Source organism: Citrobacter sp. Cu231, from assembly GCF_030332265.1.
Classification (GTDB): Bacteria; Pseudomonadota; Gammaproteobacteria; order Enterobacterales; family Enterobacteriaceae; genus Citrobacter; species Citrobacter meridianamericanus.
In genome coordinates this window covers 1-57,671 of record NZ_JAOWIE010000032.1, presented here as the reverse complement: position 1 = coordinate 57,671, position 57,671 = coordinate 1, and the positions used below count along the sequence as shown (strand labels likewise).

Genomic DNA, 57,671 nt, shown 5'->3' with positions numbered 1-57,671 from the left:
GGTTTGCGAATTTGCCCGACTTTTATCGCCCAGCATTTCACGCCCGCATTAAAAATGGAGCTGAAACAACGAGGTATTGCGCGGACGCTGTATGACGACACCAACCTGCATGCGCTTATTAACCTCTGTTCCCGGCGCTTGCAAAAACCCTTTGAGTGCCGTGATATTCAGTTCCTGCGCTTGTATTTACAGTATTGCCTGCTGCAACATCACGCAGGGATCACCCCGGAGTTTAATCCGCTCCAGCAACGGTGGGCGCAATCCTGCGCTGAGTATCCGCTCGCCGAGGAAATTGGCCGCCACTGGCAGCGCCACGTCATGCAAAGTGCGCCGCTGGGCGAATCGTTGTTTATGGCGTTGTTATTCTCAATGATCCGCATCCCCGACCCTATCCGCGATAATCACCAGCAGGATCGCCGCCTGCGTCTTGCTATTGCTCGGCTGGTGCTGCGTTTTCGCGAGTATGGCAACGTCCGCTTCAGCGATGAGCAAGGACTGAATGACCAGCTTTATATTCATCTTGCCCAAGCGCTTAACCGTAGCGTGTTTGCCATTGGCATTGATAACACACTGCCGGAGGAGTTCAGCCGACTTTATCCCCGACTGGTACGTTCCACCCGCGAGGCGATACACGGCTTCGAAGCGGAATACGACGTGCAGTTTTCAGAAGAAGAGATCGGGCTGGTGGCGGTTATTTTCGGTGCCTGGCTGATGCAGGAAAAGGATTTGCACGAGAAGCAGATTATCCTGCTGACCGGTAGTAACGAACAACTCGAAATGCATATAGAACAACAGCTGCGCGAACTAACGCTGCTGCCGCTCAACGTAAAACATATGCCAATGCAGGACTTTCAAAAAGAGGGCGCGCCGCGCGGTGTAACGCTGATCGTCACACCATACACTACGCCGCTGCCGCTGTTTTCACCGCCGTTGATTCATGCGGATCTGGCGCTGACGTCTCACCAGCAGCAGCAGATCCGCAAAATCCTCGAATCATAATGTTGCAGGCTGCGCCACCACTTTCGGGCGCAGCACGATAGCCGGTAGCGCCACCAGCGCCATCACCCAGAATACGCCGCTGCCCAGGTTCTGGTACAGGTAACCGGCGAAGACGGTCATGATGGCGATACTGCCGCCCATCGCCACCGCGGAATAGACCGCCTGTAAACGAATCACTTCGCTGCCCTGTCGCGCCGCGATATAGCGCATTGCCGCCAGGTGACAGACTGTAAAGGTGCCACAGTGCAGGATCTGCACCACAATCAGCCACGGGAGCTCTGTGCTCCAGCCCATCAGCCCCCAACGAATCACGCCGCAAACGGCGGAAAGCAGCAGCAGATCGCGGGCGCTAAAGCGGCGGAACAACTTATGGCTGAGCGCAAAAATAATCACTTCCGCCACCACACCTAATGACCATAAATAGCCCACCGCCGAAGCGGAATACCCGGCAGACTGCCAGTAAATGGCGCTGAAACCGTAATAAGCCGCATGCGCGCCTTGCAGCAGACTCACGCAGGCCAGAAAACGCCAGCTTTGGGTTATCAGCGCGCGCCAGGCGGGCCATCCCGCACTCTCCTGCTGACGGGTTTCACCTGCGGGCTGCACGGTCGGGCGAATCATCATGCCCAGCAGCATCGAGGCGATGCCAAGCGACAGCAGGACCAGGATAATCCGATAGTCAAACAGGCTCACCAGCTTACCGGTCAACGCAGAGCCGATCACAAAGGCCACGGATCCCCACAACCGTACCCGACCGTAATCCATGGTTATCTGTTTTTGCCAGGTGTTGGCCAGTGCGTCGGTCAGCGGCACCAGCGGCGAGAAAAACAGGTTAAAGCCGACCATCACCACCATCAGCCACGCCACGTTGGTTCCCGCCCAGAAGGCCAGCGCAAACACCAGCGTCAACAGGGCCAAAATACGTAAAGCTGAGATCAGACGAGAGGGATCGCTTACGCGCGGCGCAATCAGTAAACTGCCGAGAAAACGGGCAATCAACCCAGTCCCCAACAGTAAACCAATCGTTTCCGGCGTCAGTCCCAGCCCTTCGAGCCAGACGCTCCAGAAAGGCAGAAAAATACCGTAGCTAAAGAAGTAAGTAAAATAACCGAGCGCCAGCCAGCGCGTGGAATGCAAAGCCATGAATCCCTCCCGTTTGGTGGCGATAGTCTGGCGACAAACGCTGGCTGGCGCAAGAGTGCATTAACACGCAGATAACATGATATTGGCCCTATTCGACGCAAATTTGCATCGTAAAATGGCAGCGTTCTCCCTGCGCTAAAACCTGCAACCCCGGCTGCCCCTGCATGTGGTGGGCATTCACCGGATGCGTCTGCGGCTCCAGGCACAGAAACGGCTCACCCGACATTCTGAACAGCATCAACCACGGAGTTTGCGCTAAAATCGTGATTTTCATCACGTTCCGCTGAATAACAGCCCGTCCGCTCCAGCCAGAATAACCGACGTTCAGCCAGCGATCCTCACCGTATTGCGCGCGCATGAAATCCGCTGCTGGCGGAAGGACACTTTGCCATTCCAGCGGCAGATGCTGTTCCCCCTCCGGCCAGTAGCCGCTGGCGGTGAACTGCGCCGTACTGTGCTTATCAAAGGCGAAAAATGGATGAAACCCGCAGCCATAGATCATGGGCTGCTCACCGCAATGGGTAAGCGTCAACGAGGCATGCAGGCTTGAGGTTTCCAGTTGATAGCAAAGCTGCGCCGTATAGTCGTAGCCACAGGGATGCCAACTGCGCAACTGCAGCAAACAGCCGCTTTGGGTAGCGGTAATAATCTGCCAGCGTTGCAACCAGCCGTCACCGTGCAGGAAGAAAGTATCATCTGCGTCATGCTGAGGTAAAACCACCTCTTCACCACGTAGCTTAAAACGATTGCCCGCTACCCGATTTGCGACAGGCAGCATCGGAAACAAGCCGCAATCACCCGGTTGCTGGCCCTGGCCTTCGCGTAAAACGGCCTGTTGATGTTGTAACGACACCAGACTCAATAGCGAACCGCCTTGCGGATCGACGCACATCCGTAGATGTGCGTTTTGTAGCGTCAGCAGACCATCCATCAGCGGGCGTTTCGCGGTTGAGCTGATGCGCCAACTTTTGTATGCTGCGCCGCCAGTTGCTCCTCCAGCGCTTCCAGCGTCACGCCTTTGGTTTCCGGTACATTACGCAGAACATAGATGAAGCCCATCGCGCAAATCACACCGTACAGCAGGAAGCTTCCCGACGCGCCAAGACTCGCATTGAGCAGCGGGAAGGTATAGGTTAGCAGGAAGCAGGCAATCCACAGCGCCAGTGTACCGAGCGACATTGCCAGCCCGCGTACGCGATTGGGAAAAATCTCCGACAGCAGCCCCCAGGTCACCGGGGCCAGCGTCAGGGCATAAATCGCGATCGCCGCCAGAACCAGAACCAGAACCGGCCAGCCCATAATGCCCAACCCGTACGCCCCGGCAATCAGGACATAAATAACCGTCAATCCTGACGCGCCGAACAACATCAGTTTACGACGGCCAATTTTGTCCACTAACGGCAGGGCGGCAAGAGTAAAGACCAGATTGATGATCCCCGTCGCCACGATCGATTTTAACGTACCGTTGATGTCGAATCCGGCGGAGGCGAAGATCTCCTGCGCATAGTTGAAAATAACGTTGATCCCACACCACTGCTGGAACACCGCCAACACCATACCGATAATCACGATCGGTTTAATTTGTGGTTGTAACAGCGTTGACCACGCGACTTTGTGGTTATCTTTTTGCAATGTATGTTCAATCTCTTTCAGCGTTTGCCCGGCATATTCCGCCGAACCAATGCGCTGCAGCATGGCACGAGCACGATCGACTTTGCCTGCTTTCACCAACCAACGCGGTGATTCAGGCACAAAGAACATTAGTACCAGGAAAATTACTGCGGGCACCAATTCCGCACCAAACATCCAGCGCCAGCCCGTCTGACCGTTCCAGCTTTCCACAATCGCCTGCTGCGTGGCGCCTGTGGCGACAGGTTCGGCTATCATCAGGTTGATAAGCTGCGCCGCCAGTACGCCAATCACAATGGTGAGCTGGTTAACGGCAACAAAGCGACCTCGCTTTTCCGCCGGGCTAACCTCGGCGATATACAGCGGGCTTAGCGCAGACGCCAGACCAATCCCAACACCACCCACGATACGATAGACAATAAACATGTCGAAATGACTGGCGACGGCGGTTCCCCATGCGGAAGCGCTAAACAGGATCGCCGAGAGAATCAGCGGCATCTTTCGACCAAACTTATCGGCGCACCAGCCGGAAATCAGTGCACCAAATACACAACCGACCAGCGCGGAACTCATCGCCCAACCGGATTGCGCCGGATCGGTAATCGAGAAATACGCTTCATAGAAAGGTTTTGCCCCGCCGATTACCACCCAGTCATAGCCAAACAGTAAACCACCGCAGGCCGCAACCAGGCAGATAGTCCAGACGTAACCAATCTTTAAATGTGTCTGCGCGTTATTCATTATGATTCCTCTTTCAGGGAAACGCAGGGGACAGAAGGTTTCGGGTGAGGTCGCCCCCACCCATTTCAGGTATTACTGGAAAAGCCTTACGTTAATGGCGTGACGCAGCAGTAATGCCTTGTCATGCGCCGGATTAAGTTGCAGGAGTTCATCAAGATCACGCTGACAGGCTGCGCTATTTCCCAACCCCAGATGCCCAAGCGCATTGATAAACAGGCAGTGTTGCTGGTGTTTTGCTTGTGCAGAGGTATCCAGCACCACCAGATCGGGTAGCGATACAGCAAAGAAATCGACATCCGGCACGTTGTCGCGATTCAACTCAACCCATTGCAGGAAGCTGTTGAACAGAACATCCGCCTCTGCATCTTCGCCAAGTTTTCTCTGCGCCATTCCTTGCCAGAAGAGATAGTCCACCGGCTGGTCGTTGTAGTAACGTCCTGCATCCAACGAGCTACCGCCACGCGTCGCACGGGAGAAGTAGCGCTGAGACTCGTCAAAATGGCCTTGTTGCTGCGCGCAATGCCCCAGCAAATACCAGATGTCATTATCCGTTTGTCCGGGTAAACGTCCCTCGCCGAGGTTTTGCGGATAGTGCAGCGCCTGTTGCAGCTGCATAATAGCCGTTTGCGGGTCGCCGGACTGCACGGCAGCCAGCGCGCGATGCAATTGATTAAGCAGATATTGCCCGGTGGCTTTGCCTTCACCGCCTTCCCACGGATGGAACACCCGCTCGCGTAATACTGCGGCAGCATCGTCATAGCGCCCCAATCCATTCCATAGGCTGAGCAGTTCCACCGTCAGATCATCACGCTGGAAGACAATCTCTTTGCTGGCTTCCAGTCGCTGCAGGCGCTGTTCAACCGGTTGTGCCATCAGCTTATTGAGATAGTCGAGTTCAAACAGGAAGCGGGCATTTTGCGGATCCAGCGCCACAGCCTGCGACAGATACTGTTTCGCCTGCTGCGCATCGTGCAGTTTGTTCCAGGCGTAGATACCCAGTAAACGATGCACCGGGGCAAAATCTGCTTCCTGCGCAAGCGTAAATTGCCAGCAGGAAACCGCCTCGGCATAACGTCGTTTGCTGTACCAGAAACAACCGAGTAAATAGCGAGCAAATGCGCTCTGTTCGAGGCTCTGCAGCATCTGCACTTCATCCAACGTATTAGGGAAACGGACGCGGTTTTGCAGGCACGCGCGGGCTCGCTCAATGAAAGGTTGCGGGTCGTCGCTCAGTGAGGCGCGCCACAGCATCGGCAGCGTTTCCTGGCTGTCGAGCAGTTCCAGCACACCACGGGCAGCATCCTTTTGTCCGAAAGAGGTCAGCCAGCCCGCCAGTTCACACGCATTGGTCCCGCGACACCCGGTAATCGAAATCAGTGCTTGCGTCGTCGCCTCATCCTGGCAGATAGCCCAGCGCGCATAGTGCAGGGTATAACTGAGCGGATAATCCACCAACTGTTGGCGGATATAGTCCAGCGCTTGTTCACGACGATTAAGCCTGGACAACACCAGCGCTTTTAGCCCCATCGCCAGGTTGTTACTGCCGTTAAAGCGTAAGCTCTGCTCGACCTTTTCCAGTGCACCGGCGTAGTCCTGACGCTTCATCGCCAGACGCGCTAACGACCAGAATGCCGCATCCCGACAGTTACCGCTCCAGCTTGCCTTAAAATAGTTATCCCAGGCGCTGTCATCATCGCCCTGACGTTCCTGTGCGGCGGCCAGCAACATACTGGCCTCACCATCCCGTGGATTCTTATTGAGCTTATGCGCTCGCTCCAGCGCTTTGCCCGCACAATGTTCTGCCAACCCCCAGTCCGCGCGGTTTAACGCCAGCGTTCCGAGGGCAACATTATTGCGATAATCCAGCGGGTCAACCTCCAGCGCGCGACGATAATAATCTTCGGCATAGCGACTGGCGTGGTTGTACTGCTCCAGATGCTGACCAATGAAATAGAGTTCATCGGTATTAGACAGCGCTTCTGGTCGTGCTGGCGCGACGGCCGCTGAAGGTAGTGGTAACTCTTGCGCGATGTGCTCTTTGTACTGCAAAAGCGAAGTACCATCGGCACCAGTGACAGTCATCGTTACCCGCGCATGGTTATTGTCAGACACATCAGCCAGCCAACTTTGTCCAGGCTCCAGGGTCAGCGTATGCTCATAGAACGGTTGCCCATCTTCAGAAAGCGTAACCTGCACGTCGCACAGCGGCGCAATCGCATAAACCCCCACTGATAGCTGATTACTCTCACGTACCAGGCGCAGTGCCAGTTGCGTGCTGGCGTTTTGCACCATGCCCAGTTCGCTGTAGGGCAGGAAGTTTTGTACGAAGACTTTCTCTTCATACGGCGCAAGCCAGGTGAAATCCGGCTGGTTGTCGGTAAAGACCCCGGTCATCAGTTCAATATACGGACCGTTGTCATCGGTAAGGTTACGATCCCAGGCAACGCCAAAGTCGCCATAGCCCCAGGTCCACTGTTTTTTCCCTGGCGAAACGTGGTGATCGGCCACATGCAGCAGCCCGCCTCGCTCACCGTGATGCCATGCACCAACAAAATCATAATCTGATTTTTCAGCCATGTAGGAGGTCGGTACAGGAACGTTTTTGTAGCGCGAGATATCCACGCCAGCCGAGTAGTCCACTTTGTAGTATGTGCCGGTGGCAATGGGAAATGCAGAAACATCGCGCTTACCGTGGTCAAATACTGCGGTCACATCCGGCGGAAACACGCTCTGATGATCGTCACCGCCCTTCACCGCTGGATTCGCCCACCATAAAAAATGGCGCGGCGTGGCGTTACCATTAAACACCTTCCCGGTTATCTCGATCAGAGCGCGATCCGGATACAGCGTAAATCCGGTCATCACCTGTAAACCGCGCATAGGTTCTACTTCACCCATCCATACAGTATATTCGCCATGCTCACCCTGCTGCTGCGTAAAATCGACCGGCATAAAAGTGGTTGGGCGATGATGCTGCGGCCAGTTAAATTCAATGCCACCAGAGATCCACGGTCCAAGCAAACCAACCAGAGCGGGCTTCACCACTTCGTTGTAGTAGACAAAATCGCGCTGCTGTACTTTGTCATACGCTCGATGAATACGCCCGCCTAACTCCGGCAACAGCATGACGCGAATGAAGTCATTCTCCATCCACACCGCCTTGTAGTCGCGCATTTCACGTTTGCCGGTCAGCGTATCAATCACGCCATACGGATACACCGCGCCAGAAGATCCCTGATAAACCCTTTTCTCCAGAAACATGGGGTTAGCGTCTTCTTCACCCGCCGTCCACGTTGGGAGGGTGATCGTTTCTTGCCAGACTTTAACTGAACCGTACATGCCGCTCTCCACTCAATAAACAAAAGTAAAAATTCAACTTGATGCTATTCTGCGGCAGTTAAGTGGCGGTAAAATGCGCAATGCTCACGCAATATAGTTAAGGGAGTTAAGTGAATGCAACGTTCGGGGTTCAACAACGCCAGGGTTCGTCAGGCGAATAAGCAGATCTTTTTGTCGCACCTTTGGCGGGAAAAGCAGCTCAGCAAATCACAGCTGGCGCAGCTCACCAGTCTGTCGATCCCGGCGGTCAGCAATATCCTCGAAGAGCTGATGGATGAAGGGAGAATCAGCCACTCGCGAGAAACCTTAAGCCAGCGCGGTTTGAGCAGCGGCAGTTATCATTTGCCAGAAAAAGGCACATGGACGCTATGTATCAACGTCACCCCTACCAGCATCACCAGTCAACTGGCAGACGCACGGCTGGTTGCCATCGGCGCCTGGCGTCATGAGGTCATCAAGCCGGAAACGCCCAAAGCGCTGCTGTCGGCCCTGGCTGCACACTGGCGGGAATACCGTCGACAATTTCCCGAAGTCACGATTAATCTGGCGCTCGGCGTTCACGGCCAGGTTGATCCGATCACCGGCGCATCAAAAACCATGCCCCAGGCACCGTGGAAAACACCGGTGGAAATAAAATATCTGCTGGAAGAGATGCTCGGCGTTCAGGTCCGCCTGGACAATGACTGCGTGATGCTGGCGCTGGCCGAAAAATGGCAAAACCCAGCGGCTAACGGTGATTTTTGCGTGATTAACGTTGATTACGGTATCGGCTCATCGTTTGTGATAAACGACAATATCTGGCGCGGTAGTCTGTATGGCAGCGGTCAGATTGGACACACCATCATTCATCCCGATGGAATTGCCTGTGACTGCGGTCGCTATGGTTGCCTGGAAACGGTAGCGTCATTGAGCGCGTTGAAAAAACAGGCCCGCGTATGGATGAAATCGCAGCCGACATCCCTTTACGATCCGGAAACGCTCACCACCGACCAGCTTATTACTGCCTGGCAGAACGGTGATGTTCGTATTCAGGCCTGGGCCGAGCATGCCGCCAGCGCTATTGGACTAAGTTTATATAACTTTCTGAATATACTGAATATTAACCAAATATGGTTGTACGGACGTAGCTGCGCTTTCGGCGATAGCTGGCTTAATACGCTGGTGCAGCAAACTGGGTTTAACCCATTTGATCACGGTGATAACCCGCGCGCCAGAGCGACTCAAATAAGCTTCGGCCAGCTCAATCGCGCCCAGCAACTCATGGGAATTGGCTATCTGTATGTCGAGTCGCAGCTCAGCGAGTTGTAACCATTATACCATCAGGCTCACGGCCAAACGTTCATGTACCGTGGCGATAAAATCGGTCAGTGCCGGTTTGAGCGATCCTTTTTTCCACGCCATCAGCAAAGCAATGGTTGGGGCATCGCCAACAATAGGGCGAAAAACCACCTGCCCGGTATTAAAATTATTCATATAACCGGGTATCAAAGTCACCCCCAGCCCCATCCCGACCAGGTTCATCGTCACCAGAATATTGGTCGCTACTTGCACAATATTGGGCTGGCTTTTCTGCTGCTGAAACCAGTTTTTGACAATCATCGCTAACGCGCCGGAATACGCAGGATCGGTGCTGACAAAATTCACCCCGTGCAGCTGCTCTGCGGAGATCGCTGGTTCATTGGCTAACGGATGATTCACCGGTAACACCACCACCAACGGCTCATGAATGAGCTCCAGATAGTCCAACTCCGGGCTGTAAACCGGGTGGCGCATTAAGCCCACATCCAGCTCGCCGCGCAGGATCTTCTCCTCCTGCTCAGTGGTTATCAAACTTACCAGTTCAATATGCGTATCCGGCTGCTTTAAACGAAATAAAGGCAGCACCTTCGGCAGTAAATTCACCTCTGCAGAAGGGACAAAACCAATAGCAAAATGGTTATCTTCCTGTACCGTTTTACGGGCGCGAACTTTGGCGTTTTCAGCCTGCTCGAGGATCGTCAGCGCATCCTGTAAAAAGCACTCTCCCGCCGCCGTTAGCGCAACTTTTCGCTTATCGCGCACCAGTAACGGAACGCCCACGCAGGTTTCCAGATCGCGGATCTGACTGCTTAACGACGGCTGGGAGGTATGCAATTTTTCTGCCGCTCGGGTGAAATTCAGCGCCTGCGCCACCGCCACAAAATAGCGTAAGTGCCTCAGTTCCATGCCCTTCTCCTTGTTATCGAAAAAATGTCTCAACTGGTAGAAATTTACTATTTCACAGATTGATAACTAACCAGCAACATCCTTATGGCACAAAAAATGAAGGTCAATACATCTTAGCTTTCAGGATTAAAAAATATGACCACACCCTCAAATTTAGACATCTACCAACTGATCGACACGAAAAACGGTCGCGTAACCCCACGGATTTATACCGACCCTGAAATTTACCAACTGGAGCTGGAACGCATCTTCGGTCGCTGCTGGCTGTTTCTCGCCCACGAAAGCCAAATTCCCAAACCCGGTGATTTTTTTAACACTTACATGGGCGAAGATGCAGTCGTGGTAGTCCGCCAGAAAGACGGCAGCATCAAAGCGTTTCTCAACCAGTGCCGCCACCGCGCGATGCGCGTCAGCTATGCCGACTGCGGCAATACCCGTGCCTTTACCTGTCCGTATCACGGCTGGTCGTACGGCATTAACGGCGAGCTGATCGACGTCCCACTGGAACCACGCGCTTATCCGCAAGGTTTATGCAAATCGCCTTGGGGACTGAACGAAGTCCCTGGCGTCGAGAGCTATAAAGGGCTGATTTTCGGCAACTGGGATACCACCGCACCAACGCTTCGCGATTATCTCGGCGATATCGCCTGGTATCTCGATGGCGTGCTCGACCGCCGTGAAGGCGGCACCGAAATCGTCGGTGGCGTCCAGAAGTGGACTATCGACTGCAACTGGAAATTCCCCGCCGAACAGTTCGCCAGTGACCAGTATCACGCGCTGTTCAGCCATGCCTCAGCGGTACAGGTGCTGGGGGCGAAAGACGACGGTAGCGATAAGCGCCTCGGCGATGGTCAGACTGCCCGCCCGGTGTGGGAAACCGCCAAAGATGCGCTACAGTTCGGCCAGGACGGGCACGGCAGCGGATTTTTCTTTACTGAGAATCCCGATGCCAACGTGTGGGTAGACGGCGAAGTCTCCAGTTACTACCGTGACGCCTACACGGAAGCCGAACAACGCTTGGGCAAGGTTCGCGCCCTGCGCCTGGCCGGTCACAACAACATTTTCCCCACGCTTTCCTGGCTGAACGGTACCGCCACGCTGCGCGTCTGGCACCCACGCGGACCGGATCGGGTTGAAGTGTGGGCGTTCTGTCTTACTGATAAAGCCGCCTCCGACGAGGTGAAAGCCGCATTTGAAAACAGCGCCACCCGCGCCTTTGGTCCGGCCGGATTCCTTGAACAGGACGACTCGGAAAACTGGTGCGAGATTCAAAAACTGCTGAAGGGTCACCGGGCACGCAACACTAACCTGTGCCTCGAAATGGGCTTAGGCCAGGAAAAGCGCCGCGAAGACGGTATTCCGGGGATCACCAACTACATCTTTTCGGAAACCGCCGCGCGCGGCATGTATCAGCGCTGGGCCGATCTGCTCAGCAGCGAAAGCTGGCAGGATGTGCACGACAAAACCGCCGCTTACCAGCAGGAGGTGATGAAATGAGCGCGTTAGTTTCTCTCGAACTGTATCATCGCATCAGCCAGTTCCTGTATGAAGAAGCACGTCTGCTGGACGACTGGCAGTTTCGCGACTGGCTGGCGCTGCTCGATGACGACATTCGCTACACCATGCGTACCACGGTCAATGCCCAGACCCGCGACCGCCGCAAAGGCGTGCAGCCGCCGACCACCTGGATTTTCAACGATAACAAAGACCAGCTTGAGCGCCGCATCGCGCGGCTGGAAACCGGCATGGCCTGGGCGGAGGAGCCACCTTCCCGCACCCGTCATCTGATTGACAACTTACAAATCAGCGAAACCGACCAACCGGACGTGTTCGCCGTGCGCCTCAACTATCTGCTGTATCGCGCGCAAAAAGAGCGGGACGAGACGTTTTACGTCGGTACGCGCATGGACAAAGTGCGTCGTTTGCCCGGCGATGAGTGGCGCTTACTGGCGCGTGAGATCGTGCTGGATCAAGCGGTTATCACTTCCCATAACCTGAGTGTACTGTTCTGATGAGCCGTGTATTTGCCTGCTCCGCCACGGAGCTGCCGGATGGTGAAGCCCTCCGGCTGGAAACCTCGCCCGTCATCGCCCTGTTCAATGTTGGCGGCGAGTTTTATGCCATTAACGATCGCTGTAGCCACGGTAACGCCTCGATGTCCGAAGGTTATCTGGAAGACGATGCCACGGTGGAATGCCCGCTGCATGCGGCCAGCTTCTGCCTGAAAACCGGCAAGGCGTTGTGCTTACCTGCCACCGATCCGCTGACCACTTACGCGGTTTACGTGGAAGGCAGCGATGTATTTGTTGATATTCCAGAGGACGCCCGATGAGCGATTTACGCGATAACGTGGTTTTTATTACCGGCGGTGGCTCCGGCCTCGGCCTGGCGCTGGTCGAGCGCTTTATTGAAGAAGGCGCGAAGGTCGCCACGCTCGAACTGTCGCCAGCCAAAGTTGCCAGCCTGCGCCAGCGTTTTGGTGAACACGTGTTGGCGATAGAGGGCAACGTCACCTGCTACGCCGACTATCAGCGTGCGGTCGATCAAATCCTCACCGCGTTTGGCAAGCTGGACTGTTTTATTGGCAATGCGGGCATCTGGGATCATAACGCAACGCTGGTGAACACCTCTGCTGAGGCGCTGGAGAGCGGCTTTCACGAGTTATTTAACGTCAATGTGCTCGGCTATCTGCTTGGTGCAAAAGCCTGCGCCCCAGCGCTTATCGCCAGCGAAGGCAGCATTATCTTTACCCTGTCCAACGCCGCGTGGTACCCGGGCGGCGGCGGTCCTTTGTATACCGCCAGTAAGCATGCAGCTACCGGGCTGATTCGCCAATTGGCCTACGAGCTGGCACCAAAGGTACGTGTTAACGGTGTCGGTCCGTGCGGTATGGCCACCGATCTGCGCGGCCCACAGGCGCTGGGGCAAAGCGATACCTCGATTATGCAGTCGCTGACGCCGGAGAAAATCGCCGCGATTCTGCCGCTCCAGTTCTTCCCCGACCCTGCCGACTTTACCGGACCGTACGTGATGCTGGCGTCGCGTCACAACAACCGCACCTTAAGCGGCGTGATGATCAACGCTGATGCCGGACTGGGGATTCGAGGTATTCGTCACGTTGCCGCCGGGCTGGATCTGTAGGGAGTCGTTATGAGTGAACAGATTATAGCCATCATCGGCGGCGGTCAGGCGGGGGCAATGGCCGCCGCCGCGCTACGCCAGCAGGGGTTTAACGGGCCGTTACACCTCTTTTCTGACGAAGCGCATCTACCCTATGAACGCCCGCCGCTCTCCAAAGCCATGCTGCTGGACGATGCCCCGCAGCTTCAGCCGGTATTCCCCGCCAGTTGGTGGCAGGAACACAACGTGCAACTGCATCTCGGCGTTACGTTACGCCAGATTGATCGCGCCTCGCGTACGCTAACGCTGGCCGATGGTCAAACCTACCGCTGGTCGCAGTTGCTGCTGGCCACCGGCGCCGCTGCCAGGCCTTTGCCACTGCTCAATAAGCTGGGCGAGCGTTGCTTTACGCTGCGCCATGCTGGAGACGCCGAACGCCTGCGCGACGTGCTACAGCCGGGTAAGGCAATTGTGATCGTCGGTGCGGGCACGATTGGCCTGGAACTGGCGGCGAGTGCCACACAACGCGGTTGCAGGGTGACAGTGGTCGAGATGGCGTCGTCGGTAATGGGCCGCAACGCCCCTGCTCCGGTGCGCGACTACCTGCTTGCCCGCCACCAGCAGGCGGGCGTGCGGGTGTTACTCAACAGCGCCATTGAATACGCCGAAGCGGGGGAGTTTCTCTCGCTGACGCTGCAAAACGGCGAGACGCTGCTGGCCGATGCCGTGGTATACGGCATCGGTATCGTGGCGAATGATGCGCTGGCCCGCGACGCCGGTCTGGAAACGGCTAACGGCATTATCGTTGATAGCGCCTGCACCACCTCCGATCCGGACATTTTCGCCGCCGGTGATGTGGCGATAATGCGCTTGCCCGATGGTTCGTTAGTTCGTGTGGAAAGCTGGGAAAATGCCAATAATCAGGCACAGGTTGCAGCCGCCGCAATGCTCAACCAGCCGTTGCCCCACAAGACACCAGGCTGGTTCTGGACCGACCAATATCGCGATAATTTGCAGTTTATTGGCGAAATGCAGGGGCAAACATGGCTATGTCGTGGCAACCCTGAAAGGGGGAAAGCAATCTGGCTCCAGTTGCGCGATGGAGCGATAATTGGCGCAGCCGCGCTCAACAACGGGCGCGAAGTGCGTGTACTGCGTAAGCTTATTCAGTCAGAGCGAGCCTTGAGCGAGGAAGCGTTGTGTGATGAAGGCGTGGCGCTGAAATCGTTATGACTGCTGCCTGATATCGAACATAAAAAAGGCCGCATTCGCGGCCTTTTTCACAGCTAACTATTGACGCTTACGCGTAAACCGGGAAGCGTGCGCAGATGTCCAGAACTTTACCTTTGACGCGCTCAATTACGGCTTCGTCATTGATATTGTCCAGCACGTCACACATCCAGCCAGCCAGTTCTTTCGCTTCCGCTTCTTTGAAGCCGCGGCGAGTGATTGCCGGAGAACCGATACGGATACCGGAAGTCACAAACGGGCTCTTCGGATCGTTCGGCACGCTGTTTTTGTTGACGGTGATGTTGGCACGGCCCAGCGCAGCGTCAGCTTCTTTACCGGTCAGGTTTTTATCAACCAGGTCCAGCAGGAACAGGTGGTTTTCAGTACCGCCAGAAACCACTTTGTAACCACGGTTCAGGAACACTTCCACCATCGCTTTGGCGTTTTTAGCAACCTGCTGCTGGTAAACCTTGAACTCAGGCTCCATTGCTTCTTTCAGCGCCACGGCTTTCGCCGCGATCACGTGCATCAGCGGGCCACCCTGCGCACTTGGGAACACCGCAGAGTTCAGTTTTTTGTACAGCTCTTCATCACCGCCTTTCGCCAGGATCAGGCCGCCGCGCGGACCCGCCAGAGTTTTGTGGGTGGTGGTGGTGACAACGTGTGCGTGTGGAACCGGGTTCGGGTAAACGCCTGCGGCAATCAGACCCGCAACGTGCGCCATGTCAACGAACAGGTATGCGCCGATGCTGTCAGCGATTTCACGCATTTTGGCCCAGTCAACCACGCCAGAGTAAGCAGAGAAACCACCGATGATCATCTTCGGTTTGTGTTCTTTGGCCTGCTTCGCCATATCTTCGTAGTCAATTTTGCCGGAATCATCAATACCGTAAGGAATGATGTTGTACAGTTTGCCGGAGAAGTTAACCGGGGAGCCGTGAGTCAGGTGGCCGCCTTGTGCCAGGTTCATACCCAGAACGGTATCGCCCGGTTGCAGCAGAGCGGTGTAAACAGCGAAGTTAGCCTGAGAACCGGAGTGCGGCTGCACGTTAGCGTAGTCAGCGCCAAACAGCTCTTTTGCACGATCGATAGCCAGTTGTTCAACGATATCAACGTACTCACAACCGCCGTAGTAGCGCTTGCCCGGATAACCTTCAGCGTATTTATTGGTCAGCTGAGAACCCTGCGCCTGCATAACACGCGGGCTGGTATAGTTTTCGGAGGCGATCAGTTCGATGTGCTCTTCCTGACGTACTTTTTCCTGCTCCATAGCCTGCCACAGTTCGGCATCATAATCGGCAATGTTCATTTCACGCTTTAACATCCGCATCTCCTGACTCAGCTAACAATAAAATTTTCGGCCTTAAAAGGCGGTCCGTAGGACAACGGCGAACAGTATAACCGAATCATTCTTCGATAACAGGTCTTGACAAAGGATTTTACGCAAACGATTACCTTCACGGTACGCAAGGCTTTGGAGAACAAAGGTCTGCTGAATTTCAACGGATTTCTTTTCAGGTTTGTGATGCAGATTTTTCACGATGTAACCTTTACAACGCAAAGTTACAAAGAACCATTTACAATGCAGGGGTATTTTTTATAAGATGCATTTGACATACATCATTAAAGTCTCAGATAAAGGAAGACCGTATGCTTGACGCACAAACCATCGCTACAGTTAAAGCCACCATTCCCCTGCTGGTTGAAACAGGTCCGAAGCTGACCGCCCATTTCTACGATCGCATGTTTACGCATAACCCAGAGCTGAAAGAAATTTTCAACATGAGTAACCAGCGTAATGGCGATCAGCGCGAAGCGCTGTTTAACGCGATTGCCGCGTATGCCAGCAATATCGAAAACCTGGCGGCGCTGTTGCCAGCGGTTGAGAAAATCGCGCAGAAGCATACCAGCTTCCAGATTAAACCAGAGCAGTACAACATCGTGGGTGGTCATTTGCTGGCAACGCTGGACGAAATGTTCAGCCCAGGCCAGGAAGTCCTGGATGCGTGGGGTAAAGCGTATGGTGTACTGGCGAACGTTTTCATCAACCGTGAAGCGCAAATCTATAGCGAAAATGCCAATAAAAATGGCGGCTGGGAAGGTACTCGACCTTTCCGTATCGTGGCAAAAACGCCGCGAAGCGCGCTTATCACCAGCTTTGAGTTTGAGCCTGTCGACGGTGGCGCAGTAGCTGAATATCATCCGGGGCAATACCTGGGCGTCTGGCTGAAGCCGGAAGGTTTCCCGCATCAGGAAATTCGTCAGTACTCACTGACCCGTAAACCTGATGGCAAAGGCTATCGGATTGCCGTTAAGCGTGAAGACGGTGGTCAGGTTTCCACCTGGCTGCACAATCATGCGAATGTTGGCGACGTTGTTCACTTAGCCGCACCTGCGGGCGATTTCTTTATGGATGTCGCGACTAATACCCCTGTGTCTCTGATTTCCGCAGGCGTAGGTCAGACCCCAATGCTGGCGATGCTGGATACGCTGGCGAAAGCAAACCATGCGGCGCAGGTTAACTGGTTCCATGCGGCTGAAAACGGTGATGTCCATGCCTTCGCCGATGAAGTGAATGAACTCGGCAAAACGCTGCCGCGCTTTAGCGCACACACCTGGTATCGCGAGCCAACCGAAGCTGATCGCGCGAAAGGTGCGTTTGATAGTGTAGGTCTGATGGATCTGAATAAACTGGAAGGCGCAATCAGCGACCCGGCGATGCAGTTTTATCTGTGCGGTCCGGTTGGCTTTATGCAGTTTGCCGCAAAGCAGCTGGTTGGTCTGGGCGTAAAAAACGAGAACATTCATTACGAATGTTTCGGCCCACATAAAGTTCTGTAATTACGTTATGCCTGATGGCGCTGCGCTTCTCAGGCCTACGAGATATTGTAGGCCTGAGAAGGTGTTTACACCGCCATTCGGCAAGCACGGCGCGGCTTAGATTGCCGCGTCGTCTTCTTCACCGGTACGAATACGAATAACGCGAGCCACGTCAAAGACAAAAATCTTACCGTCACCGATTTTGCCGGTCTGGGCGGTACGAATAATGGTGTCGACGCAGGTATCTACGATGTCGTCGGTAACCACAATTTCAATTTTTACTTTCGGCAGAAAATCCACCATATATTCCGCGCCGCGGTACAGCTCGGTATGGCCTTTCTGACGGCCAAAGCCTTTGACCTCTGTTACAGTCATACCGGTAATGCCAACTTCGGCCAGCGCTTCGCGGACGTCGTCCAGCTTGAAGGGTTTAATAATCGCATCAATCTTTTTCATGCTATTCCTTGAAAAGGTCGCCTGTCTTTTGATCGGATAAACGTAACATAATCCGGAAAACTATTCTTTGAAATCGTTTGCATCTAACTCATGGCGAGAAAGCAACTTGTAGAACTCAGTGCGGTTGCGCCCAGCCATTCGCGCCGCATGGGTCACATTACCCTTGGTAATTTGCAGCAGCTTACGCAGGTAATTGAGTTCAAACTGATTACGCGCCTCAACAAAGGTCGGCAGCGCGGTGTTCTCCCCTTCCAGTGCCTGCTCCACCAGCGCATCGCTGATCACCGGGGAAGAGGTCAACGCGACGCACTGTTCAATCACGTTGACCAACTGACGCACGTTGCCCGGCCAACTGGCGGTCATTAACCGCTTCATGGCATCGGTTGAAAAGGCGCGCACGAACGGTTTATGTCGTTCAGCAGACTGGCGTAGCAGATGGTTTGCCAGCAGCGGAATATCTTCCGTACGTTCGGCCAGTGCCGGGATCTTCAGACTCACCACGTTGAGGCGATAGTACAAATCCTCGCGAAATTCTCCCCGCGCCATGGCTTTGGGTAAATCGCGGTGCGTCGCGGAAACGATCCGCACATCAATGTCGATATCGCGGTTACTTCCCAGCGGTCTGACTTTTCGTTCCTGCAACACGCGCAGTAATTTAACCTGCAACGGTGCTGGCATATCGCCAATCTCATCGAGAAACAGCGTCCCACCTTCCGCAGCCTGAAACAGCCCTTCACGATTACTCACCGCGCCGGTAAAAGCGCCGCGCGCATGGCCAAACAGTTCAGACTCCAGCAATTGTTCCGGCAACGCGCCGCAATTAATGGCAATAAAGGGTTTGTGGCTACGCGGGCTGGCGTTGTGAATCGCCTGAGCAAAAACTTCTTTCCCGGTCCCACTTTGGCCGTTGATGAGTACACTAACGTCCGACTGTGCCACCATTCGCGCCTGTTCCAACAAACGCAGCATCAGCGGACTGCGGGTGACAATGGACTCACGCCAGCTATCATCAGTAGCAGGCGCAGACTGTTCCAGCGCCCCGTCAATTGCGTGGTATAACGCGTCTTTATCGACCGGTTTGGTGAGAAAACTGAAGACCCCTTGCTGCGTCGCCGCTACGGCGTCAGGAATGGAGCCGTGAGCGGTGAGGATAATAACCGGCATTCCCGGCTGTACTTTCTGGATTTCCGTAAACAGCTGCATGCCGTCCATTTCATCCATGCGCAGATCGCTAATGACCAGATCCACTTTTTCGCGATTCAGTACCCGTAGCCCTTCCTGCCCGCTTTCCGCAGTCACGACGCTGTAACCTTCGCTGGTCAGTCGCATACCGAGTAATTTCAACAGCCCCGGATCATCATCCACCAGCAGCAAATGCGCGGGCTTACGGCTTATCATGGCGTTACCTCATCGGCAGGCGGCGTGGCACCGTCCTCGTTATCAGGTGTAGTGAGTTTATCGTTCCCGTGCGGCGCATCAGGATTGTAGTTACCGGCGGGTTTGCGCGTGGAAAGCTGGCGCTCAATATCGGTCAGATTCTCCAGCTTGCGGGTCGTGAGATCGAGCTGGGACTGCAAATGCTGTTGCTGCTGACGCAGCGTATCGAGCTCGCTGTCTGACGCCTGCTGGAGCTTACTGTAACGCATGCGTTCTTCAGCAAGCTGTAATTGCAACAGTTGGTTACGAAACCAGGCCTGATAAAGCGGTCGAACCTGAGTCGGAATTTGTGGACTTAACGCATCGAGACGCGTAACTGCCTCCTGCCGTTCAGGCGGGGTAATACGGGCGTTATCAAGCAGGATCCCGCGTTTGAAAGCACCCTGCCAGGTATCCGTGAGTTGAGCACTGGCCTCACTGCGCGCCTGCACAGGCATCATGCGATCGGCGCAATCCATCGCCCGCAGCCAATACAGCGGGTTGGTATCCGTGGACTGACCCGTTAGCGACCAGATATCCGCACACTCGGTTGCAAGGTAGTCAGCAAGTTGATGAGGTGGAATTTTCTCCTGCGAGGGATCGCCGATGATATGATTCACCGCGTTCGGAACGCAGCCAACCAGCACCAGACACGGCAGGCTTGCGAGGATAACGCGACGGAAAAAATGTCGTTTAAGCATTCTGACAACAACGTAAGGCATACTCACCAGACTTAGGTTTATTTTAGTGATTTTTCGCAGCAGCTAGCGGCAGTTCTATGCGAAAACAAACGTTTTGCGCATGGTCATCAACCAGATACAGTTTGCCCCGCATACGGCGGATGCAATCTCTGGCAATGCTCAGCCCCAACCCGCTTCCTTTTACCGCCCCTTTTCGCTGATGGCTCCCCTGGAAAAAAGGCTCGAAGATCATGGTCTGTTCTGCTTCTGGGATCGGTGTGCCGGTATTCATTACATCAATATATACCGTTGAGCCATGCAAACTGCTGCGGATCCAAATGTTACCGGATTCAGCGCCGTAGTGCACCGCATTGGAATAAAGATTGTCCAGCACGCTCATTAATAGCATCGGCTCTGCCAGGCAGGCGTTCACCGCAAGCGCAACATCAGTATGGATCATTTTGGCGCGGGCGGGCAGGCTATGCGCAGAAACCACGTTTTCCACCAGCGGGGCGATTTCTACACTTTCAAGCTCAACCTCGTCATCCGCCAGCTTGCGGTTGTAATCGAGAAGCTGCTCAATCAGTTTTTGCAGATTGCGGCTGCTGTCATCGAGAATACCGACCACCTCTTTTTGCTCCGGTGTTAACGGGCCCACTACCTGATCGGCCAGCAATTCGGTACCTTCGCGCATACTCGCCAGCGGTGTTTTCAGCTCATGAGAAAGATGGCGTAAAAACTGATGCCGCTGCGACTCAAGCCAGGAAAGACGTTCGCTCAGCCAGATAATACGCTGCCCCACGGATCGCAGCTCACGGGGCCCGGTAAATAACACGCTATCACCCAGCGAGCGCCCTTCTCCCAGACGGTTGATCATCCGTTCGATGCCCTTCACCGGACCGATAATCATGCGGGTAAACAGCAGCACCATTGCCAGGCTAACGAGAAACAGCACCAGCGCCTGCCAGCCGAAGAACTGACCTCGCTCGGCTATCTCCTGCTGTAGTTGCTGTCCACGAGAAAAGACGACAGTCCGCGTCGCTTGTACCATCTCAGTATTGGCATTGGCGAACGCTTCCAGCCGCGCGGCCGCCACGCTGTCAGGACCACTGTTACGACACTGCAACTGCGCGAGATCGTTGATGTCCTGGCGTAACGCCTGATAGAGCCGGTTATCCGGCAACACGCCTGCATGCGCATCCAGCATGTCGCTGTAGCGTTTACGTTGACTCTGGTAAACCTTAGCTAACGTTGGGTCATCAAGTACACAGTATTGGCGGTAGCTACGCTCCATCTCAAGGGCAGCATTGGTCATCGCTTCACTGCGTCTGGCGTCAATCAGCGTCGTTCGGTTCGTCAGAGCCGCCTGCGCGCTCAGGGCATTCAGGCTTTGCCACGCCTGCCAGGCCAAAACTAACAACGGCAACAGGATAAGCAAAAATGCCAACGTCACCAGTTGACGTAAAGATCGGGGAAAAACTGACCAGCGCTTCAAGGCGTTACTCTCAATGGACAGGAATAGGTTGATGCTAACTGAGGGAAACGCCAGATACAACAAAGCCGGGATTAACCCGGCTTTGTTGTGGAATAAGGCGGTGCCTAACTCGACGTTTCGCCCGAAGGTTGATATAGCTACGCTAATATCAGATGTTGGACGGCAGGCACCTTGTTGTGCGTCATTCGAAGTTTATGTAGCACGTCCCGAAGGGGCTGACATAAGAAGGTGAATGAGCCACTGATTAATATTATGCAGCATCTGTGCCAATATTCAAAACATTTTATTAACACAATGATATATATAGAAAATATCATTATTTATCTGAAAAATGATATTGTCCGTTTTTTACCCATACCGTCGCCAATCAGCAACACCTGTAGCATTTAAAAACAAATTTATTGTAAATCATATAATTAAATGTCTCTTTTTGGCGACACCCCAACCCCGCCAATGTCGGGATTTCGAGACACATTAATTCTGTGCCATAAGCGCTGAGGTATTGCCGGATGACGGCGTGAACGCCTTAATTGGTCTGCGCCATAAAAAAAGCCCCTCACGAAGAGGGGCTTAATGATTACAGGCTAATTAACCCAACTGTTTACGCGCGTTACGGAAAATGCGCATCCACGGGCTGTCCTCACCCCAGTTTTCCGGGTGCCAGGAGTTACTCACGGTACGGAACACGCGTTCCGGGTGCGGCATCATAATGGTAACGCGACCATTTTCCGTGGTAACAGCGGTAATACCGTTCGGCGAACCGTTCGGGTTAGCCGGGTAGGTCTCGGTCACCTTACCGAAATTATCAACATAGCGCAGGGCCACCAGACCTTTGCTCTCGAGCTGAGCCAGATGCGCACCGTCACGCACTTCCACACGACCTTCGCCGTGAGAAACGGCAATCGGCATCATCGAACCCACCATATCGGCAAGCAGTAAAGACGGGCTTTGCGTCACTTCAACCAAACTGAAGCGGGCTTCAAAACGATCGGAGTGATTGCGTACAAAGCGCGGCCACAGGTCGCTTCCCGGGATCAGCTCACGCAGGTTAGACATCATCTGGCAACCGTTACACACCCCGAGCGCCAGCGTTTGCGGGCGATGGAAGAAGGTTTCGAACTCATCACGCACGCGGTTGTTGAACAGAATTGACTTCGCCCAACCTTCCCCTGCGCCGAGCACATCGCCGTAAGAGAAGCCGCCGCAGGCTACCAGCGCCTGGAAATTACCCAGGCCGATGCGTCCCCCCAGCAGATCGCTCATGTGTACATCAATAGCGTCAAAGCCCGCACGGTGGAAAGCTGCCGCCATTTCGACATGGGAGTTAACGCCCTGCTCGCGCAGCACGGCCACTTTCGGACGCGCGCCAGTGGCGATGTACGGAGCAGCAACGTCTTCATTGATATCAAATGACAGTTTAACGTTAAGGCCAGGGTCGGCATCGTTGGTTTTAGCGTCGTGTTCCTGATCGGCACACTCCGGGTTGTCGCGCAGACGCTGCATCTGCCAGGTGGTTTCCGCCCACCACATACGCATCGTGGTGCGGCTTTCGCTGAACACCGCATGACCGTCAGCTTCAACCACGAAGCGGTCGCCCTGCACGGCTTTCCCCAGATAGTGCACGCAATCGGCCAGGCCATGTTGAGCCAGCAACGCCTCAACCGCTTCACGATCAGCTGTGCGAACCTGAATCACCGCGCCAAGCTCTTCGTTAAACAGCGCAGCCAGACGATCGTCACCCAGAGAGTGGATATCAGCTTCAATACCGCAGTGACCGGTGAAGGCCATTTCCGCCAGCGTAACCAGCAGCCCGCCGTCTGAACGGTCGTGGTAGGCCAGCAGCTTACGCTGTGCCACCAGCGCCTGAATGGCGTCGTAGAAGCCTTTCAGTTGCTCAACGTTACGCACATCAGCAGGCTTATCGCCCAGTTGACGGTAAACCTGCGCCAACGCTGTTGCACCCAGCGCGTTGTGACCAAGACCAAGGTCAATCAGCAACAGGGCATTGTCTTCAGTAGAAAGCTGCGGGGTAATCGTGTGGCGCACGTCTTCCACGCGGGCAAAGGCGGTGATCACCAGCGACAGCGGCGAGGTCATTTCACGCTGTTCGTTGCCTTCCTGCCAGCGGGTTTTCATCGACATAGAGTCTTTGCCCACCGGAATGGTCAGGCCAAGCGCCGGACATAATTCTTCCCCAACGGCTTTTACCGCTTCGTACAGTCCGGCGTCTTCGCCAGGGTGACCCGCAGCAGCCATCCAGTTAGCCGACAGTTTAATGCGTTTGATATCGCCAATCTGCGTTGCCGCAATGTTGGTCAGCGCCTCACCTACAGCCAGACGCGCAGAGGCAGAGAAGTCGAGCAATGCGACTGGCGCGCGCTCGCCAAGAGACATCGCTTCACCGTAGTAGCTATCAAGGCTTGCGGTAGTGACCGCACAGTTGGCGACCGGGATCTGCCATGGCCCCACCATCTGGTCACGCGCGACCATGCCGGTAACGGTACGGTCGCCGATGGTCACAAGGAACGTTTTTTCAGCAACAGTCGGCAGATGCAGCACACGGTTAACCGCATCTGCAATCGAGATTTCGCCACGATTCAGGGCATCGCCTTTGGCTTTCAGCGTCTGCACATCGCGGGTCATTTTCGGCGTTTTGCCCAACAGCACATCGAGCGGCATGTCGATCGGCTGATTGTCGAAGTGGCTATCGCTCAGTGTCAGATGCTGTTCTTCGGTGGCTTCACCGATCACCGCATACGGCGCGCGCTCGCGCTTACACAGTTCGTCAAACAGCGGTAGCTGGTCAGCGGCAACCGCCAGCACATAACGCTCCTGGGATTCGTTACACCAGATTTCCAGCGGGCTCATGCCCGGTTCGTCGCTGAGGATATCGCGCAGCTGGAACTTACCGCCGCGACCACCATCGCTTACCAGCTCAGGCATGGCGTTTGACAGGCCGCCAGCGCCAACGTCATGGATAAACAGGATCGGGTTGGCATCGCCCATCTGCCAGCAGCGGTCGATAACTTCCTGGCAACGACGTTCCATTTCCGGGTTGTCACGCTGTACGGAGGCAAAGTCGAGGTCCGCATCAGACTGGCCGGAAGCCATAGAAGAGGCCGCACCACCGCCAAGACCGATGTTCATTGCCGGCCCGCCGAGGACGATCAGCTTAGCGCCAACGACGATCTCGCCTTTCTGTACATGATCGGCACGGATGTTACCGATCCCGCCTGCCAGCATGATCGGTTTATGGTAACCGCGCAGTTCTTCGCCGTTGTGACTGTTAACCTTTTCTTCATAGGTGCGGAAATACCCCGTCAGCGCCGGGCGACCAAATTCATTATTAAACGCCGCGCCGCCCAGTGGCCCTTCGGTCATGATATCGAGTGCGGTAACAATACGGTCCGGCTTACCGAAATCTTCTTCCCATGGCTGTTCAAAGCCTGGAATACGCAGGTTGGAAACGGAGAAACCCACCAGCCCTGCTTTCGGTTTTGCACCACGACCGGTTGCCCCCTCGTCGCGGATTTCGCCGCCGGAGCCGGTTGCCGCACCCGGCCACGGAGAGATAGCCGTCGGATGGTTGTGGGTTTCTACCTTCATCAGGATGTGGGCTGGCTCCTGATGGAAATCGTAGCGGCCGGTTTTGTGGTCGGCAAAGTAACGACCCACTTCAGAACCTTCCATTACCGCAGCGTTGTCTTTATAGGCAGACAGCACGTGGTCCGGCGTAGTTTCAAAGGTATTTTTGATCATCTTGAACAGCGACTTCGGCTGCTGTTTACCATCGATAATCCAGTCGGCGTTAAAAATCTTGTGGCGGCAGTGCTCGGAGTTTGCCTGCGCAAACATGTACAGTTCAATGTCGTTCGGGTTGCGTCCCAGTTTGGTGAACGCATCCTGCAGATAGTCGATTTCGTCTTCCGCCAGCGCCAGGCCCAGACGCAGGTTAGCGTCGATCAGTGCCTGGCGTCCCTCACCCAGCAGATCAACGCTTAAGACCGGTGCCGGCTGATGATGTACAAACAGCTTTTCGGCATCGTTCAGTGCTGGGAAAACTGTTTCCATCATGCGGTCGTGCAGTTCATCGGCAACCATCTGCCACTGCTCAGCGGTCAACGTAGAGGCCTCAACATACCAGGCAATGCCACGTTCCAGGCGGCTAATCTGCTGCAGGCCGCAGTTGTGGGCAATATCAGTCGCTTTAGAAGACCACGGGGAGATGGTGCCAGGGCGAGGCGTAACCAGCAGCAGTTTGCCTTCAGGGGCGTGGCTGTGAAGAGCAGGACCATATTTCAGCAGACGTGCTAGTTGTGCGTGCTCGTCCTCATTCAGCGGTGCATTCAGATCGGCAAAATGGACGTACTCGGCGTAAATATTGTGGACCTGGAGGTTGGCAGCCTGAAAACGTGCCAGCAGTTTGTTAATACGGAATGCAGACAGTGCAGGTGAACCACGCAGAATTTCCATCATAAGTCTCTCGTCTTCTAAGCTTTCGGTGTGCCCAAGTGGGGGAAACGGGCGTCATTATAAAGAATCTGGCGCGCCGACGAAACCGTTTGCGTCGAAATAAAATCACGACCATTTCTTATCATCAAATGCGGTCTGGTTTCTGAATAAGTTGCCAACTGGCGCAAGTTTAAGCAAAATGCCGCTCATTAATGACGACTTCACTTCTTAATCAGCACCACAGCAGGCAGAGAAAACGTACGGTTCAGAGAATTAACTAATTGAAAAAATTAAAGATTAATTATCTGTTCATCGGCATATTAACGCTGTTGTTGGCAGCGGCCCTTTGGCCATCTATCCCCTGGTTCGGTAAAGCCGAAAATCGTATCGCCGCCATTCAGTCGCGGGGAGAGCTGCGCGTCAGTACCCTCGACTCGCCGTTAACTTACGCAACCCTCAACGGCAAAAAATTCGGTCTGGATTATGAACTGGCCCAGGCGTTCGCCAACTACCTGGGCGTGAAGTTAAACGTCACAGTGCGCCAGAACATTAGCCAGCTTTTCGACGACCTGGATAACGGTAATGCCGATCTGTTAGCCGCAGGTCTGGTCTATAACAGCGAGCGGGTAAAAAATTACCAGCCAGGACCGACCTACTATTCAGTTTCACAACAGTTGGTGTATCGGGTTGGACAATACCGCCCGCGCACGCTCGCCACCGTGAACGAAAGCCAACTGACTATCGCCCCAGGACATGTGGTGGTTAACGATCTCCAACAGCTAAAAGAGAAAAAATTCCCCGAGCTGAGCTGGAAGGTCGATGACAAAAAAGGGACCACTGAACTGCTTGATGATGTTATCGCCGGAAAGCTGGATTACACCATTGCCGATTCCGTCGCCATCAGTTTATACCAGCGCGTTCATCCTGAGCTGGCCGTGGCGCTGGACGTTTCCGACGAACAACCGGTGACCTGGTTTAGTCGTCTGGACAATGACAACACGCTGTCTGCCGCGCTGTTGGATTTCTTTAATACCATGAATGAAGATGGTTCTCTGGCGCGGCTGGAAGAGAAGTATCTTGGGCATGGCGATGATTTTGACTATGTTGATACCCGCACCTTTTTGCGTGCCGTAGACAGCGTTTTGCCGGACCTCAAGCCGCTCTTTGAGAAGTATGCGCAGGAGATAGACTGGCGACTGCTCGCCGCAATATCCTATCAGGAGTCGCACTGGGATGCGCAGGCCACATCCCCGACTGGGGTACGCGGGCTGATGATGCTGACCAAAAATACCGCCCAGAGTCTCGGGCTAACTGACCGTACCGATGCAGAACAGAGCATCAGCGGCGGCGCGCGGTATTTGCAGGATATGATGAGTAAAGTGCCGGATACCGTTCCCGAAGGGGAACGTATCTGGTTTGCGCTCGCGGCCTACAACATGGGTTATGCGCACATGCTGGATGCCCGGGCGCTGACGGTGAAAACAAAAGGCAATCCGAACAGCTGGTCCGACGTAAAACAGCGACTGCCACTACTCAGCCAAAAGCCGTATTACAGCAAGTTGACCTATGGCTATGCGCGTGGTCACGAAGCCTACGCTTATGTGGAAAATATCCGTAAATACCAGATTAGCCTGGTGGGGTATCTGCAGGAGAAAGAAAAACAGGCGCAGGAAAAAATGCAACTGGCTCAGGATTATCCGGCGGTGTCACCGGCTGAGCTGGTGGGTAAAGATAAATTTCCGCTTTCAGCGTTTCTGACTCAGACATCGTCAAACTACCTGTCGCACTCCCCTTCGCTGCTGTTTTCAGCACAAAAGAAAGAGGATAAGTAGCCTGATTGGTATTTACTGATTGGCGGATTTTTTCAACGCTTTGATCTCCTGCCGACGCATGCGGAAGAAATCACTGAGCAGCGTGGCGCATTCATCCCGTAACACGCCTTCGGTCACGTCAACCCGATGATTCATTCCTGGGTGATGCAGCACATCCATTAATGACCCGGCAGCGCCCGTTTTCGCATCGCGTGCGCCAAAAACCACCCGGCCGATACGACTATGGACCATCGCGCCTGCGCACATCACGCACGGCTCCAGAGTGACGTACAGCGTGGCATCTAACAGACGGTAGTTTTGCAGTACCAGGCCCCCCTGACGCAGCGCCATAATTTCAGCGTGAGCAGTCGGATCATGGTGGCCGATCGGACGGTTCCAGCCTTCGCCAATCACGCGGTTGTTATGCACCAATACTGCACCCACCGGAACTTCACGCTCATCCCAGGCGCGCTTAGCCAGCGTTAAAGCATGACGCATCCAGTATTCGTGGCTAAATTCAACTTCAGACAAAGGGGTTACTCCACCAATAAAAGCGGGCGCATTATACACAGACGCTATCGTTTACTCTATTCGAGTTGTTGCAGCTCTCCGCGCGGCGTGACGCGCCAGCGATGCTGGCAAAAAGAGAGCAACGGATTGTCCTGCTTACTGTCGCTGTAGCCGCTGTAAAGAGACAGCGGTGCGCCAATCTGCCGCTCCAGTTGAGTCACTTTTTCATGGCCGAGGCAGCGCAGCGTCAGCACCCACCCGCCGTATCCCCGCGCCATTTTGCTGGCAATCAAATTGACACGCGGTAGCCACGGCGTGTCGAAGTAAACCTGCTCGACCAGCGACTGCGGAGAGCCGGTGATAAGCCAGATGTCAGCATCAGAGCTTAACAGGTAGGTTGTCAGGCGCTGCTGAACGAGCGGAAACGCCGTCACATTACTGCGAAACCAGCGTACAAAGTCGGACTGATGCGCTTTCAGACGCGCCTCGCTGCGACCAAAAGTGCATCCCCACAACAGCAGGCTCATTGGCCAGCGGGCGGCACGCCCTTGAATCAGCAATGCCAGCGCAATCACCGGTAGCAGAGGCAGCACCAGCAGCGCGTTCAGCGGCTGACGACGTAGCAGATAACGTATGAAACTACCGAACATATCCTGCTGGTGTAACGTGCCATCCAAATCAAAAAAAACAACGCGGCGCGGGTGATTGGTCAAACCTTAGTCCTCTGGATCGTTGAACCCCAATAGCCAGGTAAACAGGAACCCGGCAATAACTGCTACCAGATAGCCTAACAGATAGAACATCACTTTTCCGGCAACAATCGTCAGTGCCAGCGGTAATCCTGAGATACCAAAGGTGATAACCGTCGCCACCTTCCAGTAGCTAATCAGCGCTCCGCCTACCGCGCCGCCAAGGCAGGCACCAATAAACGGTCTACCTAACGGCAGCGTGACGCCAAAAATCAGCGGCTCGCCAACGCCCAGCAGTCCAACCGGCAGCGCGCCTTTGATCACTTTTTTAAGCCGTGCGTTACGGGTTTTCATCAGCACGGCAATGGAAGCTCCAATTTGCCCGACGCCAGCCATCGCCAGGATAGGAAAGAGCGCGTTATAACCATGCGCCTGTACCAGTTCAACGTGGATCGGCACCAATCCCTGATGAAGTCCGGTGAGCACCAACGGCAGGAAAGTCCCAGCCAGTACGGCCCCCACCAGAAAACCGCCGCGATCAATAGCCCAGGATGCGCCATGAGCAATAGATTCAGAAATCCAGCCGCCAAGTGGTTGCAGCGCAACAATCGCGATGGCCCCGGTGATAATGGTGGTCAGCAGTGGGTTTAGGATCAGCTCCAGCGATTCTGGCAACAGCTCACGGAATTTGCGTTCTATCCAGCACATCAACGCAACCACCAGCAGTACCGCGATCACCCCGCCGCGTCCCGGCTGCAACGCTTCGCCAAACAGCGTGATTTGTGCCAGTTGCGGACTGGAGAGGATCCCCGCCATCACCCCGCCCATCGCCAGGGAACCGCCGAATACTTTGGCGGTATTCACCCCGACCAGAATATTCATGATGGCAAACACGGCGCTGCCAAATATTCCCATCAGCCCAAGCATATTTGGATAGTGGGTCGCAAAATCCCCGACGATATCCGGTCGCTTAAGAATGTTAATAATGCCGGTGATCAAACCAGAAGCGATAAAAGCTGGAATAAGAGGGATAAAGACGTTCGCCAACTTACGCAGCGCATCGCTCATGGGCGCTTTGTACTTCGCTTTGGCCTCTGACTTCGTGCGCTCGATATCATTCGTATCTCTGCCTTCGCCGCCATCAGCAATCAGAGAGCGCATAGCATCCACCACCTTGGCCGCTTTACCGGGGCCGACAATGATCTGGTGCTGCGCGCCCTGCTTCACGTAGCCGCTGACGCCGGGCAGTTGCCTGAGACGAGGGATATCGAGCAGCCCGTCATCCTGAACTTCAACCCTGACGCGGGTCATACAGTTTTCCAGACGCAGAATATTTTTCTCTCCGCCAACGCCCAGCAGAATATCGCTGGCCAGCACCGCCGTCTTATCCATATACACCTCTTAGTGTTCTAACGCCGCGCGTAAAAAACCCTGGTGAGCGGCAAGCTTTTCGCGAGCGGCAGCGGCGTCCAGGCCGGTGAGCGCCATTAAAATAGCCGGCTTAACGTCAAAATCAGTCTGCTTTAGCAACGCTTGCGCCTGTTCACGCGCAATGCCCGTGGCTTCAACCACCATACGGCACGCACGATCGACCAGTTTGACGTTGGTTGCCTGCATATCCACCATCAGGTTCTGATAAACCTTACCGAACTTCACCATCGCTCCGGTGGAGATCATATTGAGCACCAGCTTTTGCGCGGTACCGGATTTCAGTCGCGTTGACCCCGTCAGCGCCTCCGGACCCACCACCGGGGAAATAGCGATATCCGCTTCATGTGCAATTGGTGAATCCGGATTGCAGGAAATAGCCGCCGTCGTACAACCTACCGTACGCGCATATTTCAGTCCGCCAATCACATACGGCGTACGACCTGAAGCCGCCAGCCCAACGACCATATCCTGTGCGGTGAGATTGATCGCGCGCAGATCGTCCTCACCTAGCTGTGGGTTATCTTCCGCACCCTCAACCGCCTTCAGCAGCGCGCCCGGCCCCCCGGCAATCAACCCAACCACCAGACCGTGCGGAACGCCGAAAGTCGGTGGGCATTCAGATGCATCCAGCACCCCAAGACGCCCGCTGGTACCCGCCCCCATGTAAATAATGCGGCCACCTGCTTTTAGCGCGTTAGCTGCCGCATCGACCGCGCACGCAACTTGAGGCAGAGTTGCTTTTACTGCTTCGGCTACCAGCGTATCCTGTTGATTAAAACGATGAACCAACTCCAGCGTGGAGAGCGCATCCAGGTCCATGGTCTGTGGATTGCGGGTTTCTGAAACTAATGCACCGAGATTCATTTTTTGGTCCTTAGGAATTTTTAATTCATAATAATCTGCCATAATGGAATATTATATTCATCAAGGCGAATGAAATTTTGTTTTGTAATCGCCATCACGTTTTTGCCAGGAGACAGCATGAACTGTTTAATTCGCATTCGTCAGCGTTACCCGGATCTCGCGCAGAGCGATAAAAAACTTGCGGATTATCTCCTTGCCCAACCGGATAGTGCGCGGCACCTCAGTTCGCAGCAGTTGGCCGCGGAGGCGGGCGTCAGCCAGTCCAGCGTGGTGAAGTTCGCGCAAAAGATGGGTTTTAAAGGATTTCCTGCACTCAAACTAGCGATTAGCGAAGCGCTGGCCAGCAACCCTAACCCCCACTCCATTCCGGTGCATAATCAGATTCGCGGTGACGACCCTATGCGTCTGGTGGGAGAAAAGTTGATTCAGGAGAACGTGGCGGCGATGCATGCGACGCTGGACGTCAACAGCGAAGAGAAACTGATGGAGAGCGTCATGATGCTGCGCTCAGCCCGGCGCATTATCGTGACCGGGATTGGCGCATCGGGTCTGGTGGCACAGAATTTTGCCTGGAAGCTGCTGAAAATTGGTTTTAACGCGGTGGTTGAACGCGATATGCACGCCCTGTTGGCGGCAGTGCAGGCGCTTTCGCCCAACGATCTGCTGCTGGCCATTTCGTATACCGGCGAACGCCGTGAGCTCAACCTGGCTGCGGACGAAACATTGCGCACCGGAGCCAAAATTCTCGCCGTCACCGGATTTACACCGAACGCCCTGCAGCAACGGGCAACTCATTGTTTATATACGATTGCTGAGGAGCAGGCTACGCGCAGCGCAGCGATTTCCTCTACGCATGCGCAAATGATGCTAACTGATTTATTGTTTATGGCACTGGTACAGCAGGATCTTGAGCACGCTCCGGAACGCATTCGCCACAGCGAAGCACTGGTAAAAAAACTGGTCTGAGCAAAGAATGCGCGTATAATGCCCGCCCGATTTGTGATGTTTTGAGAGTTTCCTGATGGCCCTGTTAATCACTAAAAAGTGTATCAATTGCGATATGTGCGAGCCCGAATGCCCGAATGAGGCAATTTCGATGGGTGACAGCATTTACGAGATTAACAGTGACAAATGTACGGAATGCGTAGGCCATTACGACACGCCAACCTGCCAGAAGGTGTGCCCGATCCCCAATACTATTTTGAAAGATCCGGCACATATCGAAACGGAAGAGCAGCTGTGGGATAAGTTTGTCCTGATGCATCACGCAGACAAACTTTAACTCTCGATAATCACCGTAGCGCAGGCGTAGTGACGCTCATCAGCGAGCGTCACATGCATATGTGCGACACCGAGTTTTTCCGCCAGTTTTAACGCCTCTCCCCATAACCGCAAACGCGGCTTACCGAGTTCATCGTTAAAGACTTCAAACTGATTAAATGCCAGACCGTTGCGGATACCCGTCCCAAAGGCTTTTGCTGCCGCCTCTTTGACCGCAAAACGCTTCGCCAAAAAACGCACCGGCTGCTGATGCGTCTCCCAGATAGCCCATTCGTTGTCACTGAGCACACGTCTTGCCAGACGGTCGCCGGAACGGGAGATCACCGCCTCAATGCGGGCAATCTCCACGATATCCGTGCCTAATCCCAGAATCGCCATTAGCCACGCGCTTCCAGCATCAGACGTTTCATTTCGACAACTGCATCTTTCAGACCGCTCATCACCGCGCGTCCGATAATGGCATGTCCAATGTTCAGCTCGTGCATTTCCGGGATTCGCGCGATGGCTTTAACGTTATGGTATGTCAGGCCGTGACCTGCATTTACCTTCAGGCCAAGGCTGGCGGCAAAGGTTGCCGCTTTGGCGATACGCGCCAGTTCGCTGGCCTGTTCAGCGTCGGTTTTCGCATCGGCGTAACAGCCTGTGTGAATTTCGATGTACGGCGCGCCGACTTCAGCAGCAGCCTTAATCTGCTCTTCATCGGCATCGATAAACAGCGAAACCAGAATGCCTGCGTCCGCCAGGCGTTTGCAGGCATCACGCATCTTATCTCGCTGGCCGGCGACGTCCAGACCACCTTCAGTAGTCACTTCCTGACGTTTTTCCGGCACCAGGCAGCAAAAATGCGGCTTAGTCTCAACGGCAATCTCCAGCATCTCTTCGGTGACCGCCATTTCCAGATTCATGCGCGTATCCAGCGTCTGGCGCAAAATACGTACGTCACGGTCGGTGATATGACGACGGTCTTCACGCAGGTGTACGGTAATACCATCCGCGCCCGCCTGTTCAACGATAAATGCCGCCTGAACCGGATCCGGATATGCGGTACCGCGTGCATTACGTAATGTGGCAATGTGGTCAATATTGACGCCTAACAGTAATTCAGCCATGACAATCCTCGTTAATCATTATTTGTTTTTACTGCTCGTTTTGGCATAAATTGCCGGAACAGTTCCCGGCTTTTTAACGGCTTACCACCAAGATACGGCTTTAACGCCATGCGGGTAAAGCGTTTCGCGGCGCGTAACGTATCGACATCGGGAAATTCACGCGACTCAAGCGCTTTGAGATGGCGTCCCGTAAAAGTGTTGTGATCAATAACAATGCTGGCAATAAACCCTTTTTCTTCCCGGTAACGATAGGTCATGGTGTCGTCTACCGGCTCGCCGCTGCCCGCACAGTGGGTAAAATCGACGCCGTATCCCAAATGTCCAAGTAAGGCCAGCTCAAAACGACGCAGCGCGGGTTCTGGCGAACCTGTGGCGCCAGCCAGCGCCTGAATACAGTTCAGATAATCGAAAAAGAGTTCAGAAAAGCGGGTCTCGTACTCAAGGACGCGGGAGATAAGTTCGTTGATATACAAGCCGCTGTACAGCGTGATACCGCTAAGAGGGAGTGCCAGAGAAACGGCTTCAGCACTACGTAGGGTTTTGACCTCTCCACGTCCACCAAAGCGAAGCAACAACGGGGTAAAAGGCTGGAGTGCGCCTTTAAGATTGGAGCGTTTGGAACGTGCGCCTTTAGCCACCAGGCGCACGCGACCCGACTCTTCCGTGAAGACGTCCAGCACGAGACTGGTTTCGCTCCAGGGGCGACTATGTAAGACAAAGGCTCGTTGCCATCCTTCCATATACTCGCCGTGTTTCAGAAGATGGGTTTAGACGTCGTCGCCGTAACCGAGGCTACGCAACGCGCGTTCGTCATCGGCCCAGCCAGATTTCACTTTCACCCACAGTTCGAGGTGAACGGGCGCTTCGAACATCTCCTGCATGTCTTTACGCGCTTCGATGCCGATGGTTTTAATTTTGGCTCCTTTGTTACCAATAACCATCTTCTTCTGTCCTTCACGTTCAACGAGGATCAGACCGTTAATATCGTAGCCACCGCGCTCGTTAGAGATAAAACGCTCAATCTCCACGGTGACAGAATACGGCAGTTCAGCCCCCAGAAAACGCATCAGCTTTTCACGGATGATTTCAGAAGCCATAAAACGCTGAGAACGGTCAGTGATGTAATCTTCCGGGAAGTGATGAATAGCTTCCGGCAGATGCTTACGTACGATGTCTGCAACGGTATCCACATTCAAACCCGTCTCGGCAGAGATCGGGACGATATCGAGGAAATTCATCTGGCTTGCCAGGAACTGCAGGTGCGGCAGCAGATCGGCTTTTTCCTGAACATTGTCTACTTTGTTCACAGCCAGAATAACCGGGGCTTTACCGTCGCGCAGCTTGTTAAGCACCATTTCGTCGTCCGGCGTCCAGCGGGTGCCTTCCACAACGAAAATAACCAGTTCAACATCACCAATCGAACTGCTCGCCGCTTTGTTCATCAGGCGGTTGATCGCCCGTTTTTCTTCCATATGCAGGCCCGGGGTATCAACATAAATCGCCTGATACGCGCCTTCAGTATGGATGCCAACAATACGGTGACGTGTTGTCTGAGCCTTACGTGAGGTAATGGAAATCTTCTGCCCAAGCAGGTTATTTAACAGGGTGGATTTGCCGACGTTCGGACGACCGACGATGGCAATAAATCCGCAGTAAGTTGTATCGATGCTCATTCCAGCTCCAGTTTTTTCAACGCCTGTTCGGCGGCAGCCTGCTCAGCCTTACGACGGCTAGAACCTGTGCCAACCACCGGTTCACTCAGGCCGCTGACCTGGCAGTGGATAGTAAATTCTTGATCGTGTGCTTCACCACGAACCTGCACCACCAGATAAGACGGCAGCGGCAGGTGGCGGCCCTGCAAATATTCCTGCAGGCGCGTTTTCGGATCTTTTTGTTTATCGCCTGGGCTAATTTCATCCAGACGAGTCTGATACCAGTTCAGGATCAGTTGCTCAACGGTTTGAATGTCGCTGTCGAGGAAGACGCCGCCAATTAAAGCTTCAACGGTATCAGCCAGGATCGATTCACGGCGGAAGCCGCCGCTTTTCAGCTCACCAGGCCCCAAACGTAAACATTCACCGAGGTCAAACTCACGGGCTAATTCAGCAAGCGTATTGCCGCGAACCAGCGTTGCACGCATGCGGCTCATATCACCTTCGTCCACTCGCGGGAAACGGTGATAAAGCGCATTAGCGATAACAAAGCTCAAAATAGAGTCGCCTAAAAATTCTAAACGCTCGTTATGTTTGCTGCTGGCGCTACGGTGAGTCAATGCCTGCTGCAACAGCTCCTGATGATTAAAAGTGTAGCCCAGCTTCCGTTGAAGCCGATTAATTACGATGGGGTTCATGCGATACCAATAAATGAATGCGTCAACAATTCAGCACACGAAACAGACCTGATATACGCACTTCGCTTAGCCATTTGGCTTTAGCTAAATGCATTTATACAAACCAACGCTGTTTCGTGTGCCGTGGCAACCTGTCGGTGCCAACCTAAAACTTCGGGGGAATATTCTATACACAACGACAAGGGATGTCGTTAGTCTGCGGGAATTTATCCGAGAAATAATTCACGCTGCCGCCATAATGACGACAACGTGAACGATTATCAGCGATTAGTGAATACCACCAATACGGCTTAAACGTACACCGGTCGGCCATTCGCCTTCTTGCTTGTCGAAACTCATCCAGATAGCGGTCGCTTTACCCACCAGGTTCGCTTCCGGCACAAATCCCCAGTAACGGCTGTCCGCGCTGTTGTCACGGTTATCACCCATCATGAAGTAGTGTCCCGGAGGGACGATCCAGGTTGCCAGTTGCTGGCCAGGCTGGCGGTAATACATTCCCACCTGATCTTGCGCGATTGGCACGGTCAGAATGCGGTGCGTTACCTCACCCAGCGTTTCTTTACGCTCGGAGAGGCGAATACCGTTTTCTTTCGTTTCATTCAGAGGAACTTCAAAGAAGCCGCTGGTCGCTTCCCCACCGTTACGACGGGCAAAGGTCTGCACGAAATCACTTGGCTGAACATCCGAATACGTTACCGGCAGCGCGTTTTCACACGCCTGACCAGAACTGCATCCTGGCTGAATCGTGACCTCTTTCGCCACCGGATCGTAGGTCACTTTGTCTCCCGGTAAACCGACAGCGCGTTTGATGTAGTCCAGACGCGGATCTTCCGGGTATTTAAACACCACGATATCACCGCGTTTCGGATGGCCAGTTTCGATCAACGTTTTCTGGTAAATAGGATCTTTAATCCCATAGGCGAATTTCTCCACCAGGATAAAGTCCCCGATAAGCAGCGTCGGCATCATCGAACCTGACGGGATCTGGAACGGCTCATAAATAAATGAACGTACCACCAGCACAATCGCCAGTACCGGGAAAACGGATGCTCCAGTTTCCAGCCAGCCCGGTTTAGGGGCTACTTTTTTTAGCGTTGCTTTATCCAGTGAATCACCTGCAGCAGCTTGCGCTGCTGCCTGACGCTCCCGGCGCTTTGGTGCGAAGATGAATTTATCTACGCACCACAAAATGCCAGTCACCAGTGTGGCAATCACCAGAATCAGGGCAAACATGTTCGCCATGCCAACTCCTTAAGGTTATTTGCTGTCTTTACCGACATGCAGAATGGCGAGGAAGGCTTCCTGCGGCAGTTCGACGTTACCGATCTGCTTCATGCGCTTTTTACCCTCTTTCTGTTTTTGCAGCAGCTTTTTCTTACGACTGATATCGCCACCGTAGCATTTCGCCAGAACGTTTTTACGCAGCTGCTTAACCGTTGAACGCGCAATGATGTGCGTACCAATGGCTGCCTGAATCGCGATATCAAACTGCTGGCGAGGGATCAGATCTTTCATCTTCTCAACCAGTTCGCGGCCACGGCTCTGGGAATTGTCGCGGTGGGTGATTAGCGCCAGCGCATCGACACGTTCGTTGTTGATGAGGACATCAACGCGCACCATGTCAGACGCCTGGAATCGTTTAAAGTTATAGTCCAGCGACGCATAGCCGCGAGAAGTCGACTTCAGACGGTCGAAAAAGTCGAGTACCACTTCCGCCATCGGGATTTCATAGGTCAGCGCCACCTGGTTACCGTGGTAAACCATGTTGGTCTGAACGCCGCGCTTCTCGATACACAGGGTGATCACGTTGCCAAGGTAAGCCTGCGGCAGCAGCATGTGACACTCGGCGATCGGCTCACGCAGTTCGTAGATGTTGTTCAGCGGCGGCAGCTTGGACGGGCTATCGACGTAGATAGTCTCTTTCGCCGTAGTTTCAACTTCGTAAACTACGGTCGGCGCGGTGGTGATCAGATCCAGATCGTATTCACGCTCCAGACGTTCCTGAATGATCTCCATGTGCAGCAGACCAAGGAAGCCACAACGGAAGCCGAAGCCCAGCGCGGTCGAGCTTTCCGGTTCATAAAACAGGGAGGCGTCGTTGAGGCTCAGCTTGCCGAGGGCGTCACGGAAGTTTTCGTAGTCGTCAGAACTCACCGGGAACAGACCAGCGTACACCTGCGGCTTCACTTTTTTAAAGCCTGGCAACGGTTTGTCTGCCGGGTTACGTGCCTGCGTCAGGGTATCGCCAACCGGTGCGCCGAGGATGTCTTTGATTGCACACACCAACCAACCTACCTCGCCGCATTTCAGCTCGGTACGATCAACCTGTTTTGGTGTGAAGATCCCCAGACGGTCGGCATTGTAGACCTGACCGGTGCTCATCACTTTAATTTTGTCGCCTTTACGCATGGTGCCGTTTTTAATACGCACCAGCGAAACCACGCCCAGGTAGTTATCGAACCAGGAGTCGATAATCAACGCCTGCAGCGGACCTTCCGGATCGCCTTCCGGCGGCGGAATGTCGCGCACCAGACGTTCCAGCACGTCGGTCACGCCCACGCCGGTTTTCGCCGAGCAGCGAACCGCATCAGTCGCGTCGATGCCGACGATGTCTTCAATCTCTTCTGCTACGCGCTCAGGATCGGCGGCTGGCAGGTCGATTTTGTTCAGAACCGGCACCACTTCCAGATCCATTTCCATGGCGGTATAACAGTTCGCCAGGGTCTGCGCTTCGACACCCTGTCCGGCGTCAACCACCAGCAGTGCGCCTTCACAGGCGGCAAGCGAACGGGAAACTTCATACGAGAAGTCAACGTGGCCCGGGGTGTCGATAAAGTTAAGCTGATAGGTTTCACCATCAGATGCTTTGAAATCGAGCGTCACGCTCTGCGCTTTGATAGTAATACCGCGCTCACGCTCAAGATCCATCGAGTCGAGAACCTGCGCTTCCATTTCACGGTCAGACAGGCCACCGCAGATCTGGATAATACGGTCAGACAGCGTCGATTTACCGTGGTCGATGTGAGCTATGATTGAAAAGTTACGTATGTTCTTCATATAGTGTAATTATTGTGCCTTACGCCCGCCTGAGCAGGCTCTGAGAAGTCGCTGTTCTGAGCTTAACGTCTGTTTAAGTGAAACGCCGCATTCTACACTACAACGCTGAGGCGAGGAAATGTTCATAGAGCAAGGATAGTGGGAACTGGAAACAACTACGCAAAGTCGGTGAAACTTTTGCCGGATGGCGTTACCTCCCCTCCGGCAAAGGTATCACTGCTGGGTTTCAATGCGAATGAGATCGGGCGGGAGAGCAACGTTCAGAATGACCGGCTGCCAGGCTTCACGCTCAGCAAGCTTACGAGAGAATCCACGGGCTATCAGGAATCCGCCCACGCCACCCAGTACCGCACCGCTTAACGCCGCAAGGTCGGAACCAAACAGCACCTGGAACAACGCCGCGAAAAGAAAAAGTCCCGCTAACGGTGACATATAGACCAGCATCGCTGATCCCAACAGGCTACCCTCGGCAATGCCCAGTTCAACTTTTTGTCCGGGTGTTAAGGGTTCGTCACTCGGCACCACAATGGTATGTGTGGTCTGTGGCCCAAGTTTGTTCAGCACGCGACTCCCACATCCAGCCCGGGAAGCGCAGCTGCTACATGATGCTTTAACGTCACAGCTAACCGTCGCCAGGCCATCTTGCCAGGAGACGACTGTCGCCCACTCTTTAATCATTGTGCTGCCCTGAACTTGATATTGTCCGCGATACGCTTCGCCGTTTGTGGTGGGAGCTCACCCACAATCGTAATTTCCGCGTTGTCACGCACGCTGGTGCTGACCGTCCTACGCCCGGTACGCAGCAGCTGCTCGGCGCTGTTTTGCGTCGCACGGTTTACGTTCACAGAAAAACTAAACAGGCCATCAGAATAAAGCCGCGATTCGATCGGCATGTTATCCATCGTCGGCAACGGGCGTCGACTGCTGGAAACTTCGCTGAAGCCTTGCGGCAACCACGACGGACTCCAGTTAAAGTTGGTTTTCTCGCCCGCAGGAACTGACAGCAACGGCGGCAGATTGGCCTTTGCCAGCGTCTGCATGCTGTCGCTGACGCCGTTGTTTACGGTAAAGGCGATGACGCGGAACTGTTCCAGCGTTTCGCCATCACGGTCAAGAAGATCAACACGCATCGGCAGCTTGGTCTCTGTGTCCATCCAGACGATATAGCTGTAACGCGTACCGTCTCGGGCTACCACGCGGATCACTTCACAGAGCCTGTCGGCAATGCGGGTGCGGCCTACTGAGATAAAATCATAGTAGGGAGCAAGACGTTTGAAGTCGGTATAAATCAGGGATGGCAGAGAGTCAACGATATAGTCGCCATTCAACGTGAACGGTTCAAGACCTGGCTCAAAATAGCTGATTTCATTGCCACGTTGCACCACTTCCCGGCGCGGCCCATCCATTTGCAACAGTTGTGCTAGCGGACGGTTATCCAGGCGAGCATGGCGATAACGTAGGGATTCAACACCCTGTTTATTGATGCTGACAAATGACAGCTCATAGGTTAGCGACTGGCTGGCCAGATTCATCTGCTGCAACAACGCCCCGGACGCAGGATTGGCCGAGGCGTTGACAGAGAAGAACAGGCTACCAGCCACAAGTGACATGGCAAACCAAAGTTGCTTCATTACTGCGATTGCGTTCCTAAAGTTTGAATTCCTGGCACCTGTACAGCGGCTTGCTGTGTTTGGGCCTGCTCAAACTGAAGCTGTTCAGAGTGCAGTCGACGTTGCAGTTCGTAATCCTGCAACATGGCATTAATACGACGACGCTGCTCCTGTACCTGCTGTTGCTGACCGCCGCTGGCCGTCGCGTCAGAAGGTACACCCAGGCTTACCGGACTGGCTTTACCCATCATCGGTAATGTATTAAATACCGGTGTTTCGGGCTGCTGGGACGTTTCAGATTGCCCATTATAGTGCTGGACGCCAACAATAACTGCAAGTGATACACACGCGGCAACACCCATTTGAGTAAGCTGCGCGGCCCACGGACGCATTTTCTTCCAGAACGGCATTTTCTGCCACTGGTGCGGTGCTGGCTGGGCCTCAGGAATCAATGGCACCGTCTGACGTACTGGCTCATCCTGGATGGCGGCCATTACGCGGGCGGAAATATCGAAATGGAGAACGTCGGCGGTATCACCTCGCATGGAATCGCGAATCAGGTGATAACTCTCCCAGGTTTTTTGCATTTCCGGGTCGTGAGCCAGCTCTTTGAGCAACTCAGTATCCAGCGTTTCGCCATCCATTAAAGCGGAAAGTTTTTCTTTCTGCATGCCTAATACCTTTTCCAGTATCCCGCTATCGTCAACGCCTGATAAGCGGTTGAACTTTATTATCAATAGCTTCCCTCGCTCGGAAGATACGTGAACGCACCGTACCCACCGGACAATCCATGATAGCGGCTATCTCTTCATAGCTCAGGCCATCCAGCTCCCGCAAGGTTATTGCCATGCGTAAATCTTCCGGGAGGGACTCAATAGTCCGGAAAACTATCTGTCTCAGTTCTTCTGACAACATTAAGTTCTCAGGGTTCGAAATTTCTTTCAGCGCACCGCCACTTTCGTAATTTTCTGCTTCAATCGCATCTATATCACTGGAAGGTGGACGACGCCCCTGAGCGACCAGGTAATTCTTCGCTGTATTGACCGCAATACGATACAGCCAGGTATAAAAAGCACTATCCCCCCGGAACGAGTCCAGCGCACGATAGGCCTTGATAAATGCTTCTTGTACGACATCGGGTACATCACCCGACGGTACATAGCGAGAAACCAGACTCGCCACCTTATGCTGATAGCGCACTACCAGTAGGTTAAAGGCTTTCTGGTCTCCCTTTTGGACCCGTTCTACCAGGACCTGGTCCGTTAACTGCTCGCTCATCCGAGGTAAAGTCTCCCCAAACCAAATTTCCACGCGCTTTCGAAACGCCACTCCATCAGCTTCACTATGAGCAAGCAAATGCTTAGAGTGCTCAAGTTTCGTAAAGTTCCGTTACGCATTGTTTTTTGTTTGTCATGTTGTAGACAGGTCTTATATCTCATTATAAGTCTACATAACCCAATCAACGCACTATCTGTAAGAAATGCCCATTTCACCGCCAGCAGAGTAACCCAACGGGCACTTTATTTCATCACATAATCTGATGCTAACGGCCTGCTTCACAAAATATTTTTGCTCATTTCACCCTCGTCACGCTTTTCTATCATGTTTAGTCATTGCAACACATATAAAAATAAAACGTGCAGTATCGCCCAATGTGGTGCTATGGTGACCACACACTGTTTAGTAAATTAAACAAAAAACATGAATACGACTCCTGAATTATCCTGTGACGTGCTGATCATTGGCAGCGGAGCTGCTGGACTTTCGCTGGCGCTGCGGCTAGCGGAAAAACATCAGGTCATTGTTCTGAGCAAAGGTCCGGTCAGCGAAGGTTCAACGTTTTACGCCCAGGGCGGTATTGCCGCGGTGTTTGATGAAACCGACAGCATCGACTCCCACGTTGAAGATACGCTGATTGCCGGAGCCGGCCTGTGCGATCGCCATGCGGTGGAATTTGTCGCCAGTAATGCCCGTAGCTGCGTTCAGTGGCTTATCGATCAGGGTGTCTTATTTGATACGCAGGTTCAGCCCAACGGTGAAGAGAGTTACCATCTGACCCGTGAAGGCGGTCATAGCCATCGACGCATTCTGCATGCGGCGGATGCCACCGGCAAAGAAGTTGAAACCACCCTCGTCAGCCAGGCGCAAAATCATCCCAACATCCGGGTTCTCGAACGCAGCAATGCCGTCGACCTGATTGTCTCTGATAAAATCGGTCTGCCGGGAACGCGTCGGGTTGTCGGAGCCTGGATCTGGAACCGTAATAAGGAAGCCGTTGAGACCTGCCATGCGAAGTCAGTAGTGTTGGCTACCGGTGGCGCATCAAAAGTGTATCAATACACCACAAATCCGGATATTTCTTCGGGCGACGGCATTGCGATGGCCTGGCGTGCAGGATGCCGTGTCGCCAATCTGGAGTTTAACCAGTTTCACCCGACGGCGCTGTATCACCCGCAGGCACGCAATTTTCTGCTGACCGAGGCGCTACGTGGCGAAGGCGCACACCTGAAGCGCCCGGACGGTTCACGCTTTATGCCCGATTTTGACGAGCGTGGCGAACTGGCTCCCAGAGATATTGTCGCCCGCGCCATTGACCACGAAATGAAGCGCTTTGGCGCTGACTGTATGTTCCTCGACATCAGCCATAAGCCCGAAGAATTTGTTCGTCAGCATTTTCCAATGATTTACGAAAAATTGCTGGGACTGGGTTTTGATCTGACCAAAGAGCCGGTTCCCATTGTTCCTGCCGCGCACTATACCTGCGGCGGGGTGATGGTGGATGACTTTGGTCGTACGGATGTCGACGGGCTATATGCAATTGGCGAAGTGAGTTACACCGGCCTGCATGGTGCTAACCGAATGGCGTCGAACTCATTACTGGAGTGCCTGGTTTACGGCTGGTCCGCTGCGGAAGATATCGACAGGCGTATGCCTTATGCGCGCGGCGTCAGCACGCTCCCTGGCTGGGATGAAAGCCGGGTAGAAAATCCGGATGAGCTGGTTGTCATTCAGCATAACTGGCATGAGCTACGGCTGTTTATGTGGGATTACGTCGGTATTGTGCGCACCACTAAACGTCTGGAACGCGCCCTGCGCCGTATCACCATGCTGCAACAGGAAATCGACGAGTATTATGCGCATTTCCGTGTGTCGAACAACTTACTGGAATTGCGCAATCTGGTGCAAGTTGCTGAGCTGATTGTCCGCTGCGCGATGATGCGCAAAGAGAGTCGGGGCCTGCACTACACGCTGGATTATCCAGAACAGCTTCCAGAGGCAGGCCCGTCAATTCTCTCGCCGCTCAGTCATCACATAAACAGATAGAACGCCTGGGTCAGTGCCGTGTAACCTTCAGAGTAACGTTGGTCTGGCCCACGGATCACCAGTCTGTCGCTAAAGCACTCCCCGGCCTGCGGGGAGAATGCCAGCAATACCCGATGCGGTAGACGGGCCTCGGTTTCTGCTACATCCGTGCGCAATCGCAGGTGCCAGCCCATGCCAAGTGCCAGCTGAGTGAATGCGTTACCAATCTCCTCCGGTAGCACCACGCAAAAAAAACCGTCTTCCGTAATGCTGTCCGCCGCCAGCGTAAGCAATGCTTGATGATCGAGCGTGGTGGTGTAGCGTGCTTGCTCGCGCTGCGGCGTAGCACATTCCACGCCCTGTTCATAATAGGGAGGATTGCTGATGATCAAATCAAAACGCACGGTCTGGCGTGGTATCCACTGTTGGGCATCTTCCGTATGCACGTTCATGCGATGCTTCCACGGAGATTGCGCGATGTTCTCCTGCGCCTGCTGCGCGGCGTCAACGTCGAGCTCCACGGCGTCAATGATGACGTTTTCATCAGTACGTTGGGCCAACATCAGCGCCAACAGACCGCTCCCGGTACCAATGTCCAGGATTCGTTTAACACCAGCAACGGGCGCCCAGGCCCCCAATAAAATGCCGTCCGTTCCGACTTTCATTGCACAACGATCGTGTGCCACAAAAAACTGCTTAAAAGTAAATCCATTACGTCTAAGTACGGATGTAGACTGGGGCATGAAGAACAACCTTCCTGGAAAAAAAACGATAACATAGGATAAAAACAATACCTGAGAAGGTATATCCATACAAACAGATGAAGATTGCAGCCGTAACGTCTATAATCAGCGCCCCACTCAGAGGTAGAACATGACTGTAACGACTTTTTCCGAACTTGAACTCGATGAAAGCCTTCTGGATGCCCTCCAGGAAAAAGGTTTCACTCGCCCGACCGCCATTCAGGCTGCCGCCATACCGCCTGCGCTCGATGGCCGTGATGTACTCGGTTCTGCGCCGACAGGCACCGGTAAAACGGCGGCATATTTGCTGCCAGCGTTGCAGCACCTGCTCGACTTCCCGCGCAAAAAATCGGGTCCGCCACGCATTTTAATTCTGACGCCAACGCGTGAACTGGCGATGCAGGTTGCTGAACATGCCCGTGAACTGGCGAAGAATACACATCTGGATATCGCGACTATTACTGGTGGCGTGGCTTACATGAACCACATGGAAGTCTTTAGCGAAAACCAGGACATCGTGGTCGCTACCACCGGCCGTCTGCTGCAATATATTAAAGAAGAGAACTTCGACTGCCATGCGGTTGAGACGCTGATCCTCGATGAAGCAGACCGTATGCTGGATATGGGCTTTGCCCAGGACATTGAGCATATCGCGGGTGAAACCCGTTGGCGCAAGCAAACGATGCTGTTTTCCGCCACGCTGGAAGGCGATGCGATCAAAGACTTTGCCGAGCGCCTGCTGGAAGATCCTGTCGAAGTTTCGGCGGATCCGTCCACCCGCGAACGCAAGAAGATCCATCAGTTTTACTACCGTGCCGATGACATCGAGCACAAAACTGCCCTGCTGATCCATCTGTTAAAACAGCCAGAAGCGACCCGCTCGATTGTCTTTGTACGTAAACGCGAGCGTGTGCACGAGCTGGCAGGCTGGCTGCGCCAGGCGGGCATCAATAACTGCTACCTCGAAGGCGAGATGGTGCAGAACAAACGCAATGAAGCGATCAAACGCCTGACTGATGGTCGTGTGAATGTGCTGGTTGCCACCGACGTTGCCGCTCGTGGGATCGATATTCCTGACGTCAGCCATGTGTTTAACTTCGACATGCCGCGCAGTGGCGATGCTTATCTGCACCGCATTGGCCGTACCGGTCGTGCAGGCCGTAAAGGTACTGCAATCTCTTTGGTTGAAGCGCATGATCACCTGCTGCTTGGCAAAGCGAGCCGCTATATTGACGAGCCACTGAAAGCACGCGTCATCGACGAATTGCGTCCAACCACGCGCGCGCCAAGTGAGAAATCTAACGGCAAGCCATCCAAGAAAGTACTGGCGAAGCGCGCCGAGCAAAAAGCCAAAGAAAAAGAGAAACCGCGCGTGAAGAAACGTCACCGCGACGCCAAAAATATCGGCAAACGTCGTAAGCCGAGCGGAGCTGTTCCCCAGCAATCCGACAAAGAGTAACCGAATGCCGGGCCATTTAGCCCGGCTTTTTTTCATGCGTCGCAAAGCTCTCTTCAATACACTCAATAAACACCCGCATCGCCGGACTAACGGCTTTCCCGGCATGATAGCCGCACAATGCCGTAATTAACTCGGGCTGTTTACTAAACGGTAATTCAATCAATTCCCCTGAATGTAGTTCCTTCTCGACGGCAAAATGCGGCAAAAAGCTGACCCCAAGATTTGCCGATACGCACTGCTTGATGCTCTCAATACTCCATAACTCAATCGTATTTTCCAGCGTAATCTGACGCTTACGCAGTAACCCCTCGAAGCGTTGTCTGAAAATACATTGCGGTTCATTAATGATAAAGCTGCAGGGAATGTGCTGGTTATGCCGGGTGAAATCAACGTGCTGCAGCAGAGGCGACGCAACCAGCGCCAGTGACTGATCACCCAGCGGCATCATCTCAAGGGCATCGTCATTACCTACACGATAAAATACGCCCAGGTCGACCTCATCACTGAGTAGCGCATCGCGAATGACATAACAGTTGAGCGACTGTAAGGACAGCCGCACATGGGGCGCGCGTTGTTTAAATCGCTGTAAAACCTGCGGCATTTTATATGCCAGCAACGTTTCACCGGTGGCGACGCGCAGATCGCCGCTCGGCTGCGCATCCTGTTGTACGGACTGACGAATTGAGGCCATCACACGCGTCAGGTCATGTATATGCGGCATCAGCCGTTTTCCTTCGCTGGTAAGACACATCCGGCGACCAATTTTTTCAAACAGCTGCACCGAGAGTTCTTGCTCAAGCTGTTGAATATGAAAGGTAACCGTTGACTGCGTACAGCAAAGCTTTTGTGAAGCCCGCAGGAATGAACCTTCTTCTACCACTGTTTTTAGCGTAATAAACCGACGTAAATCCATCCGCACCAACCCATCGAAAATATCGAACTCAGAATGCAAAAACATTCATTTTTTTAAATGTTTTATCTCGGGTACTGTCTACCAAAACAGAGGAGATAACAAGTGACCCCCACCCTTTTAAGTGCATTCTGGACCTATACATTGATTACCGCGTTAACTCCCGGGCCAAACAACATCCTTGCGCTCAGTGCCGCAACGTCACACGGTTTTCGTCAGAGTACGCGCGTTCTGGCCGGAATGAGTCTTGGTTTTTTAATCGTCATGCTGATGTGCGCCGGGATTTCGTTTTCGCTGGCGAATATAGACCCGGCCATCATCCATTGGCTCAGTTGGGCCGGAGCCGCTTATATTCTGTGGCTGGCGCTGAAGATTGCCACCAGCCCGGCGACAAACGATGGTTTACAGTCAGAACCCATTAGCTTCTGGGCGAGTTTTGGCCTGCAGTTTGTTAACGTCAAAATTATTTTGTACGGCATTACCGCGTTATCCACATTTGTATTGCCGTATACGCAGGACGCGCAGTGGTTGATTGGAGTGAGTCTTCTTCTGGCGCTTATCGGCACCTTCGGGAATGCTTGTTGGGCGCTGGCGGGCCATCTTTTTCAGCGCATCTTTCGCCGTTACGGTCGGCAGCTGAATATCATTTTGGCATTACTGTTGGTGTATTGTGCGGTGAGGATTTTTTACTAACGGATATAAAAAAGCGGAAGACGCACTGGCATCTTCCGCTTATAGATTCTCTGCTGGACGGGGTTATTCCCCGTGAACCTTACAGGCTCTCAGTAAAGGTACGGGCAATAACGTCGCGCTGCTGCTCTGGAGTCAGAGAGTTGAAACGCACTGCATAACCTGAAACACGAATGGTCAGCTGCGGATATTTTTCCGGATGCTTAACCGCATCTTCCAGCGTTTCACGACGCAGAACGTTTACGTTCAGATGCTGACCACCTTCCACACGGACTTCCGGCTGTACGTCTACCGGTACTTCACGGTATTCGATTTCACCCAGTTTGCTGACGGCAACGACTTCATCGGCATTGAAACCTGCTTTCGCAACGATGCAGCGTGCTTCGCCTTTTTCGCTGTCCAGCAGCCAGAAAGAGTTCAGCAGGTCGTCGTTTGCAGCTTTAGTAATCTGGATACCTGTAATCATTTGATGCCTCCCCGGCAAAATTATTTGATCTCGGTTGGCCGTCATCCGGCCAATTGGTAAAACCATTGTTGCTTGAGTGTATATATACCCCTCACCCACCCTTGAATCTTTGATTTAAATCAACAAAAACCACACATCAAAAGTGGTGATAGGTGGATTTTATTGTTTTACATCAACTTACGTCATATTCAGCACTAAACTTTTTACATAAATTTTCAACTATCTTTAAGGGGTAGCCCCTTGAGAAACGTACAGAATTTTGCGACGCTGAAAGAAGCAGTTAAGCTAGAGGGATTGAAAATTCGCAGGAGAGCGAGATGGCCACCGAATTAACCTGGCACGATGTGCTGGCTGAAGAAAAACAGCAGCCTTATTTTGTTAACACGCTGCATACAGTAGCGGGCGAACGTCAGTCGGGTATGACTATTTACCCTCCGCAAAAAGATGTATTTAACGCATTTCGCTTTACCGAACTTGGCGACGTTAAAGTCGTCATTCTGGGACAAGACCCCTACCACGGCCCAGGCCAGGCACACGGTCTCGCGTTCTCTGTTCGTCCGGGGATTGCCACTCCGCCTTCGTTGCTGAACATGTACAAAGAGCTGGAAGCAACAATTCCCGGCTTCACCCGCCCCACGCACGGATATCTGGAAAGCTGGGCACGCCAGGGCGTACTGTTACTCAACACCGTGCTTACCGTCCGCGCCGGCCAGGCTCATTCGCATGCCAGTCTCGGGTGGGAAACATTTACCGATAAAGTGATTAGCCTGATTAATCAACATCGGGAAGGCGTGGTTTTCCTGCTCTGGGGTTCTCACGCACAGAAGAAAGGCGCGATTATAGATGCGCAGCGTCACCATGTGTTGAAAGCGCCACACCCATCACCGCTCTCTGCGCATCGCGGGTTCTTTGGTTGCAATCACTTTGTACTGGCTAATAAATGGCTGGAACAACGAGGTGAAAAACCGATTGACTGGATGCCGGTATTACCCGCAGAAAGCGAGTAAAAAAATGCCAGCGATTCGCTGGCATTTTTATTATCAGGCTTTGTTCTGACGCCACCATTCCGCGAGCAGTACGCCGGTCGCGACAGAAACGTTGAGTGTTTCTACCTTGCCGGTACCGTCAATCGCCACGCACAGGTCGTCGGCTGAGCATGCCGCTTCTGGCAGAGCTTCACGCTCACGCCCTAATACCAGCACCATTTTTTCCGGCAGCGTGGTCGTAAACAGCGGTTTGCCTTTCACGCTTGAGGTCATCACTACCGTGTAACCTGCGTTACGGAAATCGTCCAGCACATCGACAATACTGTCACCGGTAATCGGCTGAACGTGCTCTGCCCCACCTTCAGCAGTACGGATAGCCGCACCCGATTCCAGCAGCGCCGCATCCTGCACCACCACGCCTTTCACACCAAAGTGCGCACAGCTACGCATCATGCCGCCCAGGTTATGCGGGTTGGCGATGTCTTCCAGCGCCAGTACGCAATCCTGCGCCCCCGCCTGACTCACCCACTGCTTAACGGTAGTACCGTTACGTTTTTTGATCAGGAAACAAACGCCACCATGGTGTTCAGTGCCGGAAGCTTTCGCCAGTTCGGCTTCGTCAACCACGTGGTAGGCTTTGCGGTTTGCCGCCATCCAGCGTAATGCTTCTTTAAAACGCGGGGTTACGCTCTGAACAAACCAGGCGCGGACGATAGCGTCCGGACGACTCTGGAACAGAGCCTGGCAGGCATTCTCACCGTAAACGCGCGTTTCTTCCGCGCGCTGGCGACGTAATACTTCCGGATCGATAAAGCTTTTGCCGCTGATACCGCCGTGATCGGCTTTTTCCGGTGCATCATCACTCGGTGCGCGGGACACGGTACGCCATGGTGAATCTTCACGTCTGCGGTCGCGTTCTACATCGCGGTCACGGCCACGTTCACGGCCTCGTTCGCTGTTCGGACCCTTTCTGTCATCACGGGCAGGGCGACGACCGCCTTCGGCTCGGGAAGTACCGGGGCGACCGCCGCCTTTACCAGTACGTGGATTTTGGGTGCGTTTGTCCGAGTCATCGTCACTGCGGACGTACATCACTTTGACCTTGCCGTTTTTGTTCTTCAGTTCGTCGCTCATGTTTTTCTCCACCTGCTCTGCGCGAAGCGCGCAGATTACCCGATGTGCACGTCGTTAGCCATTATTTCATTTAAAAGCTAAGGACTATTGTACTCATTGAATAAAACGCATTGTTGTTTAGAACAGACTCCCTGATAATATGTAACATAATAGAAACATACTGGCATTACTGCCGGGAAGTCCACTCCACCCATCCAGAGGTTAGTTATGAATACCGTTTGTACCAGCTGCCAGGCTATCAACCGCATCCCCGACGATCGTGTCCAGGAAGCGGCTAAATGCGGACGCTGTGGTCACGATCTGTTTGATGGGGAGGTGATCAATGCGACCGGTGAAACACTGGATAAACTGTTAAAAGACGATCTCCCGGTGGTGGTTGATTTTTGGGCCCCCTGGTGTGGTCCATGCCGCAACTTCGCCCCAATTTTTGAAGATGTCGCGGAAGAGCGTAGCGGTAAAGTACGTTTTGTGAAAGTGAATACGGAAGCCGAACGTGAGCTCAGCGCCCGCTTCGGTATCCGCAGCATTCCAACCATCATGATCTTCAGAAAAGGTGAAATCGTCGACATGCTTAATGGTGCCGTACCTAAGGCCCCGTTTGATAGCTGGCTTAACGAATCATTATAAACTCTGCGGGGCACATCTTGTGCCCCGTTTTGTCCTTTGAGACAATAGCATTTTTCAACGTGCTTCCCCATGACCAATAACGCCGTTCTCCAGTTACGTGCCGAGCGTCTTGCGCGCGCCACGCGCCCTTTTCTTGCCCGAGGTAATCGCATCCGTCGCTGTCAGCGCTGCCTGCTACCGCTGAAACTGTGCCTGTGTGAAACGCTGACACCAGCTCAGGCGAAAAGCCGTTTTTGCCTGGTGATGTTTGATACTGAACCGATGAAACCCAGCAATACCGGGCGTTTAATTGCCGATATCCTCCCCGAAACAACGGCTTTTCAGTGGTCACGTACCGAGCCACCGCAGGCGCTGCTGGAACTGGTGAAAAATCCGGATTACCAGCCGATGGTTGTATTCCCGGCCTCCTATGCGGGTGAAGAGCGTGAAGTGATTTTCACGCCACCAGCCGGTAAGCCCCCATTGTTTATCATGCTCGACGGCACCTGGCCTGAGGCACGCAAAATGTTTCGCAAAAGCCCGTACCTTGATAACCTGCCGGTGATCTCCGTCGATTTGTCACGCCTTTCCGCTTACCATCTGCGCGAAGTTCATGCCGAGGGGCAATATTGCACTGCCGAAGTGGCAATCGCTTTACTGGATCTGGCAGGCGATACGCAGGCAGCCGAAGGATTAGGTGAGCACTTCACGCGTTTTAAAACACGCTACCTGGCAGGAAAAACGCAACATCAGGGAAGCGTCACAGCAGACTCGTCAGAAAGCGTTTAGAATCATTCGGTCACTGGTGTCATTAAGGAAGCCGATATGAGTCAGCGTGGTCTGGAAGCACTCCTGCGACCGAAATCTATTGCGGTGATTGGGGCGTCAATGAAGCCTAATCGCGCGGGTTACCTGATGATGCGTAATCTGCTTGCAGGTGGTTTCAACGGACCTGTTTTACCTGTGACGCCCGCCTGGAAAGCGGTGTTGGGCGTACTGGCCTGGCCCAATATCAGCAGCCTGCCTTTTAGCCCCGATCTCGCTGTGTTGTGCACCAATGCCAGCCGCAACCTGACGTTGCTCGAAGCGCTTGGCGAGAAAGGCTGTAAAACCTGCATTATTCTCTCGGCTCCCACGACGCAACACGCGGAGCTGCTGGCCTGCGCTTCACGCTACAACATACGTCTGTTGGGTCCCAACAGTCTGGGGCTTCTCGCGCCCTGGCAGGGGCTTAACGCCAGCTTTTCCCCCGTCCCCATCAAGCGCGGTAAGCTGGCATTTATTTCCCAGTCGGCGGCGATTTCTAACACCATTCTGGACTGGGCACAGCAGCGCGACATGGGTTTTTCCTGGTTTATCGCGCTGGGTGACAGCCTGGATATCGACGTTGATGAGTTGCTTGATTACCTTGCCCGCGACAGCAAAACCAGTGCGATCTTGCTGTATCTCGAACATTTAAGCGATGCCCGCCGCTTTGTCTCCGCCGCACGTAGCGCGTCGCGCAACAAACCCATTTTGGTGATCAAAAGTGGTCGCAGTCCGGCGGCTCAGCGCCTGCTGCATACCAGCGCAGGGATGGATCCGGCGTGGGATGCAGCTATTCAGCGCGCCGGTTTATTACGCGTACAAGACACTCACGAGCTGTTCTCAGCAGTGGAAACCCTGAGCCACATGCGCCCGCTGCGTGGCGACAGGCTGATGATCATTAGCAATGGAGCCGCGCCTGCCGCACTGGCATTAGATGAACTGTGGTCAAAAAATGGCAAGCTGGCGACATTGAGTGAAGATACCTGCCAGAAATTACGCGATGCGTTACCTGAACACGTTGACATCGCCAACCCGCTGGATCTGCGGGACGACGCCAGCAGCGAGCACTATGTTAAGACAGTGGATATTTTGCTTGCCAGCCAGGATTTCGACGCGCTAATGGTGATTCACTCACCTAGCGCAGCCGCCCCAGGAACCGAAAGCGCGCAAGCGTTGATCGAAGCAGTAAAGCATCATCCGCGCGGCAAGTTCGTCTCGTTGCTGACCAACTGGTGCGGAGAGTTTTCCTCACAGGAAGCACGCAGACTGTTTAGCGAAGCCGGATTACCAACCTACCGCACGCCAGAAGGCACCATCACGGCGTTTATGCATATGGTGGAGTACCGGCGCAACCAGAAGCAACTGCGTGAAACGCCTGCGCTGCCCGACAATCTGACCACCAACACCGCCGAAGCGCATAATCTGTTACAACAGGCGATTGCAGAAGGCGCAACGTCGCTGGATACCCATGAAGTGCAGCCGATTTTACAGGCCTATGGCTTACACACACTGCCGACATGGATCGCCAGCGACAGTGCAGAGGCCGTACACATCGCGGAGCAAATCGGCTACCCGGTGGCGCTCAAGCTGCGTTCTCCTGATATCCCGCATAAATCGGAAGTTCAGGGGGTAATGCTCTACCTGCGTACAGCAACAGAGGTGCAGCAAGCAGCCAACGCGATTTTTGATCGGGTGAAAATGGCCTGGCCGCAGGCACGCATTCACGGTTTATTAGTACAAAGTATGGCAAATCGCGCTGGCGCTCAGGAACTACGCGTTGTCGTTGAACACGACCCGGTATTTGGCCCGTTGATTATGCTGGGCGAAGGCGGAGTTGAGTGGCGACCAGAAGAGCAAGCCGTGGTGGCCTTGCCGCCATTGAACATGAATCTGGCACGTTATCTGGTTATCCAGGGAATCAAAAATAAAAAGATCCGCGCTCGCAGCGCACTACGCCCGCTGGATATCGCCGGGTTAAGCCAGCTTCTGGTGCAGGTCTCCAACCTGATCGTCGATTGTCCGGAAATTCAGCGGCTGGATATTCATCCGCTGCTGGCCTCCGCCGGTGAATTTACCGCCCTGGATGTCACACTGGACATTGCCCCTTTTACGGGGGACAACGAAAGCCGACTGGCTGTCCGTCCCTACCCCCATCAGCTTGAAGAATGGGTGGAGTTGAAAAACGGGGAACGCTGCCTGTTCCGTCCCATTTTACCGGAGGACGAACCTCATCTGCAGCAGTTCATATCTCAGGTAACGAAAGAAGATCTTTATTATCGCTATTTCAGTGAGATCAACGAATTTACCCATGAAGATTTAGCCAATATGACGCAGATCGACTACGATCGGGAAATGGCCTTCGTTGCAGTACGCTGTAAAGATAATCAGCAAGAGATCCTCGGCGTAACGAGGGCAATCTCGGATCCTGATAACGTTGACGCCGAGTTTGCCGTGCTGGTACGTTCAGATCTCAAAGGGCTCGGGCTGGGTCGTCGGTTGATGGAAAAGTTAATTTCATATACCCGAGATCACGGACTTATACGTTTGAATGGTATTACGATGCCAAACAATCGTGGGATGGTCGCCCTAGCCCGAAAACTCGGGTTTGTCGTTGACGTCCAACTCGAAGAGGGAATTGTTGGGCTAACGCTTGATCTGGCCCAATTCGAGGAATCGTGAGTAAGGTACTGGAAATGTTGACCACATTAATGGGTACTGGTGGTATCATTGCCCGCTTATGTCGTCTGCATAGCACAGAGGACCCTCCAATGAACAGAGAAGAAATGCACTGTGATGTTGTCAAAATTTAAGCGTAATAAACATCAACAACACCTTGCCCAACTACCCAAGATTTCTCAGTCAGTTGATGATGTAGATTTCTTTTATGCTCCCGCTAATTTCAGGGAGACTCTGCTGGAAAAAATAGCCAGCGCGACGCGACGGATCTGCATTATTGCGCTGTACCTGGAACAGGATGACGGTGGCAAAGGCATTCTCGACGCGCTCTATGCGGCAAAACGGCAGCGTCCAGAGCTGGATGTACGGGTGCTTGTCGACTGGCACCGAGCCCAGCGTGGACGTATTGGTGCCGCGGCATCGAATACCAACGCTGACTGGTATTGCCGAATGGCGCAGGAAAATCCGGGTATTGATATCCCTGTCTACGGCGTTCCGATTAACACCCGCGAAGCGCTTGGCGTCCTGCATTTCAAAGGCTTTATCATCGATGATAGCGTCCTGTACAGCGGGGCCAGTCTGAACGATGTTTATCTGCATCAGCATGATAAATATCGCTATGACCGTTATCAGTTGATTCGCAACGCACAAATGGCCGATATTATGTTCGATTGGGTTACGCAGAACCTGATGAACGGTCGTGGCGTTAATCGCCTTGATGATATCAATCGCCCTAAAAGCCCGGAAATTAAAAATGACATCCGCCTGTACCGTCAGGAACTGCGTGATGCGTCATTCCATTTTCAGGGGGATGCGGATAATGAACAGCTTTCGGTTACGCCTCTGGTGGGCCTTGGAAAATCCAGTCTGTTAAATAAGACCATTTTCCACCTTATGCCCTGCGCGGAGCACAAGCTGACAATCTGTACCCCTTATTTCAACCTGCCAGCTATACTGGTGCGCAATATCATTCAGCTGCTGCGTGAAGGGAAAAAGGTCGAAATTATTGTCGGTGATAAAACCGCCAACGACTTTTTCATTCCCGAAGATGAGCCATTTAAGATCATCGGCGCGCTGCCTTATCTGTATGAAATTAACCTACGCCGTTTCCTGAGCAGACTGCAGTATTACGTGAATACCGACCAGCTGGTCGTGCGCTTATGGAAAGATGATGACAACACTTATCATCTGAAAGGCATGTGGGTTGATGATAAATGGATGCTGCTGACTGGCAACAACCTTAACCCTCGCGCCTGGCGTCTGGATCTGGAAAACGCCATTCTTATCCACGATCCTAAGCAAGAGCTGACTCCCCAGCGCGATAAAGAGCTGGAGCTCATCCGCACGCATACCACCGTCGTTAAGCACTATCGCGACCTGCAGAGCATTGCCGACTATCCAGTCAAAGTACGTAAGCTCATCCGTCGACTACGCCGTATTCGTATCGACAGATTAATTAGCCGTATTCTGTAACCAAGACCCCGTCCAGTGACGGGGTTTTTCCTATGGAGGCCACGGTGCGTCTGTTGATTCTTACCAGTATCCTGGTCATTTCTGGCTGCAGCCACATGGCTAACGACCGCTGGAGTGGGCAAGACAAGGCTCAACACTTTATCGCCTCCGCCATGCTTGCCGCAGCCGGAAACGAATATGCCCAACATCAGGGCAACAGCCGCGATCGCAGTGCGGCTATCGGCCTGATGTTTTCAGTCAGCCTGGGCGCGTCAAAAGAGCTGTGGGACAGCCGCCCCGCAGGGAGTGGCTGGAGCTGGAAGGACTTCGCCTGGGATGTTGCTGGCGCGTCTACCGGCTATGCGGTCTGGCAATTGGCACATTACTAGAGGCGCAGACCTTTCCCCTTCCCATGCAGCATCAATGATACCAAAAATGCGACGACTGCCAGCGCTGTAACGTACCAGAAGAATGTCGTTTCCATACCGACAGACTTCAGGGATAACGCAACATATTCGGCTGAACCACCAAACAGGGCATTAGCCACCGCATAAGATAACCCAACCCCCAGAGCGCGCACCTGCGCTGGGAACATTTCAGCCTTCAGAATACCGCTGATTGATGTATAGAAGCTCACGATCAACAAGGCACACATCACCAGAGTAAACGCCATGTACGGGGACGTCACGCTTTGCAATGCTGTCAGAATGGGAACAGTAAAAATCGCGGCCAACGCGCCGAAGCACAGCATTGAAGTACGTCTGCCAATCTTATCTGACAGAGCACCAAACAGCGGTTGCACCAGCATAAACACGCACAGCGCGGCTGTCATAATCCCACTGGCTACGTTGGCATGCATGCCGGCGGTGTTAACCAAATATTTTTGCATGTAGGTTGTGAACGTGTAAAAACACAGCGAGCCAGCAGCGGTAAAGCCAAGCACCATGATAAACGCTTTACGATTACGCCACAGACCTTTCAGAGATCCCGCTTCTTTCAGCGCGCGAACATCCTGTTTCGAGGTTTCATCCAACTGGCGACGCAACCATAGCGCAACAATAGCCAGCACGGCTCCCAGCGCAAAGGGAATACGCCACCCCCACGCTCTTAGGGCTGAATCTTCTAACGTTTGCTGTAATATGACCACAACCAGCAATGCCAGTAACTGCCCGCCAATTAACGTCACATACTGGAATGAAGCATAAAAACCTTTCTTACCTTCAACGGCCACTTCACTCATATAAGTTGCACTGGTTCCGTATTCCCCCCCGACAGACAGCCCCTGAAAGAGTCTTGCCAGCAGCAATAGCGCAGGAGCCCATGTGCCGATGGTTTCATATCCCGGAAGACAAGCGATCACCAACGATCCCATACACATCATACAAACGGACAGTAGCATAGATTTTTTACGCCCATGCTTATCTGCGATGCGGCCAAACAGCCAACCGCCAATCGGTCGCATCAGAAAACCTGCAGCAAAAACGCCGGCGGTTTGTAAGAGTTGCGTTGTGGTGTTTCCAGATGGAAAAAAGATATGAGCAAAGTAGAGAGAGCAGAAAGAATAAATATAGAAATCAAACCATTCGACCAGATTCCCTGATGATGCTCCGACAATCGCCCATATACGGCGACGGGTATCGCCGTCTGTCAGCGCCCCGTTATCAGTTACACTGCTATCAGCCATTAAAATTGTACCCCTGCCAACGATCGCATGAATTTATCAATGATGGTTGTGTATTTTTTGGTGAATCAAATGTTATACATTTGTTATGCTTTATTGTGCGAGAAAGATCACGGTTTTAATTAGCAGAGAAAGGATTCAGATATGTTCGAGGAATAGATCCGAGTTATCGGTCAGATATAGTGCGGACTTTTGTGGGCCGGATAAGGCAGGCACGCCGCAGCCGGCGGATTTCACTGCGCACAGACGCAAAAAAGCCCATCCGGCAGGATGGGCTTCTTCACTTTATTTGATGCCTGGCAGTTCCCTACTCTCGCATGG

Annotated in this window: 52 protein-coding genes (1 of these 52 running past the window's edge); 20 read left to right on the top strand and 32 right to left on the bottom strand. The window is 53.6% G+C overall.

Features of this window, described 5'->3' with window-relative positions:
- On the top strand, positions 1–999 hold the 3' portion of the coding sequence (csiE, locus tag OGY15_RS06790) for a stationary phase inducible protein CsiE (protein WP_286538862.1). 279 nt of this gene lie to the left of the window's left edge; the window shows 999 of its 1,278 coding nt (coding positions 280–1,278); the start codon falls outside the window, past its left edge; it ends in the stop codon at positions 997–999.
- On the opposite strand, the gene OGY15_RS06785 is transcribed toward csiE, so the two are convergent.
- From OGY15_RS06785 to OGY15_RS06770, 4 genes are all read right to left on the bottom strand, one after another.
- The gene (locus OGY15_RS06785; protein ID WP_151217668.1) at positions 994–2,142 is read right to left on the bottom strand and encodes a 3-phenylpropionate MFS transporter; all 1,149 of its coding nucleotides are present in this window, start codon (positions 2,140–2,142) and stop codon (positions 994–996) included. The two genes, csiE and OGY15_RS06785, sit on opposite strands and share 6 nt — an antisense overlap.
- Positions 2,143–2,230: 88 nt before the next feature.
- Positions 2,231–3,073, bottom strand: coding sequence for an aldose 1-epimerase (locus OGY15_RS06780; protein ID WP_187253561.1), 843 nt, complete (start codon positions 3,071–3,073; stop codon positions 2,231–2,233).
- The gene (locus tag OGY15_RS06775) at positions 3,073–4,512 is read right to left on the bottom strand and encodes a sugar porter family MFS transporter (RefSeq protein ID WP_286538861.1); all 1,440 of its coding nucleotides are present in this window, start codon (positions 4,510–4,512) and stop codon (positions 3,073–3,075) included. The genes OGY15_RS06780 and OGY15_RS06775 overlap by 1 nt, the downstream gene beginning before the upstream one ends.
- 72 nt (positions 4,513–4,584) lie before the next feature.
- Complete coding sequence (locus tag OGY15_RS06770; RefSeq protein ID WP_286538860.1) at positions 4,585–7,851, bottom strand: DUF5107 domain-containing protein; 3,267 nt, start codon at positions 7,849–7,851, stop codon at positions 4,585–4,587.
- A 114-nt stretch (positions 7,852–7,965) separates the two neighbouring features.
- Here OGY15_RS06770 and OGY15_RS06765 point away from each other — a divergent pair, with 114 nt between their 5' ends.
- Positions 7,966–9,159 (top strand): ROK family transcriptional regulator, encoded by a 1,194-nt coding sequence (locus OGY15_RS06765; RefSeq protein WP_286538859.1) that lies wholly within the window; start codon positions 7,966–7,968, stop codon positions 9,157–9,159.
- Positions 9,160–9,162: 3 nt separating this feature from the next.
- On the opposite strand, the gene hcaR is transcribed toward OGY15_RS06765, so the two are convergent.
- Positions 9,163–10,056: a DNA-binding transcriptional regulator HcaR gene (gene hcaR / locus OGY15_RS06760; protein WP_187258592.1), complete on the bottom strand. Its 894-nt coding sequence runs from the start codon at positions 10,054–10,056 to the stop codon at positions 9,163–9,165.
- Positions 10,057–10,191: 135 nt separating this feature from the next.
- Here hcaR and hcaE point away from each other — a divergent pair, with 135 nt between their 5' ends.
- Genes hcaE through hcaD form a run of 5 tightly spaced genes read left to right on the top strand, consistent with a single transcriptional unit; the run spans position 10,192 to position 14,409 of the window.
- Positions 10,192–11,553, top strand: a complete 1,362-nt coding sequence (gene hcaE, locus OGY15_RS06755) for a 3-phenylpropionate/cinnamic acid dioxygenase subunit alpha (protein ID WP_286538858.1) — start codon at positions 10,192–10,194, stop codon at positions 11,551–11,553.
- A complete protein-coding gene (hcaF, locus tag OGY15_RS06750) occupies positions 11,550–12,068 on the top strand; it encodes a 3-phenylpropionate/cinnamic acid dioxygenase subunit beta (RefSeq protein ID WP_286538857.1) in 519 nt (172 codons plus the stop codon). Before hcaE ends, hcaF begins: the two co-directional genes overlap by 4 nt.
- Positions 12,068–12,388 (top strand): 3-phenylpropionate/cinnamic acid dioxygenase ferredoxin subunit, encoded by a 321-nt coding sequence (hcaC, locus tag OGY15_RS06745; protein WP_151217675.1) that lies wholly within the window; start codon positions 12,068–12,070, stop codon positions 12,386–12,388. Before hcaF ends, hcaC begins: the two co-directional genes overlap by 1 nt.
- Positions 12,385–13,197 carry a 3-phenylpropionate-dihydrodiol/cinnamic acid-dihydrodiol dehydrogenase gene (gene hcaB, locus OGY15_RS06740; protein WP_286538856.1) on the top strand — a complete coding sequence of 271 codons (813 nt, stop codon included), beginning with the start codon at positions 12,385–12,387 and terminating at the stop codon, positions 13,195–13,197. The genes hcaC and hcaB overlap by 4 nt, the downstream gene beginning before the upstream one ends.
- 9 nt (positions 13,198–13,206) lie before the next feature.
- A complete protein-coding gene (gene hcaD, locus OGY15_RS06735) occupies positions 13,207–14,409 on the top strand; it encodes a phenylpropionate dioxygenase ferredoxin reductase subunit (protein ID WP_286538855.1) in 1,203 nt (400 codons plus the stop codon).
- A gap of 67 nt (positions 14,410–14,476) precedes the next feature.
- On the opposite strand, the gene glyA is transcribed toward hcaD, so the two are convergent.
- Entirely contained in the window at positions 14,477–15,730 is a 1,254-nt protein-coding gene (gene glyA / locus OGY15_RS06730; protein ID WP_187253566.1) for a serine hydroxymethyltransferase, read from the bottom strand.
- A gap of 326 nt (positions 15,731–16,056) precedes the next feature.
- Between glyA and hmpA the strand changes: the two genes are divergently transcribed.
- Positions 16,057–17,247, top strand: coding sequence for an NO-inducible flavohemoprotein (gene hmpA, locus OGY15_RS06725; RefSeq protein WP_210904472.1), 1,191 nt, complete (start codon positions 16,057–16,059; stop codon positions 17,245–17,247).
- A gap of 96 nt (positions 17,248–17,343) precedes the next feature.
- On the opposite strand, the gene glnB is transcribed toward hmpA, so the two are convergent.
- The 5 genes from glnB to purL form a co-directional block, all read right to left on the bottom strand.
- Complete coding sequence (glnB, locus tag OGY15_RS06720; protein ID WP_002914032.1) at positions 17,344–17,682, bottom strand: nitrogen regulatory protein P-II; 339 nt, start codon at positions 17,680–17,682, stop codon at positions 17,344–17,346.
- Between the two features lie 60 nt (positions 17,683–17,742).
- Complete coding sequence (gene glrR / locus OGY15_RS06715; RefSeq protein ID WP_304502307.1) at positions 17,743–19,077, bottom strand: two-component system response regulator GlrR; 1,335 nt, start codon at positions 19,075–19,077, stop codon at positions 17,743–17,745.
- Positions 19,077–19,820, bottom strand: coding sequence for a two-component system QseEF-associated lipoprotein QseG (gene qseG, locus OGY15_RS06710; protein WP_187253568.1), 744 nt, complete (start codon positions 19,818–19,820; stop codon positions 19,077–19,079). Before qseG ends, glrR begins: the two co-directional genes overlap by 1 nt.
- Before the next feature lie 22 nt (positions 19,821–19,842).
- Positions 19,843–21,273, bottom strand: a complete 1,431-nt coding sequence (qseE, locus tag OGY15_RS06705; RefSeq protein ID WP_151224096.1) for a two component system sensor histidine kinase QseE/GlrK — start codon at positions 21,271–21,273, stop codon at positions 19,843–19,845.
- Positions 21,274–21,861: 588 nt separating this feature from the next.
- Positions 21,862–25,749 carry a phosphoribosylformylglycinamidine synthase gene (gene purL, locus OGY15_RS06700; RefSeq protein ID WP_286538854.1) on the bottom strand — a complete coding sequence of 1,296 codons (3,888 nt, stop codon included), beginning with the start codon at positions 25,747–25,749 and terminating at the stop codon, positions 21,862–21,864.
- Between the two features lie 257 nt (positions 25,750–26,006).
- On the opposite strand from purL, the gene mltF reads away from it, so the two are divergent.
- Complete coding sequence (gene mltF, locus OGY15_RS06695; protein ID WP_151217681.1) at positions 26,007–27,557, top strand: membrane-bound lytic murein transglycosylase MltF; 1,551 nt, start codon at positions 26,007–26,009, stop codon at positions 27,555–27,557.
- Between the two features lie 12 nt (positions 27,558–27,569).
- Here mltF and tadA read toward each other — a convergent pair whose 3' ends face one another.
- From tadA to murQ, 4 genes are read right to left on the bottom strand one after another with little or no spacing between them, the layout of a single operon-like run.
- Complete coding sequence (tadA, locus tag OGY15_RS06690; RefSeq protein ID WP_286538853.1) at positions 27,570–28,106, bottom strand: tRNA adenosine(34) deaminase TadA; 537 nt, start codon at positions 28,104–28,106, stop codon at positions 27,570–27,572.
- A gap of 17 nt (positions 28,107–28,123) precedes the next feature.
- Entirely contained in the window at positions 28,124–28,759 is a 636-nt protein-coding gene (gene yfhb, locus OGY15_RS06685; protein WP_187253571.1) for a phosphatidylglycerophosphatase C, read from the bottom strand.
- Between the two features lie 3 nt (positions 28,760–28,762).
- The gene (locus OGY15_RS06680; RefSeq protein WP_210904471.1) at positions 28,763–30,127 is read right to left on the bottom strand and encodes a PTS transporter subunit EIIC; all 1,365 of its coding nucleotides are present in this window, start codon (positions 30,125–30,127) and stop codon (positions 28,763–28,765) included.
- Positions 30,128–30,136: 9 nt separating this feature from the next.
- Positions 30,137–31,030, bottom strand: a complete 894-nt coding sequence (gene murQ / locus OGY15_RS06675; RefSeq protein ID WP_151217683.1) for an N-acetylmuramic acid 6-phosphate etherase — start codon at positions 31,028–31,030, stop codon at positions 30,137–30,139.
- A 117-nt stretch (positions 31,031–31,147) separates the two neighbouring features.
- Between murQ and OGY15_RS06670 the strand changes: the two genes are divergently transcribed.
- Together OGY15_RS06670 and OGY15_RS06665 are read left to right on the top strand one after the other, a co-directional pair.
- Positions 31,148–31,996 (top strand): MurR/RpiR family transcriptional regulator, encoded by an 849-nt coding sequence (locus OGY15_RS06670; protein WP_151217684.1) that lies wholly within the window; start codon positions 31,148–31,150, stop codon positions 31,994–31,996.
- Positions 31,997–32,051: 55 nt separating this feature from the next.
- The gene (locus OGY15_RS06665; RefSeq protein WP_096756130.1) at positions 32,052–32,312 is read left to right on the top strand and encodes a YfhL family 4Fe-4S dicluster ferredoxin; all 261 of its coding nucleotides are present in this window, start codon (positions 32,052–32,054) and stop codon (positions 32,310–32,312) included.
- Here OGY15_RS06665 and acpS read toward each other — a convergent pair.
- The 12 genes from acpS to rseD all read right to left on the bottom strand — a co-directional run bounded on the left by acpS (position 32,309) and on the right by rseD (position 41,876).
- On the bottom strand, positions 32,309–32,689 hold the full coding sequence (gene acpS / locus OGY15_RS06660; RefSeq protein ID WP_003037588.1) for a holo-ACP synthase: 381 nt from the start codon (positions 32,687–32,689) through the stop codon (positions 32,309–32,311). The genes OGY15_RS06665 and acpS overlap by 4 nt on opposite strands.
- Positions 32,689–33,420, bottom strand: a complete 732-nt coding sequence (gene pdxJ / locus OGY15_RS06655) for a pyridoxine 5'-phosphate synthase (protein WP_151217685.1) — start codon at positions 33,418–33,420, stop codon at positions 32,689–32,691. Before pdxJ ends, acpS begins: the two co-directional genes overlap by 1 nt.
- 11 nt (positions 33,421–33,431) lie before the next feature.
- The gene (gene recO / locus OGY15_RS06650; protein WP_187258547.1) at positions 33,432–34,160 is read right to left on the bottom strand and encodes a DNA repair protein RecO; all 729 of its coding nucleotides are present in this window, start codon (positions 34,158–34,160) and stop codon (positions 33,432–33,434) included.
- Between the two features lie 27 nt (positions 34,161–34,187).
- Positions 34,188–35,093: a GTPase Era gene (gene era / locus OGY15_RS06645; RefSeq protein ID WP_151217686.1), complete on the bottom strand. Its 906-nt coding sequence runs from the start codon at positions 35,091–35,093 to the stop codon at positions 34,188–34,190.
- Entirely contained in the window at positions 35,090–35,770 is a 681-nt protein-coding gene (rnc, locus tag OGY15_RS06640) for a ribonuclease III (protein ID WP_003037579.1), read from the bottom strand. The genes era and rnc overlap by 4 nt, the downstream gene beginning before the upstream one ends.
- A gap of 267 nt (positions 35,771–36,037) precedes the next feature.
- Positions 36,038–37,012 carry a signal peptidase I gene (lepB, locus tag OGY15_RS06635; RefSeq protein ID WP_042306654.1) on the bottom strand — a complete coding sequence of 325 codons (975 nt, stop codon included), beginning with the start codon at positions 37,010–37,012 and terminating at the stop codon, positions 36,038–36,040.
- A gap of 15 nt (positions 37,013–37,027) precedes the next feature.
- Positions 37,028–38,827 (bottom strand): translation elongation factor 4, encoded by a 1,800-nt coding sequence (gene lepA / locus OGY15_RS06630; RefSeq protein WP_003037577.1) that lies wholly within the window; start codon positions 38,825–38,827, stop codon positions 37,028–37,030.
- A 213-nt stretch (positions 38,828–39,040) separates the two neighbouring features.
- The gene (gene rseC / locus OGY15_RS06625) at positions 39,041–39,505 is read right to left on the bottom strand and encodes a SoxR-reducing system protein RseC (RefSeq protein ID WP_187253573.1); all 465 of its coding nucleotides are present in this window, start codon (positions 39,503–39,505) and stop codon (positions 39,041–39,043) included.
- On the bottom strand, positions 39,502–40,458 hold the full coding sequence (rseB, locus tag OGY15_RS06620) for a sigma-E factor regulatory protein RseB (protein WP_151217688.1): 957 nt from the start codon (positions 40,456–40,458) through the stop codon (positions 39,502–39,504). Before rseB ends, rseC begins: the two co-directional genes overlap by 4 nt.
- Positions 40,458–41,108, bottom strand: a complete 651-nt coding sequence (gene rseA, locus OGY15_RS06615) for an anti-sigma-E factor RseA (protein WP_047501529.1) — start codon at positions 41,106–41,108, stop codon at positions 40,458–40,460. Before rseA ends, rseB begins: the two co-directional genes overlap by 1 nt.
- A gap of 31 nt (positions 41,109–41,139) precedes the next feature.
- Positions 41,140–41,715 carry an RNA polymerase sigma factor RpoE gene (gene rpoE, locus OGY15_RS06610; RefSeq protein WP_003037573.1) on the bottom strand — a complete coding sequence of 192 codons (576 nt, stop codon included), beginning with the start codon at positions 41,713–41,715 and terminating at the stop codon, positions 41,140–41,142.
- A complete protein-coding gene (rseD, locus tag OGY15_RS06605; protein WP_151217689.1) occupies positions 41,712–41,876 on the bottom strand; it encodes a rpoE leader peptide RseD in 165 nt (54 codons plus the stop codon). The genes rpoE and rseD overlap by 4 nt, the downstream gene beginning before the upstream one ends.
- Before the next feature lie 262 nt (positions 41,877–42,138).
- Between rseD and nadB the strand changes: the two genes are divergently transcribed.
- Positions 42,139–43,761, top strand: coding sequence for an L-aspartate oxidase (gene nadB / locus OGY15_RS06600; protein WP_286538852.1), 1,623 nt, complete (start codon positions 42,139–42,141; stop codon positions 43,759–43,761).
- Here nadB and trmN read toward each other — a convergent pair.
- Positions 43,746–44,483, bottom strand: coding sequence for a tRNA(1)(Val) (adenine(37)-N(6))-methyltransferase TrmN (trmN, locus tag OGY15_RS06595; protein ID WP_187253574.1), 738 nt, complete (start codon positions 44,481–44,483; stop codon positions 43,746–43,748). The genes nadB and trmN overlap by 16 nt on opposite strands.
- Positions 44,484–44,613: 130 nt before the next feature.
- Here trmN and srmB point away from each other — a divergent pair, with 130 nt between their 5' ends.
- Positions 44,614–45,942 (top strand): ATP-dependent RNA helicase SrmB, encoded by a 1,329-nt coding sequence (gene srmB, locus OGY15_RS06590; protein WP_187253575.1) that lies wholly within the window; start codon positions 44,614–44,616, stop codon positions 45,940–45,942.
- 16 nt (positions 45,943–45,958) lie between these two features.
- On the opposite strand, the gene OGY15_RS06585 is transcribed toward srmB, so the two are convergent.
- Positions 45,959–46,855 carry a LysR family transcriptional regulator gene (locus tag OGY15_RS06585; RefSeq protein WP_286538850.1) on the bottom strand — a complete coding sequence of 299 codons (897 nt, stop codon included), beginning with the start codon at positions 46,853–46,855 and terminating at the stop codon, positions 45,959–45,961.
- A 102-nt stretch (positions 46,856–46,957) separates the two neighbouring features.
- Between OGY15_RS06585 and eamB the strand changes: the two genes are divergently transcribed.
- On the top strand, positions 46,958–47,545 hold the full coding sequence (eamB, locus tag OGY15_RS06580) for a cysteine/O-acetylserine transporter (RefSeq protein WP_151217692.1): 588 nt from the start codon (positions 46,958–46,960) through the stop codon (positions 47,543–47,545).
- Positions 47,546–47,624: 79 nt separating this feature from the next.
- Here the strand turns inward: eamB and grcA are convergent, their stop codons facing one another.
- Positions 47,625–48,008, bottom strand: coding sequence for an autonomous glycyl radical cofactor GrcA (gene grcA / locus OGY15_RS06575; protein ID WP_003037563.1), 384 nt, complete (start codon positions 48,006–48,008; stop codon positions 47,625–47,627).
- Positions 48,009–48,325: 317 nt separating this feature from the next.
- Here grcA and ung point away from each other — a divergent pair, with 317 nt between their 5' ends.
- Positions 48,326–49,015: a uracil-DNA glycosylase gene (ung, locus tag OGY15_RS06570; protein WP_151224102.1), complete on the top strand. Its 690-nt coding sequence runs from the start codon at positions 48,326–48,328 to the stop codon at positions 49,013–49,015.
- A gap of 33 nt (positions 49,016–49,048) precedes the next feature.
- Here the strand turns inward: ung and OGY15_RS06565 are convergent, their stop codons facing one another.
- Entirely contained in the window at positions 49,049–50,128 is a 1,080-nt protein-coding gene (locus tag OGY15_RS06565; protein WP_151217694.1) for a tRNA/rRNA methyltransferase, read from the bottom strand.
- A gap of 207 nt (positions 50,129–50,335) precedes the next feature.
- On the opposite strand from OGY15_RS06565, the gene trxC reads away from it, so the two are divergent.
- The 5 genes from trxC (at position 50,336) to OGY15_RS06535 (ending at position 56,058) form a co-directional block, all read left to right on the top strand.
- Positions 50,336–50,755 (top strand): thioredoxin TrxC, encoded by a 420-nt coding sequence (gene trxC / locus OGY15_RS06560; protein ID WP_003037559.1) that lies wholly within the window; start codon positions 50,336–50,338, stop codon positions 50,753–50,755.
- Positions 50,756–50,824: 69 nt separating this feature from the next.
- Positions 50,825–51,523, top strand: coding sequence for a tRNA-uridine aminocarboxypropyltransferase (tapT, locus tag OGY15_RS06555; RefSeq protein WP_187253577.1), 699 nt, complete (start codon positions 50,825–50,827; stop codon positions 51,521–51,523).
- 36 nt (positions 51,524–51,559) lie between these two features.
- Positions 51,560–54,220: a bifunctional acetate--CoA ligase family protein/GNAT family N-acetyltransferase gene (locus OGY15_RS06550; protein WP_286538849.1), complete on the top strand. Its 2,661-nt coding sequence runs from the start codon at positions 51,560–51,562 to the stop codon at positions 54,218–54,220.
- A 114-nt stretch (positions 54,221–54,334) separates the two neighbouring features.
- A complete protein-coding gene (gene pssA, locus OGY15_RS06540; RefSeq protein ID WP_003835350.1) occupies positions 54,335–55,690 on the top strand; it encodes a CDP-diacylglycerol--serine O-phosphatidyltransferase in 1,356 nt (451 codons plus the stop codon).
- A gap of 44 nt (positions 55,691–55,734) precedes the next feature.
- Positions 55,735–56,058 (top strand): YfiM family lipoprotein, encoded by a 324-nt coding sequence (locus OGY15_RS06535; protein WP_151217696.1) that lies wholly within the window; start codon positions 55,735–55,737, stop codon positions 56,056–56,058.
- On the opposite strand, the gene OGY15_RS06530 is transcribed toward OGY15_RS06535, so the two are convergent.
- Complete coding sequence (locus tag OGY15_RS06530) at positions 56,055–57,353, bottom strand: MFS transporter (protein WP_210904466.1); 1,299 nt, start codon at positions 57,351–57,353, stop codon at positions 56,055–56,057. The two genes, OGY15_RS06535 and OGY15_RS06530, sit on opposite strands and share 4 nt — an antisense overlap.
- Positions 57,354–57,671 lie beyond the last annotated feature (318 nt).

What these genes read in the sequence shown, in the direction of transcription:
- rpoE (WP_003037573.1), bottom strand. Translation starts at nt 41,715, where the DNA reads ATGAGCGAGCAGTTAACGGACCAGGTCCTGGTAGAACGGGTCCAAAAG.
- lepA (WP_003037577.1), bottom strand. Translation starts at nt 38,827, where the DNA reads ATGAAGAACATACGTAACTTTTCAATCATAGCTCACATCGACCACGGT.
- OGY15_RS06550 (WP_286538849.1), top strand. Translation starts at nt 51,560, where the DNA reads ATGAGTCAGCGTGGTCTGGAAGCACTCCTGCGACCGAAATCTATTGCG.
- qseG (WP_187253568.1), bottom strand. Translation starts at nt 19,820, where the DNA reads ATGCCTTACGTTGTTGTCAGAATGCTTAAACGACATTTTTTCCGTCGC.
- rseB (WP_151217688.1), bottom strand. Translation starts at nt 40,458, where the DNA reads ATGAAGCAACTTTGGTTTGCCATGTCACTTGTGGCTGGTAGCCTGTTC.
- OGY15_RS06785 (WP_151217668.1), bottom strand. Translation starts at nt 2,142, where the DNA reads ATGGCTTTGCATTCCACGCGCTGGCTGGCGCTCGGTTATTTTACTTAC.
- trmN (WP_187253574.1), bottom strand. Translation starts at nt 44,483, where the DNA reads ATGCCCCAGTCTACATCCGTACTTAGACGTAATGGATTTACTTTTAAG.
- OGY15_RS06775 (WP_286538861.1), bottom strand. Translation starts at nt 4,512, where the DNA reads ATGAATAACGCGCAGACACATTTAAAGATTGGTTACGTCTGGACTATC.
- grcA (WP_003037563.1), bottom strand. Translation starts at nt 48,008, where the DNA reads ATGATTACAGGTATCCAGATTACTAAAGCTGCAAACGACGACCTGCTG.
- trxC (WP_003037559.1), top strand. Translation starts at nt 50,336, where the DNA reads ATGAATACCGTTTGTACCAGCTGCCAGGCTATCAACCGCATCCCCGAC.
- rseD (WP_151217689.1), bottom strand. Translation starts at nt 41,876, where the DNA reads ATGAGATATAAGACCTGTCTACAACATGACAAACAAAAAACAATGCGT.
- pssA (WP_003835350.1), top strand. Translation starts at nt 54,335, where the DNA reads ATGTTGTCAAAATTTAAGCGTAATAAACATCAACAACACCTTGCCCAA.
- ung (WP_151224102.1), top strand. Translation starts at nt 48,326, where the DNA reads ATGGCCACCGAATTAACCTGGCACGATGTGCTGGCTGAAGAAAAACAG.
- purL (WP_286538854.1), bottom strand. Translation starts at nt 25,749, where the DNA reads ATGATGGAAATTCTGCGTGGTTCACCTGCACTGTCTGCATTCCGTATT.
- murQ (WP_151217683.1), bottom strand. Translation starts at nt 31,030, where the DNA reads ATGAATCTCGGTGCATTAGTTTCAGAAACCCGCAATCCACAGACCATG.
- hcaC (WP_151217675.1), top strand. Translation starts at nt 12,068, where the DNA reads ATGAGCCGTGTATTTGCCTGCTCCGCCACGGAGCTGCCGGATGGTGAA.
- OGY15_RS06680 (WP_210904471.1), bottom strand. Translation starts at nt 30,127, where the DNA reads ATGGATAAGACGGCGGTGCTGGCCAGCGATATTCTGCTGGGCGTTGGC.
- hcaR (WP_187258592.1), bottom strand. Translation starts at nt 10,056, where the DNA reads ATGGAACTGAGGCACTTACGCTATTTTGTGGCGGTGGCGCAGGCGCTG.
- glyA (WP_187253566.1), bottom strand. Translation starts at nt 15,730, where the DNA reads ATGTTAAAGCGTGAAATGAACATTGCCGATTATGATGCCGAACTGTGG.
- recO (WP_187258547.1), bottom strand. Translation starts at nt 34,160, where the DNA reads ATGGAAGGATGGCAACGAGCCTTTGTCTTACATAGTCGCCCCTGGAGC.
- rnc (WP_003037579.1), bottom strand. Translation starts at nt 35,770, where the DNA reads ATGAACCCCATCGTAATTAATCGGCTTCAACGGAAGCTGGGCTACACT.
- OGY15_RS06585 (WP_286538850.1), bottom strand. Translation starts at nt 46,855, where the DNA reads ATGGATTTACGTCGGTTTATTACGCTAAAAACAGTGGTAGAAGAAGGT.
- OGY15_RS06670 (WP_151217684.1), top strand. Translation starts at nt 31,148, where the DNA reads ATGAACTGTTTAATTCGCATTCGTCAGCGTTACCCGGATCTCGCGCAG.
- tapT (WP_187253577.1), top strand. Translation starts at nt 50,825, where the DNA reads ATGACCAATAACGCCGTTCTCCAGTTACGTGCCGAGCGTCTTGCGCGC.
- lepB (WP_042306654.1), bottom strand. Translation starts at nt 37,012, where the DNA reads ATGGCGAACATGTTTGCCCTGATTCTGGTGATTGCCACACTGGTGACT.
- hcaF (WP_286538857.1), top strand. Translation starts at nt 11,550, where the DNA reads ATGAGCGCGTTAGTTTCTCTCGAACTGTATCATCGCATCAGCCAGTTC.
- hcaB (WP_286538856.1), top strand. Translation starts at nt 12,385, where the DNA reads ATGAGCGATTTACGCGATAACGTGGTTTTTATTACCGGCGGTGGCTCC.
- rseC (WP_187253573.1), bottom strand. Translation starts at nt 39,505, where the DNA reads ATGATTAAAGAGTGGGCGACAGTCGTCTCCTGGCAAGATGGCCTGGCG.
- OGY15_RS06780 (WP_187253561.1), bottom strand. Translation starts at nt 3,073, where the DNA reads ATGGATGGTCTGCTGACGCTACAAAACGCACATCTACGGATGTGCGTC.
- rseA (WP_047501529.1), bottom strand. Translation starts at nt 41,108, where the DNA reads ATGCAGAAAGAAAAACTTTCCGCTTTAATGGATGGCGAAACGCTGGAT.
- OGY15_RS06530 (WP_210904466.1), bottom strand. Translation starts at nt 57,353, where the DNA reads ATGGCTGATAGCAGTGTAACTGATAACGGGGCGCTGACAGACGGCGAT.
- OGY15_RS06565 (WP_151217694.1), bottom strand. Translation starts at nt 50,128, where the DNA reads ATGAGCGACGAACTGAAGAACAAAAACGGCAAGGTCAAAGTGATGTAC.
- hmpA (WP_210904472.1), top strand. Translation starts at nt 16,057, where the DNA reads ATGCTTGACGCACAAACCATCGCTACAGTTAAAGCCACCATTCCCCTG.
- OGY15_RS06665 (WP_096756130.1), top strand. Translation starts at nt 32,052, where the DNA reads ATGGCCCTGTTAATCACTAAAAAGTGTATCAATTGCGATATGTGCGAG.
- hcaD (WP_286538855.1), top strand. Translation starts at nt 13,207, where the DNA reads ATGAGTGAACAGATTATAGCCATCATCGGCGGCGGTCAGGCGGGGGCA.
- pdxJ (WP_151217685.1), bottom strand. Translation starts at nt 33,420, where the DNA reads ATGGCTGAATTACTGTTAGGCGTCAATATTGACCACATTGCCACATTA.
- glnB (WP_002914032.1), bottom strand. Translation starts at nt 17,682, where the DNA reads ATGAAAAAGATTGATGCGATTATTAAACCCTTCAAGCTGGACGACGTC.
- hcaE (WP_286538858.1), top strand. Translation starts at nt 10,192, where the DNA reads ATGACCACACCCTCAAATTTAGACATCTACCAACTGATCGACACGAAA.
- OGY15_RS06770 (WP_286538860.1), bottom strand. Translation starts at nt 7,851, where the DNA reads ATGTACGGTTCAGTTAAAGTCTGGCAAGAAACGATCACCCTCCCAACG.
- acpS (WP_003037588.1), bottom strand. Translation starts at nt 32,689, where the DNA reads ATGGCGATTCTGGGATTAGGCACGGATATCGTGGAGATTGCCCGCATT.
- srmB (WP_187253575.1), top strand. Translation starts at nt 44,614, where the DNA reads ATGACTGTAACGACTTTTTCCGAACTTGAACTCGATGAAAGCCTTCTG.
- nadB (WP_286538852.1), top strand. Translation starts at nt 42,139, where the DNA reads ATGAATACGACTCCTGAATTATCCTGTGACGTGCTGATCATTGGCAGC.
- era (WP_151217686.1), bottom strand. Translation starts at nt 35,093, where the DNA reads ATGAGCATCGATACAACTTACTGCGGATTTATTGCCATCGTCGGTCGT.
- OGY15_RS06765 (WP_286538859.1), top strand. Translation starts at nt 7,966, where the DNA reads ATGCAACGTTCGGGGTTCAACAACGCCAGGGTTCGTCAGGCGAATAAG.